Source organism: Aliiglaciecola sp. M165, assembly GCF_007197995.1.
Classification (GTDB): Bacteria; Pseudomonadota; Gammaproteobacteria; order Enterobacterales; family Alteromonadaceae; genus Aliiglaciecola.
The window spans coordinates 173,015-230,685 of the sequence record NZ_VKKH01000003.1 but is presented as its reverse complement, the minus strand read 5'-3'; the positions used below and the strand labels follow the sequence as shown (position 1 = coordinate 230,685).

Sequence of the window (57,671 nt, the reverse complement as noted above, 5' to 3'; positions counted from 1 at the left end):
TGAGTAAGGTTATTTATGACACAGAGTACGCCCATGGATGAAAGCAAAGTTGCCGAGATCCGTAAAGAGTTTGACTATTTTGATAAAGATAATAATGGGCAAATCGACCTGCCTGAATTTATTGAACTGCTGACGATTCTTTCGCCAAAGACTAAAGCAAGTCATGTGCAAGAAGGCTTTCAATTGATCGATGAAAACAATGACGGTTTTATCGACTTTGAAGAGTTTTTAGATTGGTGGCAAGAAGCTTGGTGGGAATATTAGCTTCTAACTTAAATTAAAAAACGCTCCTTCTGGAGCGTTTTTTAACTGCCAAGACACTTTGCTAGTCAATATTTGCATCTGCAAAAATAGTCGACCCCTTTGTTTATTGGGTGTTTACTAGATATTTTCGATAAACTTCAATATCGCGCCAAATGATTTGCCACCCATTTTTTGAAAACGACTGTCAAACATTCCACCAATAAGAGGAATATTGATTCGTCCTTTTGAGTGCCATTCAACCAGAGTACCGTCTTCTTGTTCAGAAAGGATGATCTCGCCCAAATCATGAGCAAAGGGCAAGGGGGTAGAGTATTCAATGAGGTAACCAAGCTTAGTAGGGCGTTCAAAACTCACTATCCGTTCGTGCAATACAACTGAGCCTGTATCGATCATTCGTAACGCGCCCAACCCATTGTCTTCTGAGTTCCCTTTTTCCAATAATTTGGAGCCTTTCACACCGGGGAATTGCTTGTATTCGCTATGATTGGCGAGTTGCTCAAACACAAACGAAATATCTTTTTTAACGACTCGAGATACTTTAATGTCAAACAACGCGCTTCTCCATTAGTTTTATTGATGTTTGGTGTGACTTTACATTAAAAATGATTATGCATTTAGCCGCTATTGTCAATTCTCACTTCTCTTACGCTTTAGCGGCACATGACCGACCTCGACACCTTCTTGCATTCGAACTCGTTTGGCGGGTTTTTCGCTATTTTGCGGCTTACGCTTTTTCTTGGGCTTGGACCCTTTAGGGTTTGCTGGTGAACTGGTGCGTTCTTTTAACCCTTTAAATTTAGCTTCAAGGCCTTCCAATTCACTAAATTCAATCGATTGCTGTAAGAAGCGCTTAATCGCTTTAAAGCTATTCCAATCTTTAGGGCCGACGAAAGAAATCGCACTTCCTTGATTACCGGCTCGACCCGTTCGACCGATCCGGTGTACATATTCATCCGCTAGTTTAGGTAGATCAAAGTTAATCACCCAAGCTACTTTAAGTAAGTCTAAGCCTCTCGAGGCTACATCTGTTGTCACCAACACTTGGTGTTGTCCGCGGCTAAACGCATTCATTATATTACTGCGCTGCGATTGAGTTAATTCTGCACTGAGTGCAACGCTGTCAAAACCCTGCTCGTTAATGTGTGTAGAGAGTTTTTCAGTGTCTTCTCGTGTTGCAGTAAAAACGATGACTTGTTTATTTTGTGTGGTGTTTAACACCGCCAGTAACTGCTTGATTTTGTGATCGAGATGATCTGAAAAATAGAAGGTTTGATTAATATCTTTGTGCTGCTCATTGCCTTTACCAACGCTTATACGCATGGGGGCTTTGAGGATCTGTTGTGTCAAAGAATGCAGCGACGCCGAATCTAATGTGGCTGAAAACATCATAGTTTGACGTTTCCGGTGATCGGCAAAGCGGTCGATCATACGAAGTTGTTCTGCGAATCCGAGATCAAGCATTCTATCGGCTTCATCAAAGATGAGTAACTCTAAACCATTGAGGAACAGGCTTTTGTCTTTTATATGGTCAGCCACTCGACCAGCTGTGCCAACAACAAATTGAGGGCGACGTTTTAATGCTTTTACCTGATCATTAAAGTTTTCACCACCAAGAATAAGGGTTGCAGACACGGGAAGCCCTGAAATCAGCCACTTAAGCTGCATAAATACTTGCTTGGCTAACTCTCTAGTGGGCGCCAGGATCAATACTCTCGCATCTTTAGAACTTAGTGGTTTTGTTTTTAATACTCGATGCAGAGCAGGAATAAGAAATGCAAGGGTCTTTCCCGAACCTGTTTTTGACGAGGCCAGCAAATCTTTACCCATTAACGCGTGCCCAATGGCAAGCGCCTGGATCTCAGTTGGCTCAGTAAAGTTCTTTAGCGTTAGGGCTTTGATGATCCGGTGATCAAGGGCAAAATCATTAAAAAGCAATATTCACTACTTAGTTAGTTGAGGTGTCTTTATCTTTTGATTTTAACACAGCTAAATAGTTATCTTGGGAATACTTTTGCCAATCGCACATCGAAAATTGTTGAACAAGTACTCCATTATAACGCTGGTTCTGTGCATTGGTGGGGAGTGAAATCTGATATTCGATTCCAGCTAACAGCGGCTGCAGTAGGCCGTGAATGCCTTTGTCGTTTACTAATGGTAAATTGCCAGCGATGATTTGATGAGCGTTTTCCAACGTACTCGGAGCAACTTGCACTTGGTGAACAGCTTGTAATATTTTGAAGTATGCTTCACGTGCAGAATCTTTGCCCGGAATAAGTAACCGTTTAACCCTTGACTGTAAGCGTTGGAAAAGTAGTGTTTCGTTTTGATACAAAAAGCTTAGTAACAAGTTATTTGCTGTCAGTACTTCACCAGAGCGCCTGTTCAAATATTGATTCATCTCCAGTGCCTTGGCAAAGTGCTGTTGCGCATCCTTATATCGTTGTTCTGTTATTGCAAGGGTACCCAAGTTGTTTTCAATGATGGCTAAAAACTCATACTCTTCTAATTCAACTGCCAGTTCTTTTGCCGCAGTATACATGTTGTTTGAGTAAACAAGGTTTCCTAGATTGCGTTCTACAACACCTAAATTAATCATCGCTATGACTTTGTCCTTGGGTGAGTCACTATAATCAATACTGCACAGGTAGCCAGCTTTAGCCGCAGTTAAATGTCCGCTGCGTCTCATCCAAACACCGAGTCCTCTCAAAATTTTGGCCAAATGTTGATTAAAATACTCCGTTTCTTTTAATTCTGATAAGGCATAGAGCGATTGGTTGAGCAAATCAAGATCGGATACTTGAATCGCAGACAACATTGCAGTGAGGTGCCATGCTGATGCCTGCTCAGGTGTAGCGATTGCCAATAATGGACTGTTGTTTTCTAACAAAGAAATGGTTTTCTCAGGTAGAACCCGTAAATGATCCTCTGCTTCATTAATAACGTGTTCTATTCGATCGATGGACGAAACATCTTGATAATGCGAGTGAGAATTGACACTAATCATCCCGATCAGCGAAAGTAAGAGAAATCCTTTTTTCAAAACAGCTCCGGTCAACATATTGTTACCGGAGCATTTTAAAACAGCTTTTGAAGAATGAAAACTAAACTAAAGTCTAATTTTTAGTTTAAAAGGTCATTTCTTTTACATTGTCATTGACAATCAGTTTGCCCGCGGTCTTGCTAGCGACTTCATCAACCGTGACTCCAGGGGCAAGCTCCAGTAAATGGAAGGCACCGTCCTTGACTTCTACAACCGCTAAATCAGTGATAATTTTATTGATGCAGTTCACGCCGGTCAGGGGCAATGTACAAGCTTCAAGAAGCTTCGAATTTCCGTGTTTGTCTGCGTGAGTCATGGTGACGATAATGTTTTTAGCACCTGCGACAAGATCCATTGCACCGCCCATGCCTTTGACTAACTTTCCGGGGATCATCCATGACGCAATACTACCGTTAACGTCCACCTCAAAGGCGCCAAGTACGGTAAAATCTACGTGACCGCCACGGATCATGGCAAAACTCTCGGCTGAGCTGAATATTGACGCACCCGTCACAGACGTGACCGTTTCTTTACCCGCATTGATCATGTCAGCATCAAGTTGCTCTTCTGTTGGATAAGGTCCCATACCGAGTAAGCCATTTTCAGATTGCAACATAACTGAAATATCTTCAGGGACAAAGTTCGCAGCCAATGTTGGGATGCCTATGCCCAGATTCACATAATCGCCATCTTTGAATTCTTTAGCTACGCGCATGGCGATTTGGTCTCTTGTTAAAGCCATTATTTGTCTCCTTCTGATTTAGACAAAACTCGACGCTCTATGCGCTTTTCAAACTGACCTTGAATGATACGGTCCACGTAGATGCCAGGCGTATGAATTTGGCTAGGCGGAATGGCGCCAGGAGGCACGATTTCTTCAACCTCTACAACGGTAATTTTCCCTGCGGTTGCCGCCATAGGGTTGAAATTTTGTGCGGTATGACGGTAGATACAATTACCAAATACATCAGCTTTATAGGCTTTAACGATGGCAAAGTCGCCAGTGATTGCCTCTTCAAGAATGTACGGGCGCCCATTAAATTCTTTGACTTCTTTACCTTCTCCGACCGGTGTACCGTATCCTGTTGCCGTGTAAAAACCGGGGATGCCAGCTCCGCCTGCACGCATTTTTTCAGCAAGTGTACCTTGAGGGGTAAGCTCAACCTCTAATTCGCCATTGAGTAATTGCTTTTCAAACAACGCATTTTCGCCAACATACGAGGAGATCATTTTGCGAATTTGTTTATCTTCCAAAAGCAGTCCGAGGCCAAAACCATCGACCCCACAATTATTCGATACAACTGTGAGATCTTTAGTCGCCATTTTTTTGATTTGCGCGATTAACCCTTCAGGGATCCCGCACAAGCCAAAACCACCAGCAATGACGGTCATTCCATCTTCCAGCCCGGCCATCGCCTCTTCATAACTGGTGACGATTTTATTAAATCCGCTCATGTTCGCTCCAATGTAAAATTTCACAAAGTATTAACGTTTATGTTATTAAAGTAAAATTGATTTAATGTCATTATTAATAAAAATAATTAATAAATAGCAACAAACGATGAAAGGTATATTTTGCTCTCATACAAACAATTACAAGCTTTTGTGACGCTTGCCCAATCCAATACTTTCGCTGAAGCGGCTGAAAAAATTCATTTGTCACAACCCGCGTTGTCCAGTTCGATTAAAAAACTCGAACAGCAACTTGGTGGAGAGCTATTCTCTCGCACCACCAGAAAGGTCGCACTGAGTAAAGAAGGGGCTGAGTTTGTGCCCGTAGCAATGCGGCTAATTCATGATTGGGATTCTTCTTTAGCGGATATGCGTGACTTATTTGCTATGCAACGAGGGAAACTTACGCTCGCGGCAATGCCTTCTTTTGCCAATAGTATATTGCCAAAAATTGTTAAATCCTTCCATCAGCAGTGGCACGGAATTAACTTAACGATCAGAGATGTGGTCATGGAGGATGTGATCAACTTAGTGAGAGTAGGGCGGGCAGAGATTGGATTTTCTTTTGAAACAGAGCAACTGGACGGCCTGGTGTTTAAAACCTTAATGACCAATGAGTTCATCGCTGTTTTTGCCCCGCAGCATCCACTTGCACAAAGAGACACCGTTAGTTGGCACGAAATAGCTCAGTATCACTTTGTGGCAATGAATAGAGGTTCCAGTATTAGACTTTGGATTGAACAGTTTACTCGACAACACGATTTACGGCTAAATATCGTAGTAGAAGCTAATCAGCTATCGACAGTCGGGGAGTTTGTTAAGACTGACATGGGAGTGTCAGTGGTTCCTGGAATATGCCAGCAACAGTTTTCTCAAAGTGGTTTGGCTTGCGTAGCAATTGAGGGAGTCAACTTAAGCAGAAAAATAGGCATGCTAAAAACCCACAGAAAATCCTTGTCGGTTCCTGCAAAAGCAATGTGGGAAAGTATCTTGGAAAATCACCTAGGGAATTAATAACCAGTTACAACAAAAAACAATCAAATAAACCAAGCAAATTACCATTTTTTCTTTGGTGCAAATAATTCGTCCAGCTCGTCACGTTCTTCTTCTTGTTTTTTCGCGCGATCTTGAGCATTTGCATTTTTAAGATTGTCTTGAATAGTTCTGAGTTGCTCGTCTAGTTGTGCTTTGCGTTCGATATTGTATTGGTCAGGCTGAGTTTGTCCTTCAAGCGCCGCAATAGCCTTCTCGAAATATTGCCGCGCTGAGCCCAGCATATTTGACTGTAAAGCCGCATTGCCTCTTTTGGCCAAGGTTTCAACATTTACTCTTAATTGTAACGATGCTAACGCACGGTCTTCGTGGGTAAAAGTCTGCGTATCTACTTTTCCTTTAGCGTGTTCTGAGCGCAATAAGACTCTAAATTTTTTTACTGCCTGAATATATTGGATAACCATTTTATCGCTGTCGGGCAGGCTAAAAGAATCCTGAGAAGGGGATTGCGCATTAATATTTATCATTTTAATGCGTTCTTGGGACTGTTTTATTCGCTGACGAATCTCTGGTATTGAGGGGTTTAATTCAAAAATAACCTTCAACGCATTGAGCACTCGGGTGTGCAGAATAGCAATAAGTTTTTGCGACACAGGGATTGTATCAATAGTCATCAATACGTTCTCTGTTTCATCAATCACCGACTTTTGTTTCGCGATTTCAGTTCGTCTTTCCGCTTCAATTTTTTCTCGGTGTTGCTGCAAAGCGTTGACAACAATCGCCACGACAACCAAAGAAACAATTAAAATTATAATTATAGGAAAAATCATCTAACCATACAGTCCTGTTCTATCGACTCGCAATTGAAAAAACGCCTTATGTTACGGTAATTTAAGCGTAAATACACTTCCACCCAATTTACCACCATTCGCCAACTCGATGAAGCCACGTTTGTCACCACGTCGATGCGCTCCGGCGATCATCCGGGCAAAAAATAACCCCAAGCCCGTTCGTCCCTCACTTATTTTCACGTTTTGCATATCGATATCATTAGATTTAAGCATGCTTGGAGGATAACCCTGACCATCGTCTTCAATTCGAATACAAAGCCAATCGTCCTCCGCATACGCACTAATCAAAAGTTTACTGTTACCATATCGCATGGCATTGACCAGTATATCGTTAAGCAAAAGTGTTATGAGTTCGATATCGAAGTATTTGACCAGATCAGGCGATTGCTCGATTTCTAAGGTCATATTTTTGTGCCCTAAATAGTGTTCGTGGGCAATAAAAACATTGTCTAGCAAGTCTTCGATAAAACACTCATCTTCATTTATCGGCAGGTTTTCCAATTCCGCCCTATATAATGACAAAAGTTGCACAAGTCCGGTATTTAGCCGAGAAGATTCATAGTGGGCAGTGGACAAAAATGCGTTAGCTTTAGGGTTGTTTTTGTCTATACACGTATTTAATCCATCAATGGACTGTTTGAGCAAATTCAAAGAGCTTTTCATGTCGTGAACAGCGGAGGCCAATACAGTAGAAAAATCGATATCTTGTTTTGTTTCTTTTGTCATTTTTCACAAAGCCTTATCGCTGTTTTGAGTCACCAGTATCTCCGAAGATGCAGAAATTTGCCAAAAAAACTGTTGAAACATCAAGAAAATTTCCACTTTTGTTAAAATTTAATGGAATTAATTTCCGCTTAGGTATATATATTTTGAATATATGTATTTTCCAAAAAGGCATTTGGTTACCAGAAATGAAATTACAACAACTGCGATATATTGTTGAAGTCTTAAATAATAATTTGAACGTGTCCGCAACAGCGGAAAATCTTTATACTTCTCAACCTGGGATCAGCAAACAAGTTCGCATGCTTGAAGATGAACTTGGTGTTCAGATTTTTGGTCGCAGTGGCAAGCATTTAACCCATGTTACCGATGCAGGTCAGGACGTTATCAATATTTCCCGAGAAATCTTGGCAAAAGTAGAGAGTATCAAGGCAGTCGCGAGAGAGCACACACTTCCAGATCAAGGTAAGCTAAATATCGCAACAACTCATACTCAAGCTAGGTACGCGTTACCTGAGGTCATTAAAGGCTTTATGGGTAAATATGAGAAAGTGTCATTGCACATGCACCAAGGTACGCCATCGCAAATCAGTGACCTTGCCGCTAAAGGCGAAGCGGATTTCGCAATCGCTACAGAAGCATTGCATTTATACAATGATTTAGTGATGTTGCCTTGTTATCACTGGAATCGAAGTATTATTGTAAATCGTGAGCATCCCCTTGCGAAGAAAACCTCTATTACTATTAAAGATATTGCTGAATTCCCGTTAGTTACCTACGTATTTGGTTTTACTGGGCGCTCTGAGTTAGATCAAGCCTTTGACCGAGCCGGTTTAGAACCTAAAATCGTCTTTACTGCAACCGATGCTGACGTGATTAAAACCTACGTCAGACTGGGTGTTGGCATAGGTGTAATTGCTTCGATGGCGATCGATGACAAACTAGATAATGATTTAGTTAAAATCGATGCGAGTCACCTATTTGATTACAGCACTACTAAAATTGGTTTCAGGAAAGGGTCATTCTTACGCAGCTACATGTATGAATTTATTGAACGCTTTGCACCACATTTGACAAAAGATGTGGTGGAAAGAGCGATGATGCAAAAGAACAACGACGAAGTGGAAAAAATGTTTAAGGGACTCACTTTGCCCGTTAAATAAACGAGCAAAGGGGAAATTATAAGATTTTGCCTGATTTTTTAGCATTCAATAATGTTTACAGCTAGACCGCCTCGTGCGGTCTCTTTGTATTTAGACTTCATGTCGTTGCCAGTATCCCACATGGTTTTTATTACTTTATCCAAGGACACCTTATGCTGACCCGATCCTCTCAGTGCTAATCGAGATGCATTGATCGCTTTAATCGCTCCCATTGCGTTTCTTTCGATGCAAGGAACTTGGACTAGTCCGCCAACAGGATCACAGGTGAGTCCTAAATTATGTTCCATGCCAATTTCAGCTGCATTTTCAACAGCGTCAACTGAGCCCCCGATAATTTCAGTTAATGCGCCTGCGGCCATTGAGCAGGCAACGCCCACTTCGCCCTGACAACCGACTTCTGCACCTGAAATTGACGCATTCTTTTTGTACAAAATGCCTATGGCCGCAGCGGTTAGTAAATATCTGGCGGCGGTATGTTTTTCAACTTTTCTCACGAATTTATCGAAATAGCACAACACGGCAGGAATGATCCCTGCTGCGCCATTGGTAGGAGCGGTAACCACTCTCCCACCTGCGGCATTTTCTTCGTTCACCGCTAATGCAAACAAATTAACCCAATCCATAGCCTGCATTGGGTCTGCAGTTTGTTCCGTCTCAAGTCGACGATAGAGAGCTGGCGCTCTGCGGGTAACTTTTAATCCACCAGGTAAAATCCCCTCGGTGTGAATTCCGTTGTTAACCGATTCCAGCATCACCTGCCAAATCTCCCACAATTTTTCTACTACTTCACTTTTGGGTTGCACCGTGGCTTCGTTTTCTAACATCAACGCGCTGATACTAAGCCCGTGTTCTTTGCACTTTTGAACCAATTCATTGGCAGTTGAAAAAGAGTAAGGCAAAGGTTTTTGTTCTTTTTCCAATGAACGGTTTTTAACTGACTGAAAATCTTCTTCTTTAACAATAAAACCGCCACCAATGGAGTAGTAAGTTTGCGAAAGCACTAGTTCTTCTTGCTTGAATGCATGCAGCGTCATTCCATTGGAATGCAGTGGTAAGGTTTTCCGACGGTGAAAGACAATTGCGCCTTGTTTAGGAAATGCAACCCTGTGTTGTTGATTAAGATCGATTTTTTGCGTTGACTCTATTTGTGTCAAATAACCTTCTACCAAACTGACGTCGATGGTTTCCGGTTCCAAACCTAGTAAGCCAAGAATAACGGCTTTACCCGTTCCATGACCTTTACCTGTTTGTCCAAGTGACCCAAACAATTCTACAGTGACCCGATCTACAGTGTTCAGTTGATGATTCAATTCTAAATGATCGCAAAATGATTTCGCCGCACGCATTGGCCCAACCGTGTGTGAGCTGGATGGACCAATACCGATACTGAACATGTCAAATACGCTTATCACTGAAGTTTCTCATTAAGTTTTAAAGTAGGGCGCTACTATGAGCATAGTTAAATCCTTGGGCAAGGAAAAGTCGCTGTGAATGAAAAAATTAGTGGGGGCAGAGCGTAAAGAAAACTTGATAGTTGCTCTGACCTTCTAGTTCAATTGATATGATCTGAAAGAAGCCGCACAAATGCCGCAGTCGCTCCCCAAATCGTTTTGTCCTGCCATGGTATAAAGTAGACCGGATGACGGTGGCCGCCGCGCTTTACCCAATGAATTAAATGCTGATTTTTATCAAGCAAATGTGACAAGGGAACTTCAAAAACATTATCGACCTCGTTTTTATCTAACTTCAAGGTAAATTGTGGCGTGACAAAGCTAACAAAAGGCGTCACCTCAAACCGGCTAATGGTGCGAAATTTCGGTAACCTTCCTACGACGTCTATGAGTTGCGAGGAAATTCCAATTTCTTCTTCGGTTTCGCGTAAAGCGGTATGGAGTAAATTGTGATCGGATTTTTCTTGTTTGCCACCAGGAAAACTCACTTGTCCAGGATGATGTTTTAAATGTTTTGCCCGTTGGGTGAATAACACTGTCAGTTCATCGGCTCGCTCAATGATTGGGATCAATACCGCAGCAGGTTTACCTGCTTCCTTTAGTGGAAAATCTTTTGCAGCACTTACTTGCCTGGCATGTTGAAAGCGGCCAAGAAAGGTCTGCCTATCCATTACAACCGTTCCAGAATGGGTAAAATTTTTGAGACTTTATCCAGCGATTCCTGGTATTCATCTTCCGATGTCGAATCCAGTACAATGCCTCCACCAGCCCAGCAATACATTGTATCGTTTTCGCATAACAGTGTACGTATACATATATTGGTATCCATATTGCCCAACACATCAATATAACCAATGCTACCACAGTATATGTTGCGCCTATTTGGCTCTAATTCATCGATAATTTCCATTGCACGAACTTTGGGCGCACCTGTTATTGATCCACCGGGGAAAGCACCTTGCAAAAGGTCATAGGCATCAAAATTATCATCTAATTGCCCGGTAACTGTGCTCACCAAATGGTGAACAGCTTCGAAACTCTCGACTTCGAATAGTTGCGGAACATCAATGGTTCCTGGTGCACAGCTCCGGCTTAGATCATTTCTTAGCAAGTCGACAATCATTAAATTTTCAGCTTTGTCCTTGGGAGACGACTGAAGAAGGGTTATTTGCTCCTGATCTTTTACTTTATTGTCAACAAAGCGTGGTCGTGTGCCCTTAATAGGCTGAGTTTTGACCTTTTTGTCATTCAATGAGATGAATCGCTCAGGAGAAATGCTCAGTATCACACTTTCATCAAGTCGAATGAATGCCGAGAAAGGCGCTTGATTTGCTTTTCGCAAAGACAAATAGGCCGACCATTCGCTGCCCTGATATTGAGCGCTAAAGCGTTGCGCAAAATTAACCTGATAACAATCACCAGCGCGCAAATATTTATGCACTTTGTCGAGGCTTTGTTGATAGCGTGTTTTGTCCATGTTTGCTTGCCAACTGGTCGACAAACAAAAATTTGAATCCGAATAGTGCAACTTTGCATTAACCAGGCTTTCGATATCGTCTGCGCTTGGGTTATCAAAACCGGGTAATTCAACCAAATAAAAAACGCCTTTTACATTGTCTTTTACAACACACCACGTGTACAAACCAATGGCCATGTCTGGCGTTGAATAGCTATGTTCAGATGAATCGGGCAAGTTTTCAAAGCATCGTCCCAAATCATACCCAAAATAGCCGGCCGCACCGCAATGAAAAGGTAAGTGAATGCCAGGGTTGTTATCCTGTAAAGGGAGCGAATCACTGTCGCCTAATACCCGCTTCATAAGTGACCTTACTATACTCAGCGGGTTACCTTGGCAGCGGATGTCTTGTTGGCCGTTCTCTGAAATTTGACAATCTGTTCCAAAGGCAACGATTGTTGCCATTGGCGCAGCAACAAAAAAATCAAATCGCGCGTTAACGTGGGAACTATTGGCAGAATCAAGCAACATAGACCAGGGTCTATTAGCGTAAACGGCGAACAATTCGGTGATATCAGTTTCTTTGGGTATAGCAAGTGTTTGGATTTGGACGCTTTTACTCACAGTATCTCGCATTAAAATTTGACCAACATACGAAAATTAGCAGTGTTTTACGATGGAGCAATTGTTAACATGAGGGTATCATAATGTCGTTATTCTAACGACACAAATAATTGAAAGAGGCACCTATGGCACTCATTCGCCAGCAAGATTTTATCGATAGCATTGAAGATGCATTGCAGTTTATTTCTTATTATCACCCGCTTGATTACGTCAAAGCCGTAGAGAAAGCATACAATCAAGAGCAAAGTCAGGCAGCCAAAGACGCCATGGCACAAATCTTAATCAATTCAAGGATGTCAGCGGAAGGGAAACGTCCGCTTTGTCAGGACACTGGTATTGTCACCTGCTTCGTTAAAATTGGTATGGCAGTGCAGTGGGATAAAACCGATATGACGGTTCAGCAAATGGTCGATGAAGGCACACGTCGTGCTTACCTGAATCCAGATAATCCGCTTAGGGCATCAATTGTTTCTGATCCCGCGGGTAGCCGCACAAATACTAAAGATAATACGCCTGCCGTTGTGCACATCGACACCGTTGCAGGTGATCAGATTGAAGTCATGATAGCCGCTAAGGGTGGCGGTTCTGAAAATAAATCAAAAATGGTGATGTTAAATCCCAGCGATGATATTGCTGAATGGGTAGTCAAGACACTACCTACCATGGGAGCTGGTTGGTGCCCACCTGGAATGTTGGGGTTAGGCATAGGTGGTACGGCGGAAAAAGCTGCAGTGCTAGCTAAAGAAAGTTTGATGGATCCGGTCGATATTCAAGAGTTGATGGAGCGCGGTGCACAAACCACTGAAGAGAAATTGCGCTTAGACATTTTCAAAAAAGTTAACGATTTGGGTATTGGTGCTCAGGGGTTAGGTGGGCTCACCACCGTTGTTGATGTGAAAATCAAATCTGTTCCCACCCACGCCGCATCTAAACCTGTGGCAATGATCCCTAATTGTGCGGCTACGCGTCATGCACATTTTCATTTAGACGGCTCTGGGCCTGCTGAATTTGCGCCACCTAAATTAGAAGACTGGCCCGATATCACATGGGAAGTCGGTGCGGATACTCGCAGAGTTAACCTCGATACGCTTAGTAAAGAAGATATTCAAGAGTGGAAAGTCGGCGAAACTGTTCTGTTGTCAGGCAAGATGCTGACAGGGCGCGACGCTGCACACAAGCGCATTCAATCTATGCTCGCCAATGGTGAAGGCATGCCTGAAGGTGTCGATTTAACCAATCGATTCATCTATTACGTTGGTCCGGTTGATGCTGTTGGTGATGAAGTTGTAGGGCCTGCTGGTCCAACAACGGCAACACGAATGGATAAATTCACTGATATGATGCTCGAGCAAACAGGATTGATTGGCATGATCGGTAAAGCTGAGCGCGGTCCCGCTACGGTTGAAAGCATTGCTAAGCATAAAGCCGTATATTTAATGGCGGTAGGCGGCGCGGCGTATTTGGTTTCCAAAGCCATTAAAAAATCCAAAGTTGTGGCCTTTGAAGACTTAGGTATGGAAGCAATTTATGAATTTGAAGTTGAAGATATGCCTGTCACTGTCGCGGTTGACAGCACTGGCGCTAACGCGCATCAGACCGGTCCTGCCATATGGAAAGCCAAAATCGAAGATTTAAACAAGGCGTTGCAACCGTCTTAATCGCTCGATTTTCGATGGCATCGCAAAGCGTTTGCGATGCCGTCACGCTTAACAAACCCTATTAAAATAAGAAGACTAAATGTTAGAACTGAGTAACGAACAGCTGTTTGCTTTAATCGCTATAGGCATGGCTGCTTTTTTTGTCGGGATGCTGGTGAACGGAGTGTTCAGCCGCAAAAAAATGGCAGAACAAACCAAGCAATTAAATGAAGAGTTTGAGCAAAAGATTCAGCTCTTATTGGAACAGGCGAACGAACTCAAAGAACATAGTGCTGTATTACAACAAAAAGTTGAAGACGCACATCAACAGCAATTACTCGCGCAAAAACAACTTGGCGAGTTAGAACAAAAGAATCTTCAAATTAAGCAAATTCAGCAACAAGTTGAAAATTGGCAAAATAAAGCTCAACAAGCGCAAGACAAAGCCAATCAATATTACGCTCAGCTTGAATCGCAATCAGCGGGTTTTGCGCAAGAACGTATTTCTTTACAGGAGAAACTCGAGTTATTGACGACTTCTGAACAGCGTTTGCAAGAGCAATTTGAAAATTTAGCCAACAAAATATTCGAACAAAAACATGAGAAGTTTACCCAAACTAGCAAAGCGGGTCTTGATGCGTTATTGACACCGCTCAAAGACCAAATTGAGGGCTTTAAAAAACAAGTCACCGATCAATATGTGAAAGAAGGGCAGGAACGGGCGTCATTAAAAACCGAAATATTAGGATTAAAAGAGCTTAACCAGCAAATTACTCAGGAAGCTTCCGCACTAACCAAAGCCTTAAAAGGTGATAACAAACAGCAAGGAAATTGGGGGGAGGTTGTGCTTGAACGGATCCTGACTGAATCAGGATTGCGAGATGGGCATGAGTTTGAAACCCAGGTTTCGTTGAAAAACGAGGCAGGCAAAAGCTATCAACCAGATGTGGTTGTGCATCTTCCCAATGACAAAGATATTGTCATAGATTCGAAGGTCTCACTGGCCCACTACGAACGTTATTTTAATCAGCAAGATGATGATGATGCCCGGAAACAGCATTTAAATGCCCATGTTGCATCGGTCAAACAGCATATTAAAGATTTAGGAAAAAAGGATTATCAAGACTTAAAAGGCTTGCGTACGCTTGATTACGTTTTGATGTTTGTACCCATTGAATCGGCGTTCTTGCTAGCCATTGAACATTCCCCTGAATTGGTAAAAACCGCATTGGATAACAATATTATGTTAGTCAGTCCAACCAACTTATTGGTTGCATTGCGCACAATTAACAATATTTGGCAGTACGAATATCAAAACCAAAATGCACAAAAAATTGCCGTGAATGCAGGCAAGTTATACGACAAGTTTCATGGTTTTATTGCTGACATGGAAAAAGTCGGCAAGAGCATTGAGACCAGTGAAAAACACTTTCTTGCAGCGATGAACAAGTTATCTGAAGGGAAGGGTAATTTAGTGCGTCAAGTCGAGCAGTTCAGAGTGTTAGGTGTGCAAAGTAATAAACGGCTCGATAGTGCGCTATTAGAACGGGCCATTGATGAGCAAAGCGCAGTGTTACCTAGCGACGATGAAGCCGCTATGAGCGATGTTATAGACAAGAACGACGTAAAAGAAGCGTCGAAGACTGATTAGTCCTCGACTTTTACTGCCCACATATCATGTTCATCAGCATGGATAATCTGCCCCCAGATTAGATCGCCAGGCTTGACGTCAAATTCGTCGGTTAAGTGGACATTGCCATCAATTTCTGGCGCATCAGCGAAGCAACGTCCTACTGCGCCTTCACTTGTGACTTCGTCAATGAGAATTTGATATTCAAGTCCAATTTTTTGTTGTAATTTTTGCGCACTAATTTGCGATTGGACAGCCATGAATCTCTCGAAACGTTGCTGTTTTACCTCTTCTGACACATGATCGGGCAACTCGTTGGCTTTAGCACCTTCAACTTCGGAGTACTTAAAACAACCTACTCGGTCGAGCTGAGCTTCTTTTAAAAACTCAAGCAGCTCTTCAAACTCTTCCTCGGTTTCGCCTGGAAAGCCAACAATAAAAGTGGAACGAATAATTAATTCTGGACACATTTCGCGCCACTTTTTGATTCGTTCTAGTGTTCGTTCAGCGGCAGCAGGGCGCTTCATGAGTTTGAGGATCCGAGTGTTGGCATGCTGGAAAGGAATATCCAAGTAGGGAAGAACTTTACCTTGTGCCATCAGCGGTATTACTTTATCAACGGAAGGGTAAGGATAAACATAGTGAAGGCGCACCCAAATACCCATTTCTCCCAGTTTTTCACATAATTCTGTCATACCTGTTTTCACTGGCATGCCGTTCCAGAAACCGGTTTTGTTTTTAACATCTACGCCATAGGCGCTGGTATCTTGAGAAATTACCAGCAACTCTCTGACTCCGGCGTTTTTCAAACGCTGTGCTTCATCGAGTATTTCGCCGATAGGACGGCTGACCAAATCGCCACGCATGGATGGGATAATACAAAACGTACAGCGATGATTGCAGCCTTCAGAAATTTTTAAGTATGCATAGTGTTTTGGTGTCAATTTGATACCGTGATCGGGAACTAGCTGAATGAATGGGTCGTGTTGAGGTTTCGGCAAATGTTGGTGAACTTGCTCAACAACGGTTTCATAGGCATGAGGACCCGTTATTGCCAACACATTAGGGTGTACTTCACGAATTTCGTTTTCCTTTACACCAAGGCAACCGGTAACTATCACTTTGCCATTTTCCGCCAAGGCTTCGCCGATGGTGTCTAACGATTCCTCAACGGCGGAATCGATAAAGCCACAGGTGTTAACAATCACCAGTTCAGCATCATTGTATGTAGGTACGACGTCATACCCTTCAGTGCGTAATTGCGTGAGAATACGCTCTGAGTCCACTAGATTTTTTGGACAACCCAGAGATACAAAACCAATTTTTGCGGCTTTATCAGACACCTTGGAAGAATGCTTAGCGTCGTGCTGTAAGACTTTTTTAGGTGATTCCATAGTCGTTGTTTGGCTAGGATCAAATTGATTAACCGTCATGAGGTGCCTTTTTGTTGCCGAATATTGCTGAAAAAATGAACTGAAAATTTACGCGGCTGGATTATACAGTAGTTAGTCCGCTTTTCCAGCCACTACTGTAGAGGTTATATCTGAAAAGGTCGTAATTCTAATCTGGAAAGGCTTACTAGCAAAATGAATACTCAAGGAGAAAAGCCAACAATTTTAGCCTTCACAGCTTTTCAATACGGGTTGATCTTGTACATGACTAGTTAACCTATTACACTTCAGGAACTTGTAATGCACCAAAATCGTTACGATAAATACTTTCTAGTCATTGGTGCCATTTATCGATAGTAATGATGAATTATCCGCAATTTAAGTTTCGTTATCTTCATGTTTTAGTTATCTGTTTTTTATTTGTCTGTTTGCAAGTAATCGCCAACGGACGTGCAGAAGTTGATGCCTTTATTCAACAAACCGATGTCAAAACCTACGACTGTCCCGAAACTGATGCCATTAATGACATAGAACAATTTTTGCAGTTACCTGGGATTAATCAATTGCAAAAACAACAATTAATAGTCAAAAAAACTCACTGGCAAATTTGTCAGGGGAAACATGATGATGCAAAAGAACAGTTACTTGAACTAATAAGCGCTGAAAACGCCCAGCAATCCCATGAATACTTCGCAGAAGCTACCTATCAGCTGGGCTTTATCAATGATGTACAAGAGTCTCCAGAACGTTGTGAGTGGTATCAAAAAGCATTTTCACTTGCGCAGAATAAGTTTACTGATGTCAGCCTTAGTGCCCAACTTGGACTTATCACAATGTGTGAGGCCCAAAATGATGAAGGGATTAAACTAGGGAAAATGTACGAATTAGTTGAACAGTATTCGTCATCTGATGATCTTGCAGCGCTAGCGCACATTCACAACAATATTGGCCTTTTATACGCAGAGCTGGGTCAGCATGCATTGGCGGCAGAACAATATCAAAAGTCATACGAGCTGGGTTTGCAAACCTATACCAGTTCCAATTTGCTTGCCACATTAATCAGTGTTATTTCCTCTAACATGGCCTCTGGTGACTTTGATCAAGCCGCCAAAACAATTGAGGAATTTAAGAAAGTTAACGAGTCAGTCAATACGCCCATATCGAATGTCTGGTTGCATCTTTCAGAAGCTGGCTACCACTACCGTACAGGCAATATGGAACAATTAAGTCGTAGTTTGGCGAAATGGAAAGTCTACTCGTCAGAAATTAACAGTCAGATTTATACTGGACTTTTTCGTTGGTACAGTGCAGTGCTGTGCTTAGCTAATGAAGATCGCCAATGTCTGATAGCGTTTTTAGACGAGGAAGATAAGGCAAGTTCAGGTTATAAGGCGTTTATAAATCGGAACAAAGATTACTCCAAATTTAAAGTCGACGTATATTTGATGTTAGGTGATTTTGAGAATGCGGAATTGGCCTTTAATCAGTTTGCGGAGCTAATGCTAGCCAAGTTTATGCAACAACAAGTTTCCGGAAAAGTACTTGGCGTTGCGAATTTGCATAGCCAGATCAGCACCCTTGAGTCAAATTTACAGGCAACAGAAGCGGACCGAAAACGCTCTATTATACTTGTATCGGCAGTATCGCTGTCGCTTCTGGCTATCTTGCTTTATTGGTTGCGGAGACGTTATGTCAGCGGGCAAAGTTATGATTCTGTTACACAGCTTTTAAACGCAAAAACCGCATTGAACGAAATTCGCCGCGTTCCGTCGCCCTCTAGAGGACGCACCAACGCTTTGGCTTTATTTGATTTAGGAAACTTCCGTGATGTTAATCGCCAACTAGGCGCCACAAAAAGTGATACAGCATTAAACCAAATTGCCAGTACGCTAAGTCAGGTGACAAGGGATAGAGATATTGTTGGACGGTTTGCGCCGGAACAATTTATCGTCTGTTTAACCGATATTGAAGAAGATTCTGCTAAATCGTTTTTTGAACGAATGCAGTTTGCATTGGAAAATACCATTTTAGGTGACGAAGAAAATCAAAACGTCAGCATTCGCTCGAGCATGAGTATCTATGTATCTACTGGCACTTTTGACGATTTAGATGACATTCTGGACGATATGCAGCTCTCGTTAAACCTTGGCTCAGAGCAACAGGTTGCGCACTAGTGTAATGGCAAAATTGTTGTTGCCACTGAATCATTACGATGAATCAGGAAGAATAAAACCTCCCAGGTTTTTTTGGTGGGGCAGTTTGTTTTTGGCCAAAAGCTATTTCATATTTGTATTATCTTTGAGTAACTTTCGTGACTCGGATCAGCTCCTTGAGATCTTTTATCCTGATCAAAATGAATTGTATTTCGGTTTTGCAATAGGGTTGTGGGCCTGTCTAGCAATGGCAATTGTGGCTTACAGGGAAAAATGGTGGGATACACCATGGCATCAACTTCGACTTTGGGTGAAACCGTTATTGTTTATTGCAGTAGGTCTTGATGTTTTGCACCAACTGCAATTGGCAGCGAACGCGGATTGGCAATATTTGTGGCACGTTGCCACATTTCTTCTTATCGATTTTATTATTCTGTATTGGTTGATAAAAAGTCGCCATCTACGTTACATGGTGTCAGACTGGGCGCGCTTGGAGACACGCTAAAGTGTTTAGATGAGCAGCTCTCTTTTATTGCACGTTGTTTTCAAGCGCCTTGTCAAAATAATTCTTCACGCTGATTTGACTATCGTTAACTAAGCGTTGATAGCAGATACCGGCAAATGCATAAGATTTCCCCGCATATTCTAAGACCACATAGGGGGCGTCCTGGTCAGACTCATCATAGCGCCAATGTCCACCGATAGTACTTTTAAAAATCTCACCAACGTAAGCCCCGTAGATATTGCAGATGGTAAAAACAGCGCTATCTTCCAGCGCTTTGTCTTTATACTTTTCTACCCAACTTAAGATAACGTCATCGACCAGCGTAATACTATCGGCTGTTCCATCAAGTTCGACCTTAAATTCTTCGAGGGTGGTTTCAATCGCATTCTGAGCGCTATCTGCCATCAAGTGGTCAAGCTCTTCTTGAGTCATTCGCATAGTATTTCCTACTGATTTTCACTATATATTTAGATTGTGAATGTAATTCTTGCCTTTGTCGAATCGAACCGCTCTATTTTTAGCCGCAATTTTGAAAACCTATCGAGCTACGTTGTTAATTTTATATTAAAGAACGGCTGGCCCTGGCGCGTATTATAGGTATCGGGTTGATCTGCCAAATGTTTAGGTACGTAATATCAACAAACTCAATCTATTTGTTGCACTATGAAATACAACTTTATCTTACCCGCCAGCGCGTTATTTGCAGTGCTGTTAATCACTGCACTTGTCGATATGCAGGTGATCCCGCCTGGTATGGCGATTCTAGAAGATTTGAAAGGCGTTTTTGGTGAGTATTTTTACGTGCTGATATTTACCATCATATTGCTTGAATCGATCGTCTATGTAGGTTTTTACTTTCCAGGCCAATTTTTTGCTGTCGTGTTGGTTATTCTCAGCAACCCTTCGGTCAGTGACGTCATTTATCTAACCATCGCCATGGTATTGGCGGCCACTTTAGGTTCCATGACTAATTTTTATCTTGGAAGACTCAATCAAAAACAAAAGAATACGACGGAGAAGTTGAGTATTAAGTCACTTTTGCTTGCAATGATACATATCAATTCATTGGCGTTTTTTATGTTTTCTGCTGGAGCAAACAACAAGCCATTCAAGACGGTCTGGCTTGCTGGTGTTTTGAATTTACCCTATTACTTAGTGCTTATAGCAACGACGGCAGTGTTGAGTGAGGAAATCATGCAAGTTGCCGAAAGTACCTGGTTGCTCGCATCAATAATTTCTGTCTGGCTCGCTATTGCTGTTTTCTTGGACGTGAAAAAGTATCAGAAGCAAGGGCTACAAAGCTAAAAATTTGTTGATTGCCCTAGACGCCGCGATAAATCCAAAAGAAGCTGTCACTGCTACTGAAGCACCAAATCCACTGCTGCAATCTAGTTTCGTTGAACCAATGTCTTTGGGTTTTTGAAATGATACTTCGCCATCGGCTTGAGGGTATCGCAATTGTTCAGTCGAAAATACACATTCAACGCCAAACCTACGTTGACTATTCTGGCTGAAGTTATGAAAGCGCCTCAACTGGCTGCGAAGCTTCGCTGCAAGGGGATCTTGGATTGTTTTTGATAGATCTGTGTAAGTGATTTTACTGGGATCGACTTGGCCGCCGGCACCACCTGTGGTGATGATACGAATTTTGTTTCGTTTACAATATGCAATTAACGCTGCTTTGGCCGGCACACTGTCAATCGCGTCGATCACATAGTCAAAGTTCTGCGTGATGTATTCCTTTAGATTTTCTTGTGTAACGAAGTCTTCGATACAATGCACCTTGCATTCAGGATTAATTGCGCTAATTCTTGCCGCCATTACGTCCACTTTTGCTTCGCCTACGGTTTGTTGATCGGCGTGGATTTGACGATTAATGTTCGTTGTACAAATGTCATCCAAGTCAATCAGGGTGATTTGACCGACTGCTGTTCGGGCAAGGCACTCTGCAGCCCAGGAACCCACTCCTCCGATTCCAACGACACAAAAATGTGCTTGTTTGAGTTTTTCAGTTTGCTCAACGCCGTACAATCGTTGTGTTCCACCAAATCGCTGTTTCTGTGGGGCCATAAATGCCAAAGTTCCGTTCTTAGGGGTTATAAATTGGCGCGAAGTATATCAATATAGACAGATGAAACAAAAGAATGTCGAAGCATGAATAATTATGATGTCGCTATTGTAGGAGCTGGAATTGTCGGTGCTGCGACTGCTTTAGAATTAAAAAAGCGATTTCCGAATAAAAACGTGGTGATATTAGAAAAGGAATTGGCTGCCGCGACCCATCAAACTGGACGCAATTCCGGGGTGATCCATGCAGGCGTCTATTATCAACCCGGCAGTTTAAAGGCCCGTTTTTGTAAAGAAGGCTTGCAAAAAACCATTGCGTATTGTCAGAAAAATTCATTGCCTTACGAACAATGTGGAAAGTTAATCGTCGCAACCAACAAACTGGAAGTGGAAAGATTACAGAAGTTGTACGACCGATGTGAGCGCAACGACCTAACTCCAAAGAGAGTCAGCCAACGAGAGCTTTCAACCATATCTCCAGACATTCAGGGGCTGGAAGCCATACTAATTAATCAGACTGGGATCACAGATTATCAACGAATAACCAAGGCACTTATAGACGAGTTCACTTTGCTTGGTGGACAACGATATCTCGGGTTTAAGGTTTCAGATATTGAGATTGGCAGCAAGGGCATAGTTTTATCTGATGGTGAAAAACGAATTTCTGCTCGGTATTTGATCAATTGTTCTGGTGTTATGACGGATAACATCAGTAAGTCATGTGGCTTGGATATTGATTATAAAATCATTCCTTTTAAGGGGGAGTATTTTGTTCTGCCCGAGCGGTTTAACACTCGGCTTCCCCACTTGATTTATCCAGTTCCTGATCCAGACTTACCGTTTTTAGGTGTGCATCTAACCAAGATGATTGATGGGAGTGTGACGGTGGGGCCCAATGCTGTTTTGGCCGCCGGTAAAGAGAGCTATGGAAAGTTTGATGTGAATATCAAAGATTGTATGGAGATGTTTGCATTCAAGGGGTTTTGGAGACTTCTTAACGCTCATAAACGCAGTGTGTTGGAAGAGTTAAGAACCTCAGTTTCAAAAGAGCGCTATCTAAAAGCCGTGCAAAAATACTGTCCTACAGTGAAGTCTTCAGATCTATTACCTTATCGTAGTGGCATTCGCGCTCAAGCGGTTAGTCTACAAGGCGATTTAATACATGATTTTAAATTCATTAATAATGAATTTAGTTTGCACGTATGTAATGCGCCTTCACCTGCCGCGACTTCGGCAATGCCAATCGCAAATGAAATTGTTGATCGTTACGAAAATTATTGTTAATACACCTCAACCCCGGATAAAAAATGTCGGTGCTTGCAGGCGGTGTATATCTGGGATTGGGATTAATTGCCTCAGTAATAGACAAAAATTTATAATTTTAAGCTTTGATTCATTGATATGTGATGAAAGCTTTTATAGCATGCCATTCAATTGTTGATGGATGTCGTCGAGAGTTGACGATCACTAAGGAATATTATGAAACCAGTTGTGTTAGCCGGTGGCTCTGGAAGTCGCTTATGGCCAAAATCTCGTGCAGCGTTACCAAAACAGTTTTTAGCCCTCACGGATGAAAACACAATGTTGCAAAATACTATAGCAAGGTTAGATAGTCTGGATGTCGAACCGGCAATATTTATCTGTAATGAGGCTCATCGATTTTTGGTGGCTGAGCAACTTCGACAGCAGGATAGAACCCATGGTGGCATACTCCTCGAACCAGTTGGTCGCAATACAGCTCCGGCCATCGCATTGGCAGCACTTCATGCACAACTTAATGGTGAAGATCCGGTTTTACTGGTGCTTGCTGCAGACCATTTAATAAAGGAAAACAAGGCCTTTCATAAAGCAATCCAGCATGCAAACGAGTTGGCTGAGCAAGGAAAGCTAGTGACCTTTGGGATCGTGCCGGATTGCGCACATACAGGCTACGGTTATATTCGCAAAGGAGAACAATTAAACCAGGCTGAAACTGGTTTTGCCGTCTCGCAATTTGTTGAGAAACCGGACTTGGACACAGCAAAATCGTATTTAGCAAATGGAGATTATTTCTGGAACAGTGGCATGTTTATGTTTAAAGCCAGTCGCTATTTGCAGGAGTTGCAAAAATTTGCACCAGAAATGTTGGAAATCTGCAAAAAAGCCATTTCTACCGAAGCTAAAGACCTGGATTTTGTGCGCGTCGATGCGGACGTATTTGCGACCTGCCCAGATGATTCGGTTGATTATGCGGTGATGGAGAAAACTCAAGACGCGGCGATGGTGCCACTTGATGCCGGCTGGAATGATGTAGGCAGTTGGTCTTCACTTTGGGAAACAGCAGATAATAAAGATGCTCAAGGCAATGTAGCATTTGGTGATGTGATGTTAACCAATGTAAATAATAGTTATATAAATGCCGAACAGCGTCTGATTGCGGTGGTGGGCTTAGACGATGTTGTAGTGGTTGAAACCAAAGACGCTATTTTGGTGGCGAACAAAAACAAAGTCCAAGACATTAAAACCATTGTTAATGAATTGAAACGCACACATCGCCCAGAGTTTGAATTTCATCGAGAGGTTTTCCGTCCTTGGGGAAGCTACGATTCGATTGACAATGGTGAGCGTTTTCAAGTCAAGCGGATCACCGTTAATCCAGGCGAGAAATTATCCGTACAAATGCACCACCATCGCGCCGAGCACTGGATTGTTGTCTCAGGCACAGCCAAAGTGACAAATGGTGAAGAAACTTTTTTAGTTACCGAAAATGAATCGACATATATTCCAATCGGTGTCATCCATGCACTGGAAAATCCCGGAAAAGTTCCTCTTGAGTTAATTGAGGTGCAGTCAGGTAGCTACTTGGGTGAGGATGATATTGTGCGTTTCTCAGATCGTTACGGTCGCACTGAAGACAAAGAAGGGTAGTTAATGCAAATCAGCTGTTTCAAAGCTTACGATATTCGTGGCAAATTAATTGAACAACTCGACGAGAATGTGGCTTATCGTATCGGCAGAGCATTCGCCGAATACCTGAAAGCAAAAACGGTAGTGGTAGGTGGCGATGTCAGACATACTTCTGCGCCGCTGAAACTTGCGTTAAGTGCTGGCATTATTGATGGTGGGGCAAAAGTCCTTGATTTGGGAATGACAGGAACCGAAGAAATTTACTTTGCCACTAAACACCTCAATGTCGATGGTGGCATAGAAGTGACTGCCAGCCACAACCCCATTGATTATAACGGCATGAAATTGGTCAAAGCCGGATCGCGTCCAATCAGCGGTGATACCGGACTCTTTGCTATTCGGGATATTGCCCAATCTTATGCGCCACAAGAGGTTGATAAAAGCCTCGCTCAATATGTATCAGCTTTTGCAAGTGAAGAGGCGTTTTTGTCTGGTAATGGCAGCGTGCAAACAGATAAATTACTGGCGTCAGGCAAATATGAATTAGTTTCGTGTATGGATGAGTACGTAAAGCATATGTTGTCCTACATTGATGCAGATAAACTCAAGCCGCTTAAACTTGTGGTAAATGCAGGTAATGGTTCAGCAGGTCCTGCGCTGGATGCCATCGAAGCCCGACTACAAGAATTGCGCGTACCCATAGAATTTATCAAAGTGCATCACAATGCCGATGGAGACTTTCCAAATGGTATCCCGAATCCATTGTTACCAGAAAGTCGGGCTGATACTGCGGATGCTGTATTGGCCAATGGTGCCGATATGGGTATTGCTTGGGACGGTGATTTTGACCGATGTTTCTTATTTGATGAAAAAGGTCAATTTGTTGAAGGCTACTATATAGTTGGATTATTGGCTAAGGCGTTTCTCGACAAAGAATCTGATAATAAAATAATTTATGATCCACGCGTGTATTGGAACACCGAAGATATCGTTAAAACGGCCGGTGGTACGCCGATCAAAAGTAAAACCGGGCACGCGTTTATTAAAGAACGCATGCGAGCTGATGACGCTGTCTATGGTGGTGAAATGAGTGCTCATCATTATTTCAGAGATTTTGCCTACTGTGATTCGGGTATGATCCCATGGCTTTTGGTCGCTGAACTGCTATGTACCTCGGGCTTGCCATTGTCTGAACTGGTTAGGCAGCGAATCGCGGCTTTTCCGTCTTCTGGCGAAATCAATAGTTTGTTGAAAGATGCCGACGCCGCATTGCAAAGGGTCGTAGACAAGTATCAGCCTGATGCAATCGTCATAGATGATACAGATGGAGTTGGTTTGGAGTTTGATAATTGGCGCTTTAATTTGCGTAAATCTAACACTGAACCTGTCATTCGGTTAAACGTCGAATCTAAGGGTGATATTGCTTTGATGGAGCAAAAGACCCAAGAGTTGTTGGCGGTTATTCGAGCGTAATTAACCCCAATCCTGGATAAGGTCAGCGACAAGATTTGCACGCTGACCTATTTTTCTTGATGTAATCTCATTTGAAGCAACTGTGGTTCAAAGCCGACTTTTTTATAGGCTTTTATGGCGCCGAGATTGTCAGGGTAAACTTCTAACCTAATTTCATTTACTTCACGTTCTTTACACCATTGGATCAACGCATCGAGTAAAAGTTGATTTAGCCCTTTTCCTCTATATTCTGGTAAGACATACATAAACCCCAAATGTCCGTATTGATTGTGTTTGTAATAATCTTTGGCCGCACGTATTTCTGCAAATCCCGAGGCGACCACTACCGTGTTGACCTCAATAACTTTTACACAGCATGTTGGAGATTCAATTTTTTCAGCGAGATCGTAGTAGTGAATCTGGCCATCCTTCAAGGTATCATCAAAAGGGCGTTCGGCATTCACAATGCCTTGTTCAAACTGCATAAGTATTGGTAGATCTGCTGCGGTCGCATTACGAATTAGGAATTTCATTTCATTCATTTTCCATTCTCTGCTGGTTCAAGCCAACCACATCATCATTAGGTGCGTACCCATTGCAATGGTTGTTAACCGAATTCTTAGTGAACGGTACCAACTCGCCATGGGCATGACTTTAAATTCGTACAGGATCAACAAAAGATATGAAAAGAACAAGACAATTAATCCGCTGAGTGCGGGTAACAATGAAATACTTAACCAGGCAGTAATACTCGGCAGCATTGCTATATAAAGTTGAGAAATTGGCTTTTCATGACGAATTGCGTCTAACCAGATAACCCCGCCTAGGAAAGACAAAATAATGGCAGAATATTGTGAAAAAAAGCTAAAACCTTCGAAAAACGAAACCGTGCCCCAAGTTATCCAAAACGGCATAACAATAAAGGGAATGAGTCCGAGATAACCAAGCAGTTTTGCATGAGTATGGATCATAATTTTCCTTCTAGGTATGGGTGATGTAAAAAGTGAAATTGGTATTCGTTTTCAACAATGAAAAAAATAGCGCCAAGAGGCGCTACTTTTCAAATCAACCAAAGGGCTACTTTTTGATTGGTGTGTACTGACGTTGCGCTTCACCGGTATATAACTGGCGAGGGCGGCCAATTTTTTGGCCTTTCTGACTTAACATTTCATGCCAGTGTGAAACCCAACCTACAGTTCGTGCCAATGCAAAAATACATGTAAACATATTGGTAGGAATACCAATGGCTTTGAGAATAATTCCTGAATAAAAATCAACATTCGGGAATAATTTTTTCTCTGCAAAGTACGGGTCGTTTAGCGCGATTTTTTCCAACTCCATGGCAACATTGAGCAAGGGATCATCGATGTTTAATTCATTTAAAACTTCGTGACAGCTTTCGCGCATAACGGTCGCGCGAGGGTCGAAGTTTTTATAGACACGATGTCCAAAGCCCATCAAACGGAACGGGTCCGCTTTATCTTTAGCACGGGCGATGAACTCTGGTATGCGATCAACACTGCCAATTTCTTCTAACATATTTAAACAGGCTTCATTAGCACCACCATGAGCTGGGCCCCAAAGTGATGCAACACCTGCCGCAATACATGCGTAGGGATTCGCACCAGACGAACCTGCCAATCTAACTGTTGATGTCGACGCGTTTTGCTCATGGTCTGCATGCAACGTAAAGATCCTATCCATTGCACGAGCAACCGCTGGACTAATTTGATAGTCTTCAGCAGGTACAGAGAACATCATGTTAAGGAAGTTTTCTGCATAGCTTAATGAATTCTTTGGATAGACAAACGGTTGACCAATACTGTACTTGTAACACATAGCCACCAAAGTAGGCATTTTAGCCACTAGGCGATAGGCGCTGCGCAAGCGCTGCTCTGGGTCGGAAATGTCTAGGTCATCATGGTAAAAGCTGGCTAAAGCTCCCACGGTTCCACAAAGCATTGCCATAGGGTGGGCATCTCTTCTAAAACCACGGAAAAAGTTAGTGACTTGATCGTGAACCAATGTGTGGTTAGTGATCGTGTGCTTAAAATCTGCATATTCTTCTGACGTCGGTGTTTTGTCATGTAATAGCATGTAACAGACTTCGATATAATCAGCATCTCTTGCCAGATCTTCAATCGAGTAGCCTCTATGCAACAAAATACCTTTGGCACCATCAATAAAGGTGATGGATGATTCGCAAGAACCAGTAGCCATAAAACCAGGGTCAAAAGTAAAGTATCCACTGGCGCCCAAAGCGCGAACATCAATCACATCATGTCCAGCAGTTCCTGACAAAATTGGCAGTTCTACTTCTTTATCACCTACTTTTAAAATGGCGTTCTGTTCTGCCATAAGATGTTCTCCTCAGACTAGTTCTGTAGACGTTAACGAAATTTGTATTAACGACCTTGAAAAAAAGTGTCGCTATTTGTACTGATAAAGTCCCTTCAAGTCAATTTTAATGCATGAATGCTTAATATATATTCTGATTATGGACAATCCGTATACGTAAAAAATCGTAACTTCGATTTATCTTCTTTTAATAAAGAACAAAAATTGTAATTAAGCAAAACGCTGGATATACTTTGACGCACTAAATGGAAAAAAATTGCTTAGTTGTTAAAGGTTTAAAAAAAAATTAACAACATTTGCACAAATTGACAATATTTGCACAGCTTATTGATAATATTCCATTTAAACACGTTGAAAGTGAACTACTTGCAACATAAGGCGAATTATCCCTACGATGATTACAGGCATATAACGTGAAAAAACAAAGACCAGTAAATCTACAACTGAATACAATCAGTTTCCCTCCTTCGGCTATCGTTTCTATCCTACACCGTGTTACCGGCGTTGCCATGTTTTTTGCTTTGATCTTTGTGATCTGGGCCTGGGCAGTGTCAGTATCATCTTTAGATGGCTTTAACACTGTAAAAGAAGTTTCTTCTGGCCCACTTGGCAAATTCATTGCAATTGGCACCTTGTCAGCATTGACGTACCACATCTTGGGCGGTATCCGTCATGTCATTATGGACATGGGACACTGGGAAGAAATTAAATCAGGAAATGTAAGTGCCCAAGCAACTATTGGCTTGTGGATACTTCTAACGGTCGTGATAGGAGTTGTATTATGGTAACGAATCAAGCAAGCCTGAAACGAGATGGCGTTCAGGATTATGTCACGCTTAGAGCGACAGCACTGATCATCACATTGTTTACTGTGTACATGGCCTACTTCTTTGTCACAACACCTGTTGTGACTTTCGAAATATGGAAAGGACTGTTTGACGGCATGTTTATGAAGGTGTTTACCTTAGCAACGCTAGTGGCAATCATGTTTCATGTCCGCATTGGGCTATGGCAGGTGCTAACAGATTATGTGAAGGCTCCTGGATTAAGAGCAACGATTCAGTATGTGTTGAATATTATTGCGTTCGTATATGTAGCAGTTGGTTTATTTGTTTTGTGGGGTGTTTAAGTGACGATTCCAGTTCATGAGTTCGATGCGGTAGTAGTTGGTGCAGGCGGCGCTGGAATGCGTGCGGCTTTGCAAATTTCTCAGTCAGGTAGATCTTGCGCATTGCTTTCGAAGGTATTTCCAACCCGTTCACACACGGTGTCTGCCCAAGGTGGTATCACGGTCGCTTTAGGTAACGCCCATGAAGATAATTGGGAATGGCACATGTACGACACGGTCAAGGGCTCCGATTACATTGGCGACCAAGATGCGATCGAATACATGTGTAAAACAGGCCCTGAAGCCATTATCGAAATGGAGAATATGGGACTTCCTTTCTCACGTTTCGAAAACGGTAAAATTTATCAACGTCCTTTCGGTGGACAATCACAAAACTTTGGTGGAGAGCAGGGCGCTCGAACTGCAGCCGCAGCCGACCGAACAGGTCACGCTTTGCTTCATTTGCTCTACCAACAAAATGTAAAAAATAAAACCAAAGTCTTTAGCGAATGGTACGCGTTGGATTTGGTGAAAAACCAAGACGGCGATGTGGTCGGCTGTACTGCCATTGATATTGAAACCGGTGAAGTGGTTTATTTCAAATCTAAAGCTGTTGTTTTGGCGACTGGTGGTGCAGGGCGTATTTATGCCTCAACGACTAATGCACATATCAATACTGGTGACGGTGTTGGCATGGCACTTCGCGCTGGTGTGCCGGTGCAAGATATGGAAATGTGGCAGTTTCACCCAACCGGAATCGCCGGTGCGGGAACATTGGTAACAGAAGGTTGTCGCGGAGAAGGTGGCTATCTACTCAATAAAGACGGTGAACGTTTCATGGAGCGCTATGCGCCTAATGCCAAAGACTTGGCCGGACGTGACGTTGTTGCCCGTTCAATGATGACAGAAATTCGAGAAGGCCGCGGATGTGAAGGTCCGTGGGGAACGCATATCAAATTGAAATTAGATCACTTAGGTAAAGAAGTTCTTGAGTCTCGTTTGCCTGGGATCCTGGAGCTATCACGCACATTTGCTCACGTTGACCCGGTCAAAGAACCTATCCCTGTTATTCCGACCTGCCACTACATGATGGGTGGGATCCCAACTAATGTAGATGGTCAAGCGATTGGTATTGACCAAGACGGCAACGAGAAGCCAATCGGCGGTTTGTTTGCCTGTGGTGAGATAGCTTGTGTATCTGTACACGGCGCTAATCGACTGGGTGGCAACTCTCTACTCGATTTGGTTGTGTTTGGACGAGCTACCGGACTGCACCTTGGCAAAGCGATCGATAAGATTGAAGCACGTGATGCAAGCAAAACCGACGTGGATGAAGCACTTGTGCGCTTCAACCGTTGGGAAAACTCTGAAGTCGGAAAAGGCGAAGATCCTGTTCAGATCAAAAAAGATCTTCAGAAGTGCATGCAGCTCAATTTCTCGGTATTTAGAGAAGGTGAAGCTATGGCAGAGGGTTTGGCAGAATTGAAAGAAATTCGTGAACGACTGCAAAATGCGCGTTTGGACGATAAGAGCAGTGATTTCAACACGCAACGAATCGAGTGTCTGGAATTAGATAATTTGATGGAAACAGCATACAGTACAGCAGTTGCTGCGAACTTCAGAACGGAAAGCCGTGGTGCTCACAGCCGATTTGACTTCCCAGATCGTGATGATGAAAACTGGTTGTGCCACTCAGTGTATTTGCCTGAGTCAGAATCGATGGCGCGTCGTGATGTCAATATGACACCAAAACTGCGTGAAGCGTTTCCACCTAAAGCAAGAACTTATTAAGAGGAGTAACGAAGATGCAACTCAATATATCAGTATATCGTTACAACCCGGATGTTGATAACGCACCTCGCATGCAAGATTACACTTTAGAGGTAGAAGAAGGGCAAGACATGATGGTGCTAGATGCCTTGATTGCCCTGAAAGAGCAAGATCCAACACTGTCTTTCCGTCGCTCCTGCCGTGAGGGTGTGTGTGGCTCAGATGGTCTCAACATGAATGGCAAAAACGGTTTAGCCTGCATAACACCATTGTCGGCACTAGGAAAAGGCAAAATCGTTGTCCGTCCATTACCTGGGCTACCAGTAGTTCGCGACCTTGTTGTCGATATGACACAGTTCTATACCCAGTATGAAAAAATAAAGCCGTTTTTAATTAACGACGGTAAGCAGCCACCGGCAAGAGAGCACTTGCAATCTCCTGAAGAGCGAGCAAAATTAGACGGATTATATGAGTGTATACTCTGTGCATGTTGTTCAACGTCATGCCCATCATTTTGGTGGAATCCAGACAAATTTATCGGTCCAGCGGGTTTGCTTCATGCTTACCGCTTTTTAATCGATAGCCGAGACACAGCGACTGATGAAAGGTTGAGTGACTTAGACGATGCATTTAGCGTGTTCAGATGTCACGGGATCATGAATTGTGTTCAGGTGTGCCCCAAAGGATTGAATCCGACCAAGGCAATTGGTCAGATTAAGTCTATGCTTTTGCAACGGGCTGTTTAGTTTAGTCGAATAAAAACGTATGTTTTTACAGACTGCAAGTCTAAATAGCCATCCTTTTCAGGATGGCTTTTTTGCTTAAAAATTCGAGCCTTACAGGTTAAAGTAAAATAACTAATGGTTTTCTGTCGAATGCAGATACCGGAAATGAGCCTTAATTAAACAAGGGACAATAATGCAACAAAGCGTAATGAAAGCGTGGTGGGATTCTTCCCACATGGCTGGCGGCAACGCTGCTTACGTAGAAGAGCTCTACGAAATGTATTTGGATGATCCAAATAGTGTTTCAGCGCAGTGGCGCACCATCTTTGATAGTCTGCCCAAATTAGACGGAGTTGAGCTCGATTCGAACCATACGGTCATTCGAGAACAATTTAGAGCTATGGCAGCTTTAGGCCCAGCTGCTCGAGCCGGAGCGACTGCGGCACCACAAGCCGGTGGTGACGAGAAACAAGTTAAAGTGCTGCAATTGATCAATGCTTATCGATTCAGAGGGCACCAACACGCCAACTTAGATCCGCTTGGTTTATGGAAACAGGAACGAGTTCGCGATTTAGAGTTGTCACATCATACGCTCAGCGAAAAAGACTTCGATACGCGATATAACGTGGGCTCTTATGCAATTGGTCAGGACTCAATGAGTCTTAAAGAGCTATTTGCGTCACTCAACCGCACCTACTGTGGTTCTATTGGCGCAGAATACATGCATATTACCGACACGGAACAAAAGCGTTGGTTACAACAGCGTATTGAATCGGTTCAAGCCAAACCTGAAATTAGTCGTGACGAAAAAGTTAATATTTTAAAAGGGCTTATCGCCGCTGACGGGATGGAAAAATACCTAGGTGCGAAATTCCCCGGAGCAAAGCGTTTTTCCCTTGAAGGTGGTGATGCATTAGTTCCGATGTTAAAGGGATTAATCAGTCACGCCGGAGCAAACGGTACCAAAGAAGTCGTTGTTGGTATGGCGCACCGAGGCAGATTAAATGTCTTAGTGAATGTTCTTGGCAAAAACCCTTCTGTGCTTTTTGATGAGTTCTCGGGTAAACATGACGAAAGTCTTGGAGCAGGTGATGTTAAGTATCACGCGGGCTTCTCTTCTGATTTTGCTACGCCGGGTGGAAATGTTCACTTAGCACTTGCTTTTAACCCCTCTCACCTTGAAATCGTTAACCCTGTGGTGATGGGGTCGGTGCGCGCACGTCTGGACCGACGTGATTGTGAAGATGGCTCTGCAGTATTGCCTATTACCATTCATGGTGACTCAGCGATTGCTGGTCAGGGTGTTGTGCAAGAAACATTTAACATGTCTCAAACCCGTGGTTTTAAAGTGGGAGGGACCGTTCGTATCGTTATCAACAACCAAGTTGGTTTCACTACGTCTAAGACCGAAGATACACGCTCGACACAATATTGTACTGATATTGCCAAGATGGTTCAGGCGCCTATATTCCACGTCAACTCAGATGATCCTGAAGCGGTGATGTTTGTGACAAAATTAGCGTTGGATTATCGCAATACATTTAAGCGAGATGTGGTCATTGACTTGGTTTGTTATCGTCGCCATGGCCATAACGAAGCGGATGAGCCAAATGCAACTCAGCCCTTGATGTATCAAAAAATCAAAAAGCACTCCGTGCCACGTCAAATTTATGCAGACCAATTAACCTCTGAAGGGACAATTGACGAGCATGAAGTTGAAAAGTTGATTACTGAGTATCGTGCAGCGCTGGACCACGGCGCGTGCGTAGTAGAGGAATGGAGACCGATGACCGAACATTCGGTTGACTGGACACCTTACTTAGGTCACGACTGGGATGTGGAATATGATGCGTCGATAACCAAAGACAAACTCGTTGAACTAGGTAAAAGTATTTTAACTTACCCAGAAGATCACAAACTTCAATCTCGCGTTAAAAAGCTTTATGGTGATCGTGAAGCCATGATTAACGGCGACAAGCTGCTAGATTGGGGAATGGCTGAAAACCTGGCCTATGCAAGCATCGTTGATATTGGTACAGGGATCCGTATGACCGGTCAAGATTCTGGTCGTGGTACGTTTTTCCACAGGCATGCTGTGCTTCACAATCAAGCTGATGGCAGTGATTATATGCCGTTGCAGCATATCCATGACAAACAAGGTCGTATGGAAATATACGATTCAGTGTTGTCTGAAGCAGCAGTCATGGCGTTTGAATTTGGCTATGCAACCGCAGAACCTGGGACGTTAACCATTTGGGAAGCGCAATTCGGTGACTTTGCCAACGGTGCCCAAGTGGTTATCGATCAGTTTTTAAGTTCAGGGGAAGCAAAATGGGGTAGGCTTTGTGGCCTAACATTGTTGCTCCCTCACGGATACGAAGGCCAAGGCCCAGAGCATAGTTCAGCCAGACTTGAGCGATTCTTGCAGTTATGTGCAGATCATAATTGGCAGGTTTGCGTACCTTCTACACCGGCGCAGGTTTACAATATGATCAGACGTCAGGCCATCCGTCCGATGCGTCGCCCGTTGATTGTCATGTCACCTAAGTCGTTGTTACGTCATCCGTTAGCGGTATCGAGCTTAGAAGAGCTAACTGATGGTGTCTTTCATAATGTGATTGACGAGATAGACGACATTAAAGCATCGGATGTTAAACGTGTAGTGATGTGTTCAGGCAAAGTTTATTATGATTTGTTAGAGCAACGTCGTAAGAACGAACAAAACGATGTCGCCATTGTTCGTATTGAACAATTGTATCCGTTCCCTCATAAAGAGTTAGACGAGTTAGTGGCGACCAAGTACAAGAACGTTAAAGACTGGGTTTGGTGTCAAGAAGAACCACAAAACCAAGGTGCATGGTATTGCAGCCAGCATCACTTTTGGACTTCAATTCCCAAAAGTGCCACATTGACTTATGCTGGCAGAACTGCTGCAGCTTCACCTGCCGTGGGTTACACCGCAGTCCATAACCAACAACAAAAAGCATTGGTTGACGATGCACTTACTTTATAATTAGGAACCTGTATGACAATAGAAATAAAAGTACCGGTGTTGCCTGAATCTGTTGCAGATGCTTCGATTGCTTCATGGCACGTCAAAGTCGGTGATAAAGTCAGCCGAGATCAAAACCTGGTCGATATCGAAACCGATAAAGTGGTGTTGGAAGTGGTTTCTCCAGAAGAAGGCGTGATAACGGAAATTCTAGATGCTGAGGGCGATACCGTACTCGGCGAGCAGATCATAGCAAAATTAGAAAAAGGTAATGGTTCTACCGGTGGAACAGGAAAACCTGCTCCTGCTGCTAGCCAACCTACTACTTCAAGTTCAAAGGGTAAATCAGTGGAAATAAAAGTTCCTGTGCTGCCGGAGTCGGTAGCAGACGCAACAATCGCAACATGGCATGTTAAGCCTGGAGAGGCTGTTTCTCGCGACCAAAATTTGGTTGATATCGAAACCGATAAAGTGGTTTTAGAAGTTGTTGCACCAGCAGACGGCTCATTAAGTGAAATCCTTGCACAAGAAGGTGACACTGTTACCGCAGAGCAAGCCATTGCAAACTTTGTTGAAGGTGCAGGCGCAGCGCCTGCCGCTACAGCAACTGATGCAGAAGAAAGTGCAGAAGATAACGATGCATTAAGCCCTTCCGTAAGACGTTTGCTTGCAGAAAAGGGTGTCGACGCATCAAACATTAAAGGAACCGGTAAGGGCGGTCGTATCACTAAAGAAGATGTTGAAAAACATCTTAAAGGCGGTTCACAACCTGCCGCGGCAGCTCCTGCAGCAGCTGCGCCTGTTGTGCCTGCGGGTGAGCGCACTGAAAAACGTGTACCTATGACACGTCTGCGTAAAACCATTGCTAACCGTTTACTTGAAGCGAAAAACTCTACGGCCATGTTGACAACATTTAATGAAATTAACATGAAGCCCATCATGGATTTGCGTAAGCAATACCAAGAAAGTTTTGAAAAGCGTCATGGTATTCGTTTAGGTTTCATGTCTTTTTATGTAAAAGCGGTAACCGAAGCACTAAAACGCTTCCCTGAAGTAAACGCTTCTATTGACGGTGATGATATTGTTTATCATAACTACTTCGATATCTCGATTGCGGTATCCACACCACGCGGATTGGTAACACCTGTGCTTCGTGATACAGATTCGTTAGGCATGGCAGGTGTTGAGGCCGGTATTAAATCACTCGCCATTAAAGGTCGTGACGGTAAGCTCTCAATGGACGAACTGCAAGGCGGTAACTTCACCATTACCAATGGCGGCGTATTTGGTTCATTGATGTCGACACCTATTATAAATCCACCGCAAAGTGCGATTCTGGGCATGCATAAAATTCAAGATCGCCCTATGGCGGTGAATGGCAAAGTAGAAATTTTACCTATGATGTATCTAGCTTTGTCTTATGACCACCGTATTATCGATGGCAAGGAGTCTGTTGGCTTCCTGGTAACGGTCAAAGAAATGCTCGAAGATCCAACACGTCTATTGTTGGATGTGTAAGACTTTGGTCTGCAACGAAAAAGATAGATGATAACTGCGTTATCATCTATCCGATTGCATGTATTTAGCCTATAATACGTGCACCTTAAATCAAGCTGCGTTTTCACGCGGCTTTTGTCTTAAATAAAACGGATAGAAACACCATGAATTTGCATGAATATCAGGGTAAACAGTTATTCAAAGAATACGGTTTACCTGTTTCTGAGGGTTTTGCTGCGGATACTCCTCACGCAGCAGTCGAAGCTGCTGACCGTATTGGTGGTAGCGAGTGGGTTGTTAAATGTCAGGTTCACGCAGGTGGACGTGGTAAAGCTGGCGGCGTTAAGCTGGTTAAAACAAAAGATGAAATCAAACAATTCGCCCAAAATTGGTTAGGCAAAAATTTGGTGACCTATCAGACAGATGAAAACGGCCAACCCGTTAGCCGTATTCTTGTCGAATCTTGTACAGACATCGACCAAGAGCTTTATCTTGGTGCTGTTGTTGATCGTGCTTCGCGTCGTATCGTATTCATGGCCTCAACTGAAGGCGGTGTTGAAATCGAGAAAGTAGCAGAAGAAACTCCTGAAAAAATCTTGAAAGCCGAAGTGGATCCACTTGTTGGCGCTCAACCTTATCAGGCCCGTGAAATTGCATTCAAATTAGGTCTTGAAGGCGTACAAATCAGACAATTCACTAAAATCTTCATGGGTTTAGCGAAAATGTTTGAAGAACTAGATGTGGCACTTATCGAAATCAATCCTCTAGTGATCAAAGATGACGGTAATTTGCATTGCCTAGATGCAAAAGTGGCTATCGACAGCAATGCCATGTATCGCCAACCTAAATTACAAGATATGCACGATCCATCTCAAGAAGATGCCCGTGAAGCACAGGCGGCTAAGTGGGAACTTAACTATGTAGCACTTGATGGAAACATTGGTTGTATGGTTAACGGTGCAGGCTTGGCGATGGGCACGATGGACATCGTTAAACTTCACGGCGGAAACCCGGCTAACTTCCTTGATGTTGGTGGCGGCGCGACTAAAGAACGCGTTACTGAAGCATTCAAAATCATCCTGTCTGATTCAAATGTTCAAGCTGTGTTTGTTAACATTTTTGGTGGAATTGTTCGTTGTGACATGATCGCTGAAGGCATCATTGGTGCTGTTGAAGAGGTTGGTGTTAACGTTCCTGTCGTTGTTCGCCTTGAAGGTAACAACGCTGAGCTAGGTGTGAAAACATTGCAAGAGTGTGATTTAAATATTATTGCAGCAACGAGCTTAACTGACGGTGCTCAGAAAGTTGTTGCAGCAGCTGGAGGTGCAGCATGAGTGTACTAATCGACAAAAACACGAAAGTCATTTGTCAGGGTTTCACTGGTGGTCAAGGTACCTTCCACTCAGAACAAGCAATCGCTTATGGCACGCAAATGGTCGGTGGTGTTACACCGGGTAAAGGTGGCTCTGAGCACTTAGGTCTTCCAGTATTTAATACAGTGCGTGAAGCCGTTGAAGCCACCGGCGCAACGGCATCTGTAATTTACGTACCAGCACCATTTTGCAAAGACTCAATTGTTGAAGCCGCTGACGCAGGGATCGAACTGATCGTATGTATCACTGAAGGCATTCCAACTATCGATATGCTTTACGTGAAAGAATACATCACGCAAAAAGGCGTGCGTATGATTGGTCCTAACTGCCCAGGTGTTATCACACCAGACGAATGTAAGATTGGTATTATGCCTGGTCACATTCACAAAGCAGGTAAAGTGGGTATTGTTTCTCGCTCTGGTACTTTGACGTATGAAGCGGTTAAACAAACGACTGACGAAGGTTTTGGCCAATCAACCTGTGTAGGTATCGGTGGTGATCCGATTCCAGGTTCTAACTTCATCGACATCTTAAAATTGTTCCAAGATGATCCAGCGACAGAAGCCATTGTAATGATCGGTGAAATCGGTGGTACGGCTGAAGAAGAAGCCGCTGAATTTATCAAAGACAATGTCACCAAACCTGTTGTTTCCTACATCGCAGGTGTTACGGCTCCTGAAGGTAAACGCATGGGCCATGCCGGTGCCATTATCGCAGGTGGTAAAGGTACTGCTGATGATAAATTTAAAGCACTTGAAGCAGCGGGTGTAAAAACTGTTCGCTCGTTGGCCGAAATTGGTAAAGGTTTACGCGAAATTACCGGTTGGTAAGCGCAAAAACGCTTTAACAACAAATTAGCATTAAAAACCGCCTTAATTGGCGGTTTTTTAATGACTTTATTTTGCGTTGAGGTTATTTAATCTGGCTCGCCAACCACTGATGTATCATCTGAGAGATTTTAGCATTGGGTTGCCCCATAATGCCTTTTGCCTGCTCAGGAATGTGCTCGGCAGGGTCGCCAAACTCTTCAAGCAAATAATGTTTGATCATATGCTGCCATGCGTGCTTTTCCTGTGGGTGCATGTTCTTTAATGCTTGAAGGCCATGCATTAACATCGGAAACGGCAATTGGCTGGTTGTTTGATTATTGCTCCACCAGTAATTTACTAACACATTAAATGTAGAAAGCGACTCAACATGATGCCACCATGGAGTAGGAATAAAGATGGCATCGCCAGGTTCAAGCTCGACAGATAGTGCGTGGTTAAAAGCCTCTTCATATTTTGGATGCTTCACCAAATCTGGTTGGTGCATGTCTACCAGGCTGATCGCCTGACCTGCCGGGGTGTAATCTAATGGCCCTATATAAAGGTTATGGATCTGCTCTGGAGGGAATAAAGTAAAGCGTCGGTTTCCTGCTGCAACGACTGCAATGTTGTCGGCTTCATCAAAATGTGCTGCAACTCTAATCCCATTACCAATCCAAATAAACGGCGAAATATTAGGTAAAAGAGGATTATCAAAATATTTCTCAAGAGTCGGGAAGGCGGTTTTCACGTCAACGCATTGAACGCAGTAGCGAGCGGTATCTTGCTCATCAAGCATTTTGTCTATGCATTGCTGAATTGGTTGTGCAGACACGTCGAAATTCATGCCGCGAAGATCGTCCCTATAAAACATTCTGCCAGATGTTTCACTAGGCAAGCGAACGAGCTTTAGGTTTTTGCCAGTTTGAAAAGTGCTTAAATGTTTTGCTACGTCTTTTGTCGACTCCTGCGCTTGTTTCACCATTGGCCAATGTGACGCAAAGTTTTTAATCACTAGCGGTTGTCTATTTTCTGATACTCGTTGAAGCAGTTTACCCGAGTCGATTGAATCAATCGTTTCTGGTGCCGGTCTGGTTCGTAAATCAAAAGGCTTGTTCAAAACGTTCAATCCCTAACTTTTATATGTAACGATTAAGAAGAGTAGCATGACATGACCTTCTCAAAAAGAGTGTGACAGACACACAATGTTTAACCCAGATTAACCCCAAGAATTCTAATTCGTTAACAAAGTGTAATTAAATAACATTTATCTTTGCGTCAAAAACGTCTCAATATTTTAAAAAGTATCTTAAAATAACAATGTTGGAGTAAATATATTACCTTTAATTTGGTTCACGCATTATTAACATTTGATATATGTAATCAAATTACACAATTTTTTTGTTTCGTCGAATATCATGGTTTAGAGATAAAAAGATAATATAAACAAAGACATAATGATTTTTAGTGACGAAGCTTTTATATACTTTATGTAAAAAAAATGTTTTGCATATTTTTGAATACGTATGCATAAGATTGAGCCAAAGCCAGTGATGGCGGTAATATCGCCATGAATTTAAATTAGTGTTAATTCATGTTTCAAAAAACTAACAAACGTATTTAACACTTATTCAACAACACACGGGACACATACATGAAAAATTTCAAGCCTAACTTGATCAAGGCTGCCTTGATCACTAGTGGTTTTGCTTTTGGTGCCACTTCACCAATGGCTTTTGCGCAAGAGGCGCAGGCTGGCGATGACACCGAAGTTATCCAAGTTACCGGTATTCGCGGCAGTCTAATGCGAGCGCAAGCTATCAAAATGGACAACACGTCTATCGTTGAAGCGATTTCAGCAGAAGACATAGGTAAATTGCCAGATACCAGTGTTGCAGAATCTCTAGCCCGTCTACCTGGCCTTGCCGGTGAGCGTCGTAACGGTCGTACAAGCGGTTTATCTGTTCGTGGTTTTAATGAAAACTACGTGGGTACATCACTAAACGGTCGTGAATTGCTCGGTATGGGTGACAACCGCGGAGTTGAGTTTGATTTATATCCTTCAGAGATAGTGTCTAACATCTTAGTCTATAAAACACCTGAAGCAGGCATGATCACCCAAGGTATCGGTGGTACTGTTGATTTGCAGACTATAAGCCCGCTAGGTGAAGAAAGAACTATCACGCTAAACGGATCATACGAAAAGAACCAAACAGATTCAGGTAACCCGGATTTTGACAACAACGGTCATCGTTTATCTTTCAACTACGTAGATTCATTTGCAGACGACACACTGGGTTTGGCATTGGTTGTTGCATCGTTAGAATCTCCTCGTCAGGAAAATCAATTCCGTGGTTGGGGTTATGCAGGGGTCAATACAACACCTGAAAATACCTTTGATGAAAATGGTAACCCTCAGTGGAACCCTCGTCGCTTTGATGGAAATGACACGGTAGCTGTTCCTGATGGTTCTGTGGTTCTAGGTGGTCACGATTCCTTCACTCGATCAGCGTTGCTAGAGCGTACTTCTGTAGCTGCCGTTATCGAGTGGGCACCTTCAGACAATCTTAAAGTTCAGTTAGATGCTCTATATATCGACTTCGAAGAAAACGATGTTCGCCGTGGCCTGGAAGAGGGTGGCGCCGAGTGGGGAACTAGCGCATACAACATAACTGGTGTTGAAAATGGCTTGGTAACTTCAGGTTATTACGATGGTTTCTTCTCAGTAGTGCGTAACGATGCACGTAGCCAGACGTCTGAACTAACCACGTTCGGTTTGAATGTTGAATATCAATTAAATGATGATTGGACGCTAGAGTTTGATTTGTCTACAGGTGAAGTGGATAAAGACATCACAGATATCGAGAGTTACTCAGGTGTAGGTCGTGCCGGCATCGCTGACCGTCCTCAAACTGCACGTTCATGGGAAATGACTTCGACGGGAGTGATGTATTCAGATCACCCTACTATAGCACCTGTTGATTTGACTGATCCTTCACTTATTCGTTTGGCGGGTCCTCAAGCTTGGGGTGGTGCGTTAGCGCCGATTCAACAATTCCAAGGAAATGACGATTTTGGTCCAGCAACCGCGCAAGACGGTTTTGTTAACCAATCTGTGTTTGATGAAAGTTTGGATAGCATCCGTTTGCAAGTACAAGGTGCGGTTGAATTCAGTATCTTCACAGAATTTGAAGCAGGTATTGTTTATTCAGATCGCTCTAAAACCAAAATCAACAATGGTTTCTTCTTAACTGCGCCAACATGGCCTGATGATGGTCCTATTCCGGAAGTATTGGGTGTTGCTGATCTGAGTTTTATTGGCATCAACGGCGTTTTGGCCTACGACAGTTTGTCGCTGTTTAATAGTGGTTTTTACACCTCAACAGACGCTCAATTGTTAGATACTAACCGTTTAGGTGATACCTACAAAGTTGAAGAGGAGCTAACCACTATATACTCTAAATTGACCATCGATACTGAAGTGGGTGATATGTTCCTACGCGGTAACATTGGCGTTCAAATCGTTGATGCGGATCAGAGCTCAAGTGGTTTCGACTCTGTTAATAACGCAGAAGGCTTTGTTAATGCAACGGAAGTAAGTGCAGGCGATTCGTATACAGATGTACTTCCAAGCTTAAACTTAACGTTAGAAGTCGCGGAAAATCAGTTCATCAGAACAGCTTTTGCTAAAGTATTAACTCGTCCACGTATGGATGACATGCGACCTAATAATCGAGTTAGCTTTGCATTCAATGACAACCAAATTCTTAACGCTGATCCCCGTCAAGGACCCTGGTCATCTTCTTCAGGTAACCCATTCCTGAAGCCGATTGAAGCAAACCAGATTGACCTCGCTTATGAGAACTATTTCTCGGATGATGGTTTCTTTGCAATCAGTTACTTCTACAAAGACATTAAAAACTGGCACGAGTCGTCGAATGTTCAGATTGACTTCACTGAATTCTATATTCCGGGATTCCATCAGTCTTCTGACCAAACGGATCCTCCGTTCCAGGCGCCTGCAACCTTCCAAGGATTCAATAGCTCTCGTCAAGATGGCTTAGAAGGATCTGTTAAAGGTTGGGAATTACAAGGTAACCTGCCTTTGGGCAACGTTGTAGATGTACTTGACGGTTTTGGTGTTGTCGCTAGTGCAACCTTCCTGGACGGTGATTTTGATGACGGTTCGCGTATTCCTGGTTTGTCTGAAGAAGCATACAGCTTCACGGCATACTACGAAAACAGTGGCTTTGAAATCCGTATTTCTGGCACAAAGCGCGACCAGTTCCTATCTGAAACACGTGGTTTAAGTCTATCACTTGTTAATGCGACTGACCAAGGTGGCGAACAGTGGGATGCTCAGATTGGTTATGATTTCTCTGAGTCAGGTATCGATGCACTTGACGGATTGCGTGTGACACTTCAAGGTCAAAACTTGACTGACGAAGCGACTATCCAATCAAATGGTAATGATCCTCGTCAAATCACGCAGTACCAAACTTATGGTCGTAACTTCTTATTGGGCTTGAACTATAAGTTCTAATCTCCAATAACATTGAAGTTTAATATTAATCAAAACCCCGTCCGTTTATACTGATGGGGTTTTTGTTTTTCAATATGGTAAAAAATGAACAAAGCCATTAAAAAAGTTGTAGTGGTTGGTGGCGGAACGGCCGGATGGTTGTCTGCTGCATTGCTTAAAAAAGTTGTCGGTGGCCCCGTTGAAATCGAGCTGGTCGAGTCTGAAAGTATTGGCACTGTTGGCGTTGGGGAAGCCACCATTCCTCCAATTCGCCTGGTCAACAATGTCTTGGGGATTAACGAAGCAGAGTTTCTACGAGAAACAAACGCTACCCTTAAATTGGCCATTAAATTTGAAAACTGGCGAGTGCAGGGAGAGGGCTATTTTCATACCTTCGGTGCGCCAGGCAAAAGCATGGCGTTTTGTCAATTTCATCACTTCTGGAAAAGAGCCAAAACACTGGGTTTTGATTCTAACCTGTGGGATTACGATTTAAATTATTTATGCTGTTTAGAAGGTAAATTTGCGCATATCAACAGTAAAGATCCCATTTTAGAATTGCCTTATGCCTATCATTTTGACGCGTCTTTATATGCTAAATTTCTACGCACGTTCAGTGAGAAAATGGGAGTGGTCCGCACGGAAGGCCTGGTAGAACATGTAAAACAAGATCCGCAAACAGGATTTGTGACACAATTACAATTAAATGACGGCAAAATCATTTCTGGTGACTTGTTTATTGATTGCTCAGGTTTTCGTGGTCTGCTCATCCAGAAAACCTTGGGCACTGGGTATGAAGATTGGAGTCATTGGTTGCCCTGTGACCGAGCCGTTGCAGTGCCATCTGAGCGACTAGAAAAGACCTTACCTTACACCCGTTCCATTGCTCACAAAGCCGGTTGGCAATGGCGTATACCTTTGCAGCACCGAAATGGCAATGGATTGGTATATTGTAGTGATCACTGTTCGGATGATGAAGCTGCCAGCACATTGATGGGAAACCTTGATACACAAGCCCTTGATGAACCTAGAGTGATTCACTTTAAAACCGGTAGGCGCCGCAAACAATGGAATAAAAATGTGGTCTCGGTGGGATTGTCTAGTGGATTCTTGGAGCCTTTAGAGTCAACTAGTATTCATCTTATTCAATCTGGGATAGTGCGATTAATCCACTTGTTCCCACACAATGGCATCGACCCAGTTAACGTTAACGAATACAACCAGCAATCTGAATTGGAATATGAACAAATCAGAGATTTTCTGATTTTGCATTACCACGTCAACGAACGAGATGACAGTCAGTTTTGGCGTAATATGCGCGACATGCAAATCCCAGATAGTCTGACGCACAAAATCGAATTGTTCCGCGAAACAGGGAAGCTATTCAGAGAGCAGAACGATCTGTTTTTGGAGAGTTCTTGGTTACAAGTGATGTTGGGGCAGGGTATTGAGCCGAAGGATTACCATCCTATTGCAAACAATCTGGACAAAGAGCGTCTGTTTAGTATGCTAAATACGGTTAAAAATGTTAAGCAACAACCGATTCCTCAGTTGCCTACTCATGATGAGTTTCTAAAGCATTATTGTAAGGTGTAGTTTGAAGCAGTTTAAACGGATAGTAATTTTGGGTGGTGGCACCGCAGGTTGGATGGCCGCAAATTTATTCGCTAATAAATGGGCCGATAAAAACGTTCATGTCACCTTGGTTGAATCCCCTGAAATCGGTATTGTGGGGGTAGGGGAAGGATCCACTCCAACGCTAAAGCGTTTTTTCGAAATGTTAAATATTTCAGAATCTCAATGGATGCCGCAGTGTAATGCAACTTACAAAGTCAACATTAGGTTTGCTGGTTGGAGTCCAAAATCTGGAATAGAGGATTATAGCCATCCGTTCATCTGTCAAACCGACACCTTCACTCAGAAGTCTTTTTTCGTAAATTGTAGAACTCGACGATTGGGGCTTGATACTAACGTCAACCCTGAAGAATTTCTGCTTAACGGTGTGTTGGCGAAACAGGTAAAAGGTCCCCTTGCGCCAGAACATTTTCCGATGATTATGGAGTATGGATACCATTTTGACTCATACTTGCTGGGACAATTTTTAGCTCAACACGCCGAGACTCTAGATGTTGAGCATATTCAAGCGAAAGTGTCATCAGTAAAACAGCATGCAAACGGCGATATCGCAGCGCTGATCACTGAAAATGGTGACGAGATTGACGCGGACTTTTTTGTCGATTGCAGTGGTTTTGCCTCGGTGTTAATGCAAAAAACGCTCAACGTAAAATTTAATAGTTTCAAACAGAATTTGTTCAATGATTCTGCGGTGGTGATGCCCACACCCATGCAAGACGTTATTCCAGTTGAAACACGCGCCACTGCATTATCAAACGGTTGGGCATGGAAGATCCCGTTAACCAATCGGTTTGGCAATGGTTATGTGTACAGCTCTGATTTTATCAATCAAGACCAAGCTGAGACGGAACTACGCAGGCATATTGGTACTGAAAACGACCCAGAATCTTGTCGCCATTTAAAAATGCGCGTTGGTCAGCTTGAAAAGCACTGGGCCAACAACTGTTTGGGCTTAGGATTATCACAAGGGTTTATTGAGCCATTGGAAGCCACGGCCTTGCATTTGGTCCAGGTCTGCATCGAAATGTTTATGGGTGATTTTGAAAAAGGCCAATTTAGTCATCGACATCAAGCTGAGTTCAACCAGAAAATTGCAGAACGTTTCGAACGAGTACGAGACTATATTGTGGCTCACTACAAAGTGAATACACGCGATGACAGCGATTATTGGCGGGCAAATCGAGATAATACACATTTATCAGAATCTTTAATTCAAATACTTAATGTCTGGTACAAACGCGAAGACTTGGGTGCAGAAATTGATCGACAAAAGCTGAATACGCACTTTGACACCATATCTTGGCATTGCCTATTGGCAGGTTATGGCGCATTTCCGCCTATCGCCAACAACCAGCCAGGAACCGGTGATCACTTCATAGAAAATGGTATTGAAGAGTTTAATCGTCGTTGTTCACTGAACTTTTCCAGTCATCAACATAATCTGGATAGCTTGAAATAAGGCTTGTTAATCAGTGCTATAAAGGTAATTCGTCTCTATTTTGGCGCAATCAATGCGCTGAATACGTATGCACATAGGGTGTGCCAGTTAACCAATAACGTTAAACTTTGTTAACAATTCGTTTTCAAGTTTGAGTTTATTCGGCATGATAAGAGCACTAACCTTAGCCTTTGTTACTACCCTTACAATAATAGGGTGTCAATCAGCGACCAAGACTCAGCCTATGCAAAGCAATTCTACTCAGGTTAAACCTGTCGTTTATCAGGTTTTTACGCGATTGTTTGGCAATACCCAAAACAACAATATTCCTTGGGGCACTATTGAACAAAATGGGGTGGGAAAGTTTAGCGATTTTACGCCACAAGCCCTGCAAAGTATCAAGGCATTAGGTGTCAGCCATGTTTGGTACACGGGCGTACCGCATCACGCCGTCATTAATGACTACAGCGAATATGGGATCAGTAATGATGATCCCGATGTGGTTAAGGGCAGGGCTGGCTCACCTTATGCAGTCAAAGATTATTATTCGGTTAATCCGGATTTAGCCGATGATCCGGCAAAACGATTAGAGGAATTCGAAGCCTTAATTCAGCGCACCCATGATCAGGGTATGAAAGTGATCATTGATATCGTGCCTAATCATGTGGCTCGCGATTACCAATCCTTAGCCAAACCCGAGGGAATAAAAGACTTTGGAGAAGACGACAATACTTCGGTCGACTATGCACCCAACAATAACTTTTATTATATTCCTGGTGAAGATTTTCAGGTTCCAGACTTGGCTAATGACATCAAACCTTTGGGGGGGGAACCTCATCCTCTAGCGGACGGTCAATTTTTCGAAAGTCCGGCAAAGTGGACAGGCAATGGATCGCGATTAGCCAAACCTAATGCCGACGATTGGTACGAAACAGTCAAAGTGAATTATGGGGTGCGACCAGATGGAAGTTACGATTTCGCCGAATTATCTGAAGCATATCGCTTTAAAGACCATGCACAACATGCAGAATTTTGGGCAGATAAAACCATTCCAGATTCATGGCTGAAATTTGAACATATAGTGCATTATTGGTTGGATAAAGGCGTCGACGGATTTCGTTACGATATGGCAGAGATGGTGCCAGTAGAGTTTTGGAGTTACCTTAACTCATCAATCAAAGTACGAAATCCCGAAGCGTTTATTTTGGCTGAAGTATACAACCCGGCCTTGTATCGAGATTATATTCAACTTGGTAAGATGGATTATCTTTATGACAAGGTGGAGTTTTACGACAACTTAAAATGGGCGATGCAGCAAAAACAGCCCACAGATGCTTTGGAGTTAATTCAATCTAATCTGTTTGATATTGAACAACACATGTTGCACTTTTTAGAAAATCACGATGAGCAGCGTATTGCCAGCCCAGAGTTTGCTGGTGATGCAAGTTGGGGTAAGCCTGCATTGGTCGTATCAGCGTTAATTAGCCGTTCTCCGACTATGTTGTATTTCGGGCAAGATGTGGGCGAAAAAGGTGAACAAAATGCCGGATTTGGCCGCCCTTCGCGAACGTCTATTTTTGATTATATTGGCGTTCCCGCCCATCAAAGATGGATGAACAAGGGTAAATTTGATGGTGGTCAATCTAGTCAGCAGGAACTCGCGCTGGGACAGTTTTATGAAAGAGTAATGAATATTAGCGCTTTTCACCCAACCATGACCGGCAGTTACCAAAGTTTACATTCATACAATCGATGGAAAGACAGTGATTACGGCACCAAAGAGTTTGCGTTTGCGCGCTGGACTGATAATCATCAACTTTTTGTAATAACCAGCTTTGAGCCTGAGAAAAACAAACAGTTTACATTACATGTTCCACCTGACTTAATTAAAAAGATGGGTTTAGAAGATGGCGATTACTCATTGCATAACTTACTTAACGATGAATCTTTCATTTTACAGATTGCGCAAGGAACAGGTTTGGTTAATTTGACGATACAAGCAAAAGGCTCACTCGTGTTAGAGGTGCACCATGATGATTAACCGTTTGAATCGATTTGCTATTTACACTGCCATTGTTTTGTTGTTATCGGCTTGTGAGAAAAGCCAACAGGCTAACATCGCAGAGCAAAGGTCACCTAGTGCCGCGCCGAATGTTATTGTGCTAGACAGTGTTTTCGATATGCCAGGCTTGGATCGAAAACGTAAGGTTCGAATATACCTTCCGCCAAATTACGATTCTGAAACTGATTATTATCCAGTGCTTTATATGCACGACGCGCAGAACCTGTTTGATGACGCGACCTCATATGCGGGCGAATGGCGTGTGGATGAAACATTGAATAAGTTGTCTGAAACCAATGGTTTAAAACTTATCGTGATAGGAATAGACAACGGCGAAGACAAGCGCATGACGGAATTGAGTGCGTGGGACAATGATGATTTTGGTAAGGGCGAAGGACAACAATACCTCAGCTTTATCGTTGATGTCGTTAAACCTTACGTCGATACTCATTATCGCACTAAAGCTGATATTAAAAATACCGGCATTATGGGCAGTTCAATGGGCGGACTCATTTCTCATTACGGTATCTATGCCCGACCTGATGTATTTAGTAAAGCTGGGATATATTCGCCTTCTTATTGGTACTCACAAGATGTCTTTACATTTACCCAAGACAATCCGTTACCTAAATCCGCCAAATTAGACTTTTTAGTTGGCACCGAAGAGGGAGGAGATATGGTCAGTGGAATGGAAAAAATGGTGTCATTAATCGAGTCTCAAGGGCACCCCAGCACAAAACTGCGAAGTAAAATTGTACAAGGCGCAAAACACAATGAAGGTTTTTGGGCAAGTGAATTTGAACAAACCGTGTTGTGGCTGTTTTCAGAATGATTAACTCTACAGACAAGGTTACTGTTCAGTTTAAGCATTCGGCTTTAGGGCTTTTTGCCTGGATCTTCTGTATTGGATGGTGTTTATGCCAATCAGCGCACGCTAAAACCTATCTGTCGCATCAGATAAGTGAGACCCAATTATCAATTCAGACTGATAATGAAAAGATCACTCTTCGACCCATTTCTGACCACGCAATAGAAGTGCTTTATGACACATCTTCCGGAACCCAGCTACCGTCTTTTTCATTAGTTGACGCTAAAAATGCCATAAAAACGGAAGTTGTTGAAAACGAAAAACAGCTGCAGTTCGTGTTGCCTGGATTGAACGTCAAAATCCACAAGTCGCCGTTTAGGTTGAGCTTTTACCAACAAGATGAATTGTTGATTGAAGAGGAAATCGGTTATTTCAAAACCAAAGCCATTCATGGATTTCGCTTTCGATTGCAGCAGAATGAAAAACTGATGGGCGGAGGGCAACGAGTGTTAGGAATGGACAGACGAGGTCACCAATTCCCGCTTTATAATCGTGCGCACTACGGATACACCACAGAGTCGAGTCAAATGTATTATGGGCTACCTGCGGTAATGTCTAATCGTCACTACGCCTTATATTTTGACAACACTGCAAAAGGAAACATGGATATTGGGCATGATGAAGCCGATATCATGCAATTTGATGCGGTAGCTGGGCGGGCGGCCTATGTGGTAGTTGCAGGAAAATCTTACCCACAACTAATTGCCAATTTGACTGAAGTGACGGGACGTCAGCCACTACCTCCAAGATGGGCGCTAGGCAATTTTGCGTCGCGATTTGGTTATCGAACTGAAGCAGAAACAAGAAAGACGGTTGAGGCTTTTATCGAAAACGATTTTCCGCTTGATGCAGTGGTTTTAGACTTGTATTGGTTTGGTCCTGATATTAAAGGGCACATGGGGAATCTTCGCTGGGACAGAACAGCGTTTCCAAATCCGCAAAAAATGATCACTGACTTCTCCGATAAAGGCGTTAAAACGGTTTTGATTACTGAACCTTTTGTTTTGTCTACATCTAGTCGTTGGCAAGATGCGGTAGACAAAAAAGCGTTAGCAACAACACCGGCCAATAGGCCGAGACAATTTGAATTCTATTTTGGCAATACCGGGTTAATCGATGTGTTTAGTGATCACGGTAAACATTGGTTTTCTGATATCTATGATGAATTAAGTCAACAAGGGGTCGCCGGTTGGTGGGGGGATCTTGGCGAGCCAGAAGTCCACCCTTATGATCTGATGCACCGCTATAACGACTCACTTTTTAGTGCGGACGAATTACACAACGTGTATGGGCATCAATGGGCTAAATTGGTCTATGAACAACAGCAGGCTTTTGCGCCCGAGCGTCGCCCCATGATTTTGATGCGTTCAGGTTTTATGGGCTCTCAACGATTTGGCATGATCCCTTGGACTGGGGATGTGAGTCGTTCTTGGGGAGGCTTAAAACCTCAAGTAGAATTGTCATTACAAATGAGCATATTTGGTTTAGCTTACACCCATTCAGATCTCGGCGGCTTCGCAGGGGGCGACTCCTTCGACAAAGAAATGTACATTCGATGGATGCAATACGGTGTGTTTCAGCCGGTTTATCGTCCTCATGCTCAGGAGGATATTGCGCCAGAGCCAGTGTTTCATGATACTCAAACAAAGGACATCGTCAGACGATACATTAAACTTCGTTATGCATTATTACCTTATAATTATAGCCTCGCCTTTGAAAACAGTCTGACCGGTATGCCGCTAATGCGACCCATGGCATTTGAGAATGAAAATAAGCCAGAATTTTTTGATATGGCAGACCAATATTTATGGGGCCATGCATTTTTAATCAAACCTGTAACTGATCCTGGCGCAAAGCGAGTAAATGTAACACTTCCTGACGGCGTTTGGTTTGATTACTGGGATGATAATCGCTATACAGGAAATCAACAGATCTCAGTCAATACTGATATTCAACATCTGCCGGTGTTTGTCAGAGCAGGCTCCTTTATTCCCTCAGTAGAAGCCATACAAACAACAGAGCAGTATTCGACACAAAAACTCAATGTAGACTTCTATTTTGATGACTCGATCGGTGCAAATCGTTATGTACTCTTCGATGATAACGGAGAAGACCCCCAGTCACTTTCAAATAATGCTTATCAACAAGTGATCATGCAATATGCTCAGTCAGATGACGACTCCCACTTATTTACGTTTGAAGTCATCGGGCAGTTTAAAGGTGCACCTGAACAACGTGAAATAACCTTAAAATTGCATAATTGGTCACAGTCTATTCACAAATTGACCCTCGTCAATTCCCAATCATCACCTGCAAAAAGTAATCGAGAAGTAAATTTGCCGGAAAGCGCTTACATCTACGATGGATCTACGAGAAACCTGATTATTAATATCAAAATCAATGATATAGCTAAGCTAAGAATAAACTAGCTTCACCTTCCCAAATACATTAATTAACAATTAATTTACAAATGAGCGGACAATTTGATGCATTTTTATGCATTGAATACGTATGCACAGCATTGAGCAACCTGTTAACACAGATGTAACATAATGTGATCGTAATATTCATCTATTTTTGCGTTCTACGGAAAGAATAATCTCTAGGTGTTTAATTAAACCAACAATTGGGAACGGGAAACACACATGAAAAAATTCAGACCCAGTTTGATCACTGCAGCCTTTTTGGCAAGTGGTATGGCAATGGTAGGAGCTAATTCCTATGCTCAGGAAACTGCCGTAGAGCAGCCTGATACAGCCGATGATCAAATTGAAACCATTGAGGTCAAAGGTTTCAGAACCAGTCTTATTAAGTCGCTCAATCAAAAACGCTTCAGTGATACAGTCTCAGAACAACTTTCTGCGGATGATTTAGGCGGATTACCTGACGTATCGATGGCAGATGCCTTAACACGATTACCGGGTATATCAGCTGTTCGTACTGGTGGACAAGCCGCTGAAATTAACATTCGCGGTCTATCAGGCGACTTTGTCTTCTCTACTTTGAACGGTCGGGAGCAGGTTTCTACAAGTGGTTCTCGTTCAATTGAGTTTGATCAGTACCCTTCAGAACTAATCAGTTCAGCCGCGGTTTACAAGTCACCAAAAGCATCTTTGATTGAAGGGGGGGTCGCGGGTTCGGTTGAATTACAAACAGCCAGTCCTTTAGAAATTGATGAAGATTATAAATTCAGCATGAATTTGCGTGGCATGTTTAATGATCGTGCAGATGAAGTATCGGATGCAGAAGAGTATGGACATCGATTGAGTTTTTCTTATCAAACTAAATTTTTAGATGACACTCTTGGTTTAGCGCTTGGTTATGCGCGATTGTTCCAACCCAGTGTTTCCACTCAGTTTGTTGGTTTTGCTAATAATGCTGACAAGGAAATTGATGGCCAGACCTTTCGAATGAGTGAAGGGTTTGAATTACAGCATCAGGGTGGTGAAGAAACCCGCGACGGTTACATGGCGGTTATTGAATGGGCACCTGTTGATAATTTCAAATTGAAAGCGGATGCGTTTTTATCCAAATTCGATTCCGAGGAGTTTGCGCGCGGTATGCGTATTAAGCTTGGCGGAGCCAGTGCTAATGTCACCAATCCTGTTATCGTGGGAGACAGCATAATCGGTGGTACCTTTGGTCGCACTGAAGGTAGTTTTACCCGAGTTGAACTGGTTAATGATGACAACCAAGACTTCGATGAAGTTGCAAGTTATGGCATTAATGCCGAATGGGAGGCGACTGAAAATCTGACAATGTCATTTGACGTGTCTCTCTCCACTGCAGAAAGTAATTTCAGAAATGGATTGTTGTGGGCCTTAGTCGGTGAAGATGCCACTATCGCTGACCCGGAATTTGACACCAATATTCAAATTTCATATCAGTTAAATGGCTTGGATTTACCTGATGTAGGATTTAATCAAGCGGACGCATTTAGTGATTTAGATCGTGTAATGGTTACCAAATACGGTATTTATCCGTTTCAAAATGAAGACGAGGTGCAAGCCTATCGTTTTGATCTGACCTATGAATTAGATAATGACTTTATATCCTCTATCGAAGTAGGTGTGCGCTACTCAGATCGCGAATACACCAATGACCGCTCAGTGTTTGAATATGGCAGCGATTCAACGTTTTCAGCAGCAGAGCCACCGCTGCGTTTGACCAGCGATATTGCGCAAGTCGTAGAGTGGGGCGGTGACTTCGGTAATTTCCCAGCGTACTTGTCGATAGATTTGGATAAAGCCTTGGATGCATGGTTCCCAGAAGGCAGACCTCAACCGGTTAAAACTTGGGGTGTTGGCGCTCCAGGCGTACTCAATGCACCTGAAGATGCGTTCCCGCGTCCAGACACGTCCTGGTCGGTACGCGAAAGTGGCAAAGTCTTTGAAGATGTTCTTTCTGCCTACATCATGGCAAACATCGATACTGAAATAGGCGGTTTAGCGGTTACCGGTAATATTGGTGTACGACGTGTTGAGTCTGAACAAAGTTCTACTGTAGTGGAACGAACAACAAAAAGTATTGAAGTCGAAGATGAAAACGGTGATTTCCAAACTGTGGAAGTTTCAGCACCTGAGCTTGGCGCGCAAAACATCACGGATGACGCTGGCTTAGTCAATAACTTCTATCGAAATACGTTGTTAACTGACAAATACACAGATTATCTGCCTTCATTAAACTTAAACTTTAAAATGACAGATAATTCACAATTGCGTTTTGCTGCAGCCAAAGTGATGGGGCGAGCACCTATTAATCGTCTGTTTTCAAATGCCAGAAACACTGTTGATGTGGTGACAGCAGAATTAGACGAAGATACGGGTGAAATTGTTTTATCAGCGCCTACAGCAAAAATATCAGGGACCAATACCAATAGTCCTTTCTTAAGACCGTTTTACGCAAATCAATATGATCTGTCATACGAGTATTACTTCGAAGAAACTGAAGGTGCTTTTGTGGCGGCTGTTTTTTACAAAGATATTAAATCTTTTATTGAAGAGGCAACGATCGACCCATTTGATTTTGCTGGAAATGGATTTGAAGTGCCTGATTCAGTAACTGTCATCGTGACAGACTCTGAAGGCGAGCCAATCTTCCAGGATGGCGGACCTTTGACAGTTGAAGTACCAACGGAAAACGGTGCCTATACGCAAGCAATTAATAACGCCGAAGGTGGTTATATTAGAGGAATAGAGTTGTCATACACACAAGTGTATAGCTTCTTACCGGCACCCTTTGATGGCCTGGGTATGAGTGCAAGTTATTCATTCACTGAAAGTGAAATTCAGCGAACATTGGACCCTGATAATGGCGTGTTTTCGACTGACCTTCCTGGTCTTTCTGAAAATGTAGCGAATGCGACGCTGTTTTATGAGTACGAAGATTTCGAAACACGTGTAAGCGTCAGATACCGTGATGCCTTCGCCTCACAACAAATCGCCATTAACCAACAAACCGTTAATTTTGATTCTGAAGTCGTCGTTGATTTCCAAGCTTCCTATAACGTGAACGAAAACCTGGGTTTATTGTTCCAGGTGAATAACGTTACAGATGAGCCAACCAAGAGTTACTTTGGTCAGGAATATCAAACGGGCACAATTCAATTTTTTGGAACCCAATACTTCTTTGGTTTGACGTATTCACTATGAAATCACTGATTAATAAATTGAGTTCCTTGGCAACTTGCCAAAGTAAGAATTTAACATTGGAGCAATTACCTATGTTTAGTCGAAATCGAGTTCGCGTGCTGCTAGCCGCTTTACTCACTGCAATATTTTTATCAGGTTGCGGCGGTTCAGACGTTGAGTCTGGGACTGTTGCTCTTACCTGTGATTTACCCTTAGTGCCAGACGCCGCAGGCGCAAACTGTGTTGCGCCTCCACCAATTCAATGTGACCCGCCTACCGTGCCTGATGCACGCAACGAGTCATGTGTCGTCGCTGCAGACCCAACCGCTGAAACTCCGGTGTTTTTTCCCGGCACAGACCAAGCGGTCTTGTATTACAACCGCAACGCAGTTGATGCGAACAATTCGCCAGGTGATACCTCATATGAGGGATGGCGACTGCATACTTGGAGTAATGATGCATGTGATGCCTATGCAGATGACGATACAGAATGGGCAAATGGACGAGTACATGATGGAATCGATCCCTTTTATGGTGCCTACTGGATTTTAGATCTCAAACCTGGTTACGCCGGCACAGACGGCGCCTGTGGTAATTTCATTATTCATATTGGTACGGAAGACTCTGGCAAAGAAATGGGCGGTGGTGATTTTAAAATGCCACTTTCACAAGACGACCCTGATTTTGCTCGGATGAACTTTACGTTCTCAGGCGTTCCTACAGTGTTCGAATTCCCTATTGAATCATTAGGCGAGCAACCAGTTAAAATCGAAGGTGCTGCAGCGCATTGGCTGGATACCAACACGCTAGTGTGGAATACCGGTGATGAGGTTGCGTCTGTTAAATTGCATTATTCGACTACCGCTGGTATTGAGGCTACATTGGAAAGTGGATTAAATGGCACGGCTATTGATTTAGTTGATGCGACCTTGACCGATGAGCAGAGAACTCGCGCTCGCTATTTAGCGGATTGGAGCGCTTATTCAGGTGATTGGACAGCTGATGATGCTAAAGCGGTACTTAAAGGTCAGGTGGTCGCAGGAGGATATAACACTGATGGCAAGCTGATCGTCGCAACCGCAGTGCAAACTCCTTTAGTACTCGATGCCCTATATACTTGGGGTGAAGAAGATGCCGATGAGGCAACGCTCGGCGCTATCTATTCCGAAGACGGTTCAATCACTGCGGCATTATGGGCGCCAACTGCTCAATCCGTTAAGTTGAATTTATACTCTGAAGGTAAAACCTTATCTTCTTCTGTAGACATGGTTGAAGATCCCACAACAGGAATTTGGACGCACACTGGTGGAGCAGAGTTGGATCGACAATTGTACCGCTATGAATTGTCCGTGTTTCACCCTGTTTCTGCAAAAGTTGAAATACTTGAAACGACTGACCCGTATTCCGTCTCAGTATCAACCAACAGCCGATTTTCTCGATTTGTTAATCTAACCGATGACGATTTGTACCCTGAAGGATGGATGGGCCACACTATTCCTGAAGCAGGGGATTTGGAAGATGGCGTGATTTATGAAGGTCATATCCGTGATTTCAGTGTTAGAGATGAAAGTGTGTCTGCCGCTAATCGAGGCAAATACATGGCCTTTACAGAAACCGATTCGGTGCCTGTTCAACATCTTAAAGCTTTGGCTGATGCGGGAATGAAGTACTTCCATATTCTGCCAGCAAATGATATCGCAACTATTGAAGAAGACGAATCTCGCAGTGTTGGTATGGATAGTACCGTTGCTAAGCTGTGTGATTTAAACCGTCGAGCAGCGATTTGTCAGGATGCTTCTGTTGATCGAACTCAGACCTTGCAACAGGTGTTCGATAACATTAGCGCGGTTTCAAATGCGGGAGAAGCGCAAGAGCTTGTTAACGACATCCGCGGTGTAGACAGATTTAACTGGGGTTATGACCCTTACCATTTCAGCGCACCAGAGGGTAGTTACTCCTCTGATCCTGATGGCGTAGCGCGAATTATTGAAATGCGTGCGATGAATCAGGCACTACATGAGTTGGGCTTGCGGGTTGTGGTGGACGTGGTTTTCAACCACACCAGTGAATCAGGTTTGAATTCTCGTTCAGTACTAGACAAGACCGTGCCAGGTTATTACCACAGATATAACCTAGAAAGTGGTGCAATTGAGCGTTCAACTTGCTGTGAAAACACGGCAACTGAGCACAAAATGATGTCTAAACTCACCACCGATTCTTTAGTAATGTGGGCATCGCAGTACAAGTTTGACGGATTCCGTTTTGATTTGATGGGTCACATGACTAAAGATTCTGTTCTAGATGCGCGCACAGCAGTACAGATGATTGATGAAGATACTTTCTTCTACGGTGAGGGCTGGAACTTTGGTGAAGTCGTTGACAATGCACGTTTTGATCAAGCGACTCAGCGGGGTATGGCTGGAACAGAAGTCGGAACCTTTAATGACCAAGTTCGTGATCCGGTTAGAAATGGTTTGTTCTTCTTCAATAGTGAAGATAATTTGTCAGAGAATTTACCTGAAGCGCAAGACAAAATTAAAATGGGCCTTGCTGGCACACTTTCCGATTTCGTATTCGAAGATCGCAATGGTAATGATGCCGCAGCGAGCACATTAGGTGCTTATGCTTTGGATCCGGCTGACATCATCAATTATGTATCTGTGCATGATACAGAGACATTGTGGGATAAATTTCAATATACATTGCCAGATGATTACACCTTAGAACAGCGTGTGCGCGCGCAAGGCGTGGCTTTATCTGTGCCAATGATGGCGCAAGGTATTCCATTCTTCCATATGGGTAGTGATTTACTTCGCTCAAAGTCTATGGACATCGACAGTTTTGATTCGGGAGATTGGTTTAACTACATTGATTTCACAATGAATTCCCAAAACTGGGCTGTAGGCCTTCCGATTGCGAACAAGAATGAATCTAACTGGACAACAATGAGTGCGTTCTTTGCTGCACCTGAAAGGGCAGCGTCGATGACGGAGATTGAATATAACCATGAATTATTCAAGGAGTTATTGAGCATACGCGATGGGAGTAAATTATTCCGTCTGACCACGGCTCAAGATATATTTGACCGTGTTGGTTTCCATAACGTGGGCAAAAACCAAACACCAGGCCTCATTGTTATGAGTATCGAT

44 protein-coding genes (1 of these 44 cut by a window edge) are annotated in these 57,671 nt (G+C 43.1%); 27 read left to right on the top strand and 17 right to left on the bottom strand.

Going from position 1 to position 57,671, the window contains the following annotated elements:
* Window positions 1-15: 15 nt before the first annotated feature.
* Window positions 16-264, top strand: a complete 249-nt coding sequence (locus tag FM019_RS06605; RefSeq protein ID WP_143835132.1) for an EF-hand domain-containing protein — start codon at window positions 16-18, stop codon at window positions 262-264.
* Window positions 265-381: 117 nt separating this feature from the next.
* Here the strand turns inward: FM019_RS06605 and FM019_RS06600 are convergent, their stop codons facing one another.
* The 5 genes from FM019_RS06600 to FM019_RS06580 form a co-directional block, all read right to left on the bottom strand.
* Window positions 382-816: an SRPBCC family protein gene (locus tag FM019_RS06600; protein WP_143835131.1), complete on the bottom strand. Its 435-nt coding sequence runs from the start codon at window positions 814-816 to the stop codon at window positions 382-384.
* 75 nt (window positions 817-891) lie between these two features.
* Entirely contained in the window at window positions 892-2,199 is a 1,308-nt protein-coding gene (locus FM019_RS06595; RefSeq protein ID WP_143835130.1) for a DEAD/DEAH box helicase, read from the bottom strand.
* Window positions 2,200-2,209: 10 nt separating this feature from the next.
* The gene (locus tag FM019_RS06590; protein ID WP_143835129.1) at window positions 2,210-3,304 is read right to left on the bottom strand and encodes a tetratricopeptide repeat protein; all 1,095 of its coding nucleotides are present in this window, start codon (window positions 3,302-3,304) and stop codon (window positions 2,210-2,212) included.
* Window positions 3,305-3,389: 85 nt separating this feature from the next.
* Entirely contained in the window at window positions 3,390-4,046 is a 657-nt protein-coding gene (locus FM019_RS06585; protein WP_143835128.1) for a CoA transferase subunit B, read from the bottom strand.
* Entirely contained in the window at window positions 4,046-4,759 is a 714-nt protein-coding gene (locus FM019_RS06580; RefSeq protein WP_143835127.1) for a CoA transferase subunit A, read from the bottom strand. Before FM019_RS06580 ends, FM019_RS06585 begins: the two co-directional genes overlap by 1 nt.
* A gap of 120 nt (window positions 4,760-4,879) precedes the next feature.
* On the opposite strand from FM019_RS06580, the gene FM019_RS06575 reads away from it, so the two are divergent.
* A complete protein-coding gene (locus tag FM019_RS06575) occupies window positions 4,880-5,770 on the top strand; it encodes a LysR family transcriptional regulator (protein WP_260681556.1) in 891 nt (296 codons plus the stop codon).
* 41 nt (window positions 5,771-5,811) lie between these two features.
* On the opposite strand, the gene FM019_RS06570 is transcribed toward FM019_RS06575, so the two are convergent.
* Window positions 5,812-6,579 carry a hypothetical protein gene (locus FM019_RS06570; RefSeq protein ID WP_143835125.1) on the bottom strand — a complete coding sequence of 256 codons (768 nt, stop codon included), beginning with the start codon at window positions 6,577-6,579 and terminating at the stop codon, window positions 5,812-5,814.
* A 51-nt stretch (window positions 6,580-6,630) separates the two neighbouring features.
* Window positions 6,631-7,326 carry a sensor histidine kinase gene (locus FM019_RS06565; RefSeq protein WP_143835124.1) on the bottom strand — a complete coding sequence of 232 codons (696 nt, stop codon included), beginning with the start codon at window positions 7,324-7,326 and terminating at the stop codon, window positions 6,631-6,633.
* 185 nt (window positions 7,327-7,511) lie between these two features.
* Here FM019_RS06565 and cysB point away from each other — a divergent pair, with 185 nt between their 5' ends.
* Window positions 7,512-8,486, top strand: coding sequence for an HTH-type transcriptional regulator CysB (gene cysB / locus FM019_RS06560; RefSeq protein ID WP_143835123.1), 975 nt, complete (start codon window positions 7,512-7,514; stop codon window positions 8,484-8,486).
* 38 nt (window positions 8,487-8,524) lie between these two features.
* On the opposite strand, the gene FM019_RS06555 is transcribed toward cysB, so the two are convergent.
* The 3 genes from FM019_RS06555 to pabB all read right to left on the bottom strand — a co-directional run bounded on the left by FM019_RS06555 (window position 8,525) and on the right by pabB (window position 12,017).
* On the bottom strand, window positions 8,525-9,898 hold the full coding sequence (locus FM019_RS06555; RefSeq protein ID WP_143835122.1) for an L-serine ammonia-lyase: 1,374 nt from the start codon (window positions 9,896-9,898) through the stop codon (window positions 8,525-8,527).
* Window positions 9,899-10,038: 140 nt separating this feature from the next.
* Window positions 10,039-10,608, bottom strand: a complete 570-nt coding sequence (locus FM019_RS06550; protein WP_143835121.1) for a CoA pyrophosphatase — start codon at window positions 10,606-10,608, stop codon at window positions 10,039-10,041.
* Window positions 10,608-12,017, bottom strand: coding sequence for an aminodeoxychorismate synthase component I (gene pabB, locus FM019_RS06545; RefSeq protein ID WP_260681555.1), 1,410 nt, complete (start codon window positions 12,015-12,017; stop codon window positions 10,608-10,610). The genes FM019_RS06550 and pabB overlap by 1 nt, the downstream gene beginning before the upstream one ends.
* 125 nt (window positions 12,018-12,142) lie before the next feature.
* Between pabB and FM019_RS06540 the strand changes: the two genes are divergently transcribed.
* Both FM019_RS06540 and rmuC read left to right on the top strand, forming a co-directional pair.
* Entirely contained in the window at window positions 12,143-13,675 is a 1,533-nt protein-coding gene (locus tag FM019_RS06540; RefSeq protein ID WP_143835119.1) for a fumarate hydratase, read from the top strand.
* Window positions 13,676-13,754: 79 nt separating this feature from the next.
* Complete coding sequence (gene rmuC / locus FM019_RS06535; RefSeq protein ID WP_143835118.1) at window positions 13,755-15,305, top strand: DNA recombination protein RmuC; 1,551 nt, start codon at window positions 13,755-13,757, stop codon at window positions 15,303-15,305.
* On the opposite strand, the gene rimO is transcribed toward rmuC, so the two are convergent.
* On the bottom strand, window positions 15,302-16,717 hold the full coding sequence (rimO, locus tag FM019_RS06530) for a 30S ribosomal protein S12 methylthiotransferase RimO (protein WP_143835117.1): 1,416 nt from the start codon (window positions 16,715-16,717) through the stop codon (window positions 15,302-15,304). The two genes, rmuC and rimO, sit on opposite strands and share 4 nt — an antisense overlap.
* A gap of 317 nt (window positions 16,718-17,034) precedes the next feature.
* Here rimO and FM019_RS06525 point away from each other — a divergent pair, with 317 nt between their 5' ends.
* The gene (locus tag FM019_RS06525; RefSeq protein ID WP_143835116.1) at window positions 17,035-18,849 is read left to right on the top strand and encodes a diguanylate cyclase domain-containing protein; all 1,815 of its coding nucleotides are present in this window, start codon (window positions 17,035-17,037) and stop codon (window positions 18,847-18,849) included.
* A 4-nt stretch (window positions 18,850-18,853) separates the two neighbouring features.
* A complete protein-coding gene (locus tag FM019_RS06520; protein WP_143835115.1) occupies window positions 18,854-19,333 on the top strand; it encodes a DUF2919 domain-containing protein in 480 nt (159 codons plus the stop codon).
* A 24-nt stretch (window positions 19,334-19,357) separates the two neighbouring features.
* On the opposite strand, the gene FM019_RS06515 is transcribed toward FM019_RS06520, so the two are convergent.
* The gene (locus FM019_RS06515; protein WP_143835114.1) at window positions 19,358-19,771 is read right to left on the bottom strand and encodes a hypothetical protein; all 414 of its coding nucleotides are present in this window, start codon (window positions 19,769-19,771) and stop codon (window positions 19,358-19,360) included.
* A 225-nt stretch (window positions 19,772-19,996) separates the two neighbouring features.
* Between FM019_RS06515 and FM019_RS06510 the strand changes: the two genes are divergently transcribed.
* A complete protein-coding gene (locus FM019_RS06510) occupies window positions 19,997-20,638 on the top strand; it encodes a hypothetical protein (protein ID WP_143835113.1) in 642 nt (213 codons plus the stop codon).
* On the opposite strand, the gene tcdA is transcribed toward FM019_RS06510, so the two are convergent.
* A complete protein-coding gene (tcdA, locus tag FM019_RS06505; RefSeq protein ID WP_143835112.1) occupies window positions 20,627-21,403 on the bottom strand; it encodes a tRNA cyclic N6-threonylcarbamoyladenosine(37) synthase TcdA in 777 nt (258 codons plus the stop codon). The genes FM019_RS06510 and tcdA overlap by 12 nt on opposite strands.
* An 84-nt stretch (window positions 21,404-21,487) precedes the next feature.
* Between tcdA and lhgO the strand changes: the two genes are divergently transcribed.
* The 3 genes from lhgO (at window position 21,488) to FM019_RS06490 (ending at window position 25,759) form a co-directional block, all read left to right on the top strand.
* Complete coding sequence (gene lhgO, locus FM019_RS06500; RefSeq protein ID WP_143835111.1) at window positions 21,488-22,684, top strand: L-2-hydroxyglutarate oxidase; 1,197 nt, start codon at window positions 21,488-21,490, stop codon at window positions 22,682-22,684.
* Between the two features lie 195 nt (window positions 22,685-22,879).
* A complete protein-coding gene (locus tag FM019_RS06495; RefSeq protein WP_143835110.1) occupies window positions 22,880-24,307 on the top strand; it encodes a mannose-1-phosphate guanylyltransferase/mannose-6-phosphate isomerase in 1,428 nt (475 codons plus the stop codon).
* A gap of 3 nt (window positions 24,308-24,310) precedes the next feature.
* Entirely contained in the window at window positions 24,311-25,759 is a 1,449-nt protein-coding gene (locus tag FM019_RS06490) for a phosphomannomutase CpsG (RefSeq protein ID WP_143835109.1), read from the top strand.
* A gap of 47 nt (window positions 25,760-25,806) precedes the next feature.
* Here the strand turns inward: FM019_RS06490 and FM019_RS06485 are convergent, their stop codons facing one another.
* From FM019_RS06485 to gltA, 3 genes are all read right to left on the bottom strand, one after another.
* Window positions 25,807-26,271 carry a GNAT family N-acetyltransferase gene (locus tag FM019_RS06485; protein ID WP_143835108.1) on the bottom strand — a complete coding sequence of 155 codons (465 nt, stop codon included), beginning with the start codon at window positions 26,269-26,271 and terminating at the stop codon, window positions 25,807-25,809.
* Between the two features lie 27 nt (window positions 26,272-26,298).
* Window positions 26,299-26,709 (bottom strand): DUF3429 domain-containing protein, encoded by a 411-nt coding sequence (locus tag FM019_RS06480; RefSeq protein WP_143835107.1) that lies wholly within the window; start codon window positions 26,707-26,709, stop codon window positions 26,299-26,301.
* A 106-nt stretch (window positions 26,710-26,815) separates the two neighbouring features.
* Window positions 26,816-28,096: a citrate synthase gene (gltA, locus tag FM019_RS06475; protein WP_143835106.1), complete on the bottom strand. Its 1,281-nt coding sequence runs from the start codon at window positions 28,094-28,096 to the stop codon at window positions 26,816-26,818.
* Window positions 28,097-28,509: 413 nt separating this feature from the next.
* Here gltA and sdhC point away from each other — a divergent pair, with 413 nt between their 5' ends.
* From sdhC to sucD, 8 genes are all read left to right on the top strand, one after another.
* On the top strand, window positions 28,510-28,884 hold the full coding sequence (sdhC, locus tag FM019_RS06470) for a succinate dehydrogenase, cytochrome b556 subunit (RefSeq protein ID WP_143835105.1): 375 nt from the start codon (window positions 28,510-28,512) through the stop codon (window positions 28,882-28,884).
* Complete coding sequence (sdhD, locus tag FM019_RS06465) at window positions 28,878-29,225, top strand: succinate dehydrogenase, hydrophobic membrane anchor protein (RefSeq protein ID WP_143835104.1); 348 nt, start codon at window positions 28,878-28,880, stop codon at window positions 29,223-29,225. The genes sdhC and sdhD overlap by 7 nt, the downstream gene beginning before the upstream one ends.
* Complete coding sequence (sdhA, locus tag FM019_RS06460; RefSeq protein ID WP_143835103.1) at window positions 29,226-30,995, top strand: succinate dehydrogenase flavoprotein subunit; 1,770 nt, start codon at window positions 29,226-29,228, stop codon at window positions 30,993-30,995. It abuts the gene before it with no gap.
* A gap of 14 nt (window positions 30,996-31,009) precedes the next feature.
* On the top strand, window positions 31,010-31,720 hold the full coding sequence (locus FM019_RS06455; protein WP_143835102.1) for a succinate dehydrogenase iron-sulfur subunit: 711 nt from the start codon (window positions 31,010-31,012) through the stop codon (window positions 31,718-31,720).
* A 172-nt stretch (window positions 31,721-31,892) separates the two neighbouring features.
* Window positions 31,893-34,712 (top strand): 2-oxoglutarate dehydrogenase E1 component, encoded by a 2,820-nt coding sequence (gene sucA, locus FM019_RS06450; RefSeq protein WP_143835101.1) that lies wholly within the window; start codon window positions 31,893-31,895, stop codon window positions 34,710-34,712.
* Window positions 34,713-34,724: 12 nt separating this feature from the next.
* Window positions 34,725-36,209: a 2-oxoglutarate dehydrogenase complex dihydrolipoyllysine-residue succinyltransferase gene (gene odhB / locus FM019_RS06445; RefSeq protein WP_143835100.1), complete on the top strand. Its 1,485-nt coding sequence runs from the start codon at window positions 34,725-34,727 to the stop codon at window positions 36,207-36,209.
* 143 nt (window positions 36,210-36,352) lie between these two features.
* Window positions 36,353-37,522 (top strand): ADP-forming succinate--CoA ligase subunit beta, encoded by a 1,170-nt coding sequence (sucC, locus tag FM019_RS06440; protein ID WP_143835099.1) that lies wholly within the window; start codon window positions 36,353-36,355, stop codon window positions 37,520-37,522.
* Window positions 37,519-38,391: a succinate--CoA ligase subunit alpha gene (gene sucD / locus FM019_RS06435; RefSeq protein WP_143835098.1), complete on the top strand. Its 873-nt coding sequence runs from the start codon at window positions 37,519-37,521 to the stop codon at window positions 38,389-38,391. The genes sucC and sucD overlap by 4 nt, the downstream gene beginning before the upstream one ends.
* Window positions 38,392-38,473: 82 nt before the next feature.
* On the opposite strand, the gene FM019_RS06430 is transcribed toward sucD, so the two are convergent.
* A complete protein-coding gene (locus FM019_RS06430) occupies window positions 38,474-39,487 on the bottom strand; it encodes a cupin-like domain-containing protein (RefSeq protein WP_185969211.1) in 1,014 nt (337 codons plus the stop codon).
* A gap of 534 nt (window positions 39,488-40,021) precedes the next feature.
* Between FM019_RS06430 and FM019_RS06425 the strand changes: the two genes are divergently transcribed.
* The 8 genes from FM019_RS06425 to FM019_RS06390 all read left to right on the top strand — a co-directional run.
* Window positions 40,022-42,910 carry a TonB-dependent receptor gene (locus tag FM019_RS06425; RefSeq protein WP_143835096.1) on the top strand — a complete coding sequence of 963 codons (2,889 nt, stop codon included), beginning with the start codon at window positions 40,022-40,024 and terminating at the stop codon, window positions 42,908-42,910.
* 84 nt (window positions 42,911-42,994) lie between these two features.
* Window positions 42,995-44,485: a tryptophan halogenase family protein gene (locus tag FM019_RS06420; RefSeq protein WP_143835095.1), complete on the top strand. Its 1,491-nt coding sequence runs from the start codon at window positions 42,995-42,997 to the stop codon at window positions 44,483-44,485.
* A 1-nt stretch (window position 44,486) separates the two neighbouring features.
* Window positions 44,487-45,983, top strand: coding sequence for a tryptophan halogenase family protein (locus tag FM019_RS06415; RefSeq protein WP_143835094.1), 1,497 nt, complete (start codon window positions 44,487-44,489; stop codon window positions 45,981-45,983).
* 223 nt (window positions 45,984-46,206) lie between these two features.
* Window positions 46,207-48,003 (top strand): alpha-amylase family protein, encoded by a 1,797-nt coding sequence (locus FM019_RS06410; RefSeq protein WP_260681554.1) that lies wholly within the window; start codon window positions 46,207-46,209, stop codon window positions 48,001-48,003.
* A complete protein-coding gene (locus FM019_RS06405; protein WP_260681553.1) occupies window positions 47,993-48,856 on the top strand; it encodes an alpha/beta hydrolase in 864 nt (287 codons plus the stop codon). The genes FM019_RS06410 and FM019_RS06405 overlap by 11 nt, the downstream gene beginning before the upstream one ends.
* On the top strand, window positions 48,853-51,321 hold the full coding sequence (locus tag FM019_RS06400; RefSeq protein ID WP_143835092.1) for a TIM-barrel domain-containing protein: 2,469 nt from the start codon (window positions 48,853-48,855) through the stop codon (window positions 51,319-51,321). Before FM019_RS06405 ends, FM019_RS06400 begins: the two co-directional genes overlap by 4 nt.
* Before the next feature lie 216 nt (window positions 51,322-51,537).
* Entirely contained in the window at window positions 51,538-54,543 is a 3,006-nt protein-coding gene (locus FM019_RS06395) for a TonB-dependent receptor (RefSeq protein ID WP_143835091.1), read from the top strand.
* A 71-nt stretch (window positions 54,544-54,614) separates the two neighbouring features.
* Window positions 54,615-57,671, top strand: partial view of an alpha-1,6-glucosidase domain-containing protein gene (locus tag FM019_RS06390; RefSeq protein WP_143835090.1) — the 5' portion only. It continues 1,332 nt past the right edge of the window; only the first 3,057 of its 4,389 coding nucleotides appear in the window; it begins with the start codon at window positions 54,615-54,617; its stop codon lies off the right edge, out of view.

What these genes read in the sequence shown, in the direction of transcription:
- FM019_RS06605 (WP_143835132.1), top strand. Translation starts at nt 16, where the DNA reads ATGACACAGAGTACGCCCATGGATGAAAGCAAAGTTGCCGAGATCCGT.
- FM019_RS06585 (WP_143835128.1), bottom strand. Translation starts at nt 4,046, where the DNA reads ATGGCTTTAACAAGAGACCAAATCGCCATGCGCGTAGCTAAAGAATTC.
- FM019_RS06580 (WP_143835127.1), bottom strand. Translation starts at nt 4,759, where the DNA reads ATGAGCGGATTTAATAAAATCGTCACCAGTTATGAAGAGGCGATGGCC.
- FM019_RS06570 (WP_143835125.1), bottom strand. Translation starts at nt 6,579, where the DNA reads ATGATTTTTCCTATAATTATAATTTTAATTGTTTCTTTGGTTGTCGTG.
- FM019_RS06565 (WP_143835124.1), bottom strand. Translation starts at nt 7,326, where the DNA reads ATGACAAAAGAAACAAAACAAGATATCGATTTTTCTACTGTATTGGCC.
- cysB (WP_143835123.1), top strand. Translation starts at nt 7,512, where the DNA reads ATGAAATTACAACAACTGCGATATATTGTTGAAGTCTTAAATAATAAT.
- FM019_RS06550 (WP_143835121.1), bottom strand. Translation starts at nt 10,608, where the DNA reads ATGGATAGGCAGACCTTTCTTGGCCGCTTTCAACATGCCAGGCAAGTA.
- FM019_RS06540 (WP_143835119.1), top strand. Translation starts at nt 12,143, where the DNA reads ATGGCACTCATTCGCCAGCAAGATTTTATCGATAGCATTGAAGATGCA.
- rmuC (WP_143835118.1), top strand. Translation starts at nt 13,755, where the DNA reads ATGTTAGAACTGAGTAACGAACAGCTGTTTGCTTTAATCGCTATAGGC.
- rimO (WP_143835117.1), bottom strand. Translation starts at nt 16,717, where the DNA reads ATGACGGTTAATCAATTTGATCCTAGCCAAACAACGACTATGGAATCA.
- FM019_RS06525 (WP_143835116.1), top strand. Translation starts at nt 17,035, where the DNA reads ATGATGAATTATCCGCAATTTAAGTTTCGTTATCTTCATGTTTTAGTT.
- FM019_RS06520 (WP_143835115.1), top strand. Translation starts at nt 18,854, where the DNA reads ATGGCAAAATTGTTGTTGCCACTGAATCATTACGATGAATCAGGAAGA.
- FM019_RS06515 (WP_143835114.1), bottom strand. Translation starts at nt 19,771, where the DNA reads ATGCGAATGACTCAAGAAGAGCTTGACCACTTGATGGCAGATAGCGCT.
- FM019_RS06510 (WP_143835113.1), top strand. Translation starts at nt 19,997, where the DNA reads ATGAAATACAACTTTATCTTACCCGCCAGCGCGTTATTTGCAGTGCTG.
- tcdA (WP_143835112.1), bottom strand. Translation starts at nt 21,403, where the DNA reads ATGGCCCCACAGAAACAGCGATTTGGTGGAACACAACGATTGTACGGC.
- lhgO (WP_143835111.1), top strand. Translation starts at nt 21,488, where the DNA reads ATGAATAATTATGATGTCGCTATTGTAGGAGCTGGAATTGTCGGTGCT.
- FM019_RS06495 (WP_143835110.1), top strand. Translation starts at nt 22,880, where the DNA reads ATGAAACCAGTTGTGTTAGCCGGTGGCTCTGGAAGTCGCTTATGGCCA.
- FM019_RS06490 (WP_143835109.1), top strand. Translation starts at nt 24,311, where the DNA reads ATGCAAATCAGCTGTTTCAAAGCTTACGATATTCGTGGCAAATTAATT.
- FM019_RS06485 (WP_143835108.1), bottom strand. Translation starts at nt 26,271, where the DNA reads ATGAAATTCCTAATTCGTAATGCGACCGCAGCAGATCTACCAATACTT.
- FM019_RS06480 (WP_143835107.1), bottom strand. Translation starts at nt 26,709, where the DNA reads ATGATCCATACTCATGCAAAACTGCTTGGTTATCTCGGACTCATTCCC.
- gltA (WP_143835106.1), bottom strand. Translation starts at nt 28,096, where the DNA reads ATGGCAGAACAGAACGCCATTTTAAAAGTAGGTGATAAAGAAGTAGAA.
- sdhD (WP_143835104.1), top strand. Translation starts at nt 28,878, where the DNA reads ATGGTAACGAATCAAGCAAGCCTGAAACGAGATGGCGTTCAGGATTAT.
- FM019_RS06455 (WP_143835102.1), top strand. Translation starts at nt 31,010, where the DNA reads ATGCAACTCAATATATCAGTATATCGTTACAACCCGGATGTTGATAAC.
- sucA (WP_143835101.1), top strand. Translation starts at nt 31,893, where the DNA reads ATGCAACAAAGCGTAATGAAAGCGTGGTGGGATTCTTCCCACATGGCT.
- odhB (WP_143835100.1), top strand. Translation starts at nt 34,725, where the DNA reads ATGACAATAGAAATAAAAGTACCGGTGTTGCCTGAATCTGTTGCAGAT.
- sucC (WP_143835099.1), top strand. Translation starts at nt 36,353, where the DNA reads ATGAATTTGCATGAATATCAGGGTAAACAGTTATTCAAAGAATACGGT.
- sucD (WP_143835098.1), top strand. Translation starts at nt 37,519, where the DNA reads ATGAGTGTACTAATCGACAAAAACACGAAAGTCATTTGTCAGGGTTTC.
- FM019_RS06425 (WP_143835096.1), top strand. Translation starts at nt 40,022, where the DNA reads ATGAAAAATTTCAAGCCTAACTTGATCAAGGCTGCCTTGATCACTAGT.
- FM019_RS06420 (WP_143835095.1), top strand. Translation starts at nt 42,995, where the DNA reads ATGAACAAAGCCATTAAAAAAGTTGTAGTGGTTGGTGGCGGAACGGCC.
- FM019_RS06410 (WP_260681554.1), top strand. Translation starts at nt 46,207, where the DNA reads ATGCAAAGCAATTCTACTCAGGTTAAACCTGTCGTTTATCAGGTTTTT.
- FM019_RS06405 (WP_260681553.1), top strand. Translation starts at nt 47,993, where the DNA reads ATGATGATTAACCGTTTGAATCGATTTGCTATTTACACTGCCATTGTT.
- FM019_RS06400 (WP_143835092.1), top strand. Translation starts at nt 48,853, where the DNA reads ATGATTAACTCTACAGACAAGGTTACTGTTCAGTTTAAGCATTCGGCT.
- FM019_RS06395 (WP_143835091.1), top strand. Translation starts at nt 51,538, where the DNA reads ATGAAAAAATTCAGACCCAGTTTGATCACTGCAGCCTTTTTGGCAAGT.